The organism is Paenibacillus faecalis, assembly GCF_900289175.1.
Lineage (GTDB): Bacteria > Bacillota > Bacilli > Paenibacillales > Paenibacillaceae > Paenibacillus_AQ > Paenibacillus_AQ faecalis.
The window spans coordinates 4,330,162-4,387,832 of the sequence record NZ_LT985747.1 but is presented as its reverse complement, the minus strand read 5'-3'; the positions used below and the strand labels follow the sequence as shown (position 1 = coordinate 4,387,832).

Here is a 57,671-nt window from a genome sequence, read left to right as displayed (position 1 = left end):
AGAAGCTCTGGATTTCCAGCCAGTGCCAATGCGAAGCTTAGCTTCCGCTTTTGTCCTCCGGACATTTTGGTCGCATGCTTGTTCAGCTCTTCATCGGTCAGACCCGACAACTTCTGCAGTTTGGGTATGTCCATCGGCTCCGGATAGTAGCCCCGAATGAGATTCAGAATCTCCCTTGCTTTGAGTCCGTCCATGACACTGACATCTTGCAGCATTGCGCCAATTTTTTCTTTAACTTTTCGGTCTTTCGGGCTTCTGCCGAACAATGAAACGTTTCCTTCACTCGGTTCAAGCAGCCCCAGCATAATCGAGATAGTTGTCGATTTTCCAGCTCCATTAGGGCCTAAAATCGCTGTAATCGAACCTTTTTCAATCGTAAATGAAATGTTGTTGACCGCTTTCTTGGATTTGAATGATTTGGTGATGTATGCAAGCTCTGCAATAGGCTCGTTCAGCTGTTTAACCATACTTTTAAAGCACCTCCAAAATTTCCTTGAGTTAAGCATATCCGTGAACGTGAAGGTTGGTTAGTAAAGGTTGTCATGATTTTGAGATGACAATTGTCATCTTTAGCATGAAACAGCTTTATGTTGTGCAACATAAGGATGCTAAAACGTGCTAAAACGCCAACAATCAAAGCTTTGACCGTTTATATACTGTCAAATCGTGTAATTATTTCATATACATTTATAAAATGTCCGGTATATATCTCGATATATCACCGGGCATTTTTATAGACATAAGGAAGGAGCAGACAAGTGAAAAAAACATGGTGGAAAGAAAGCGTAGTGTACCAAATCTATCCGATGAGCTTTAAAGATTCGGACGGCGATGGGATCGGAGATCTTCGCGGCATCATTTCCAAGCTGGATTATTTACAGTATCTTGGCGTCAACGTGATATGGATCTGTCCGATTTACAAATCACCGGGTCATGACAACGGTTATGATATTAGCGATTATTGTGCGATCGACAGCCGCTACGGGACGATGGAGGATTTTGATGAGCTTTTGGAGGAAGCACATAAGCACGGGATGAAAATTATGATGGATCTTGTGTTGAATCATACATCTGACGAGCATCCGTGGTTTCTTGAATCGCGTTCTTCCAAACATAATCCGCGGCGGGATTTTTATATATGGCGCAAGGGCAAGAACGGTTCGTATCCAAACAACTGGGAATCGTATTTCAGCGGCTCGGTATGGGAGTACGATGAGAAGACGGATGAGTTTTATTTACACTTGTATGCCAAACAGCAGCCCGATCTGAATTGGGAAAACGATGCGATGATTGAGGAGCTGTACAAAATGATTCGTTGGTGGCTTACCAAAGGTGTTGACGGTTTTCGGTTTGATGCGATTTCACACATCGTCAAGGCAACAGGTTTGCCGGATGCGGATAATCCATATAACCTGCCTGTCGTCCAGGCATATCACCACTTCTCTAACCTAGAGAACGTGCATACACTGCTGAAGAAGCTGAACGAGGAAGTGTTGTTTGAATTCGATATTATGACCGTTGGCGAGACATCAGGGCTTGGACCGGAGCAGGCGCTTGATTATGTTGGCGAGGACCGCAACGAGCTTGATATGGTGTTTCAATTCGAGCATATGTATCTCGATGCTGAATCAGGGGGTACAGGGAAGTGGGACATCCGATCATGGACACTGCTTGAGCTTAAGAAGATCATGAGCAACTGGCAGACCGTTTTGCATGAAAAAGGGTGGAATGCGAATTATTTGAGCAACCATGATCAGCCAAGGCCGGTATCAAGATTCGGAAATGACGGACCTTACCGGGTGCAGTCGGCAAAAATGCTGGCCACGTTCATTCATATGCTGCAAGGAACGCCATATATTTACCAAGGCGAGGAGATCGGGATGACCAACGTGGAGTTTGACTCCATTGAAGATTACCGGGATGTAGAGACGCTGAATTACTACGAACAGGCCAGGCTCCGGGGCCAGCCGGAAGAAACAACGATGAATAGGATTCACAAAAAAAGCCGTGATAACGCTCGTACACCGATGCAGTGGGATGACACTCTTCATGCAGGTTTTACGGAAGGAAAGCCTTGGATGAAGCTTAACAGCAATTACAAGGACATTCATGTGAAGCAGGCTTTGGCGGATCCGGATTCTGTACTTCATTACTATCGCAAGCTGATCGCGATTCGAAAGAAGTGTGAGGCGATTATTTACGGTGATTATAAGCTGCTGCTGCCTCTGGACCCAGAAATTTATGCATTTGTCCGATCAGTCGAGAAGGAGAAGCTGCTGGTGATCCTTAATTTTTTTGATAAGACACCTGTATTTCATTGGCCGGATGAGCTTCAAACAGACGACAAAAAACTGATGATATCCAATTACAAACCACAGTCAGGGGAAGATGTGTACCATTTAACATTACGACCTTACGAGGCGCGTGTGTATTTGCTTGAGAGCAAGACCTGCGGCAAACTCTAGTTTTGTCAGCAGGTGTTTCCTTGAAAGTGCATAAATATAGAAGGTTTTCATGGAATTGCCACATATCGCTGGGTGGTTATTTTTTCCTGACGATATGAGTAAAGATCAACCTGCTTGCTGAAGGCGTAGGCGCTACAAATCAGCAGTATATAAAAGCCTGAGTACACAGTGTTTATATGGGTTTCCAGTCATTCCACACACCTGCCTTATCCCCTTGCTTTCTCTTGACCGAAAGGTTGCCTTCAATTATAGTTGGTACAGTAGGATCATTCTAATTATAGAAGGAAAAAGGTGGCTTGTAACATGTCTGAGAACATCTACGTAGGTGTCGATTTAGGCGGGACCGCAATTAAAGTCGGAATATGCAATGAAGAAGGTCAATTGCTGCAGACTTATGAGGGACCTACGGAAACGTCCAAGGGCGTTGACACGGTGATCGGAAACATCGAGAAATATGTACGTCATATTGTGGAGCAATCCCCATACAGCTGGGAACAGCTTGTAGGCATTGGAGCAGGCGTTGCTGGCTTTACGAACATCCGTGAAGGAATCATTATTTTGGCACCTAACGTAGGATTTAAAGATGTGCCGATTCGTGCGCTGTTAGAAGAGCGCCTTGGCAAGCCAGTTAGAATAGACAATGATGCAAATGTAGCAGCTTTAGGTGAAGCTTGGAGCGGCGCAGGACGCGGGGTTGACAACTGTGTTTGCTATACGCTTGGCACAGGTGTAGGCGGCGGAATTATCATTAATGGAAAAATTTATCAGGGATTCGGCGGTATGGCTGGGGAGCTCGGTCACATTACCGTGGTGCCTGATCTGGAAGCCATCCAATGTGGATGCGGCAAAATGGGCTGCCTGGAGACCGTTTCTTCCGCAACAGGTATTATTCGTATGGCCAAAGATGCAGTAGAGCGCGGAGACCGCACTTCACTGGCGCTTGTTAACAACATTGCGGCTAAGGAAGTGTTCGATGCTGCGAAAGCCGGTGACGAAGTAGCTCTTCGGATCGTAAATCGCGCGGCTTACTACCTTGGAAAGTCGATGGCATCGGTTGCGGCTGTACTTAACCCGGAAGTGTTTATCATTGGCGGAGGAGTCTCCAAAGCCGGCGACATTCTGTTTAATGAAGTTCGTTCTGTATTTAGCAAGCTGACACCGGAGCCGTTGCAGCGTGGAGTACGTATTGTACCCGCAGAGCTGGGTAATGATGCTGGCGTTGTTGGTGCAGCGGGTCTTCATTTGCGCTCTTAACAGTAAGCAACGACATCGTTGTCCTTTTAAAATCAATTTAATGGCGAATTGAAGACATATACTTACATGGGAGGGGAAGCGATGCTGGAAGCAAACGATCGCAGTACGACAACATCAATGGCCACCCTAATCATTATTACTGGTATGTCGGGAGCCGGAAAGACACTCGCGGTACAAAGTCTGGAGGATCTCGGGTTCTTCTGTGTCGATAACCTGCCGCCAGTGCTCATCCCTAAATTTGCAGAGCTTATTGATCAATCGAAAGGTAAGATCGGCAAAATTGCACTTGTCATCGATTTAAGGGGGCGGGAGTTTTTTACCGCCTTGTCAGAATCGCTGAACTTTATTAAGGATCACTTCACGATTAATTGTGAGATTCTGTTTTTGGATGCAACGGATTCCGTACTCGTGCAGCGTTACAAAGAAAGTCGTCGTCGCCATCCGCTAGCTCCAGAAGGTATGCCGCTTGACGGAATTCGTCTGGAACGAAAAATGCTCGAGGAACTGAAAAATTCAGCAACACAGGTTATCGATACAAGCAATATGAAGCCGGCGAAATTGAAGGAAAAAATCATCTCCCGCTATACCCATATGGAAACCAATATTTTGTCAGTGAATATTACATCTTTTGGTTTTAAATATGGAATACCTATTGATGCTGACCTGGTGTTTGACGTTCGTTTTTTGCCGAATCCTCATTATGTGGAAAACCTTCGTCCTCATACAGGTCAAAACAGTGATGTATATGAATATGTGATGAAATGGCCAGAAACACAGGCTTTTCTAACGAAGCTTCTAGATATGCTTCATTTCCTTATTCCGCATTACCGGAAAGAAGGAAAGAGCCAGGTAATTATCGGTATCGGCTGTACAGGCGGCAAGCATCGATCCGTTGCAATTGCAGAGTATCTTGGAAAAATGCTTGGCGTAAGTGAGACAGAAGCGGTATCGGTCAGCCACCGTGATTCTGACAGGGATCGGCATTAGGCTTAATAGAGGGAAGTGATATAACGTGGCTGAACAAGCTAGTAAGCGCCCTCGCATTGTCGTGATGGGTGGAGGAACTGGGCTATCCGTCATGCTGCGCGGCTTGAAGGAAAAACCTCTGGACATTACGGCGATTGTAACTGTCGCGGACGATGGAGGAAGTTCCGGAATTCTACGTAATGAACTGCAAATGCCTCCTCCGGGAGATATCCGAAATGTAGTAACAGCGCTCGCTGACGTAGAACCGCTGTTATCCGATATATTGAAATACCGCTTTAGTACCGGCTCAGGACTGGCGGGGCATAGCCTCGGCAATTTAATCCTGGCTGCCATGACGGATATTCACGGTGATTTTGTCACGGCGGTTAAGGAGATGAGCCGGGTTTTTGTTGTTCGCGGACAGGTTCTGCCTGCATCGGGCGAGGCCGTTATTTTAAATGCAGAAATGGAAGACGGCACGATCGTCTCTGGCGAATCGAAAATTCCGGAATCCGGACGACGTATCAAACGGGTTTTTCTTGAACCCGAAGATGTAGAGGCGCTGCCTGAAGCGCTGGAAGCTATTCAGCAGGCCGATGCAATATTGATCGGGCCAGGCAGCTTGTATACCAGTATTTTGCCTAATCTTCTCGTCCCTAAGCTGGCGGAAGCTATTGTAGCTTCCGATGCGATCAAAATATTTGTATGTAATGTAATGACACAACCGGGGGAGACTGATAACTATAAAGTTAGTGATCATTTGCAAGCCATATATGACCATATTGGACTTCACTTGTTTGATTATGTGATTGTGAATGATGGCGAGATTCCCCCGCAAGTGCAGCAAAAATACGCCGAAAAGGGTGCAAAGCCTGTTCAGCTCGACCGGGATGAAGTGATGAGCCGGGGATACAAGTTGATTGCAGATAAGCTGGTGCTTTTTCGCACATACTTACGGCATGATGCTCACAAGCTGAGTAATCATATTTTCCAATTGGTGCAAGATTGGATGTTACGAAAGAGGTGAGACCCTTGTCATTTGCGGCACAAACGAAGAAAGAGCTAACGATGGTCGAAAGCCAAAACTGTTGTGAAAAAGCCGAATTGTCCGCACTGATCCGGATGAACGGAACGGTTCAGGTTTCGAGCAAAAAAATTGTGCTGGATATTTCGACGGAAAATGCCGCGATCGCAAGGCGCATTTATTCCTTAATTAAAAAGCATTTCCAGGCGCATACGGAACTTTTAGTGCGTAAAAAAATGCGTTTGAAGAAGAATAACGTATATATCGTTCGCATTCCCGCCCGGGTTCAGGAAATACTTAAGGAACTTAGGATTGTATCCGAAGGTTTTCTGTTTTTGCCCCGGATCGATGAGGAAATTGTGCGAAAAAACTGCTGCAAAAGGGCTTATCTACGCGGCTCTTTTATGGCCGGAGGGTCTGTTAACAATCCTGAGGGCTCATCGTATCACTTGGAGATCGCCTCCATGTATGAGGAGCATTGTAAGGCGCTGGTTGACCTTGCGAATGAATTCCATCTGAATGCGCGCTGTATCGAGCGCAAGAAGGGGTTTATCCTTTATATCAAGGAAGGCGAGAAAATTATCGAGTTCCTCAACCTGATCGGTGCACACCAGGCTTTGTTTAAGTTTGAGGATGTCCGCATTATGCGTGACATGCGCAACTCCGTCAACCGGATTGTCAACTGCGAAACCGCTAACCTAAACAAAACGATCGGTGCAGCTGTACGGCAGATTGAGAACATCAAGCTGCTGGAAAAGGAAATCGGTCTTGAGAGCTTGCCGGACAAGCTTCGTGAAGTGGCTGAAGTTCGTCTTGCTCATCCCGATATGAATTTGAAGGAAGTCGGGGAAATGCTTAAAGAAAAGGTTAGTAAATCCGGGGTAAATCACCGTCTTCGTAAAATCGATGAAATGGCTGAAAAGCTCCGAAACAGTTAAGATTTTTTTATTCTAGTGTCCTGTATGGTAAAATGGTATAATATTATAAAATAGTATCGTTTTCCAATGTTATAAGATTTCATAATAGGGGGTAAACTTTCCATGACAAAGCACCCGGTAGTCGTTCGGTTGAAAACGGGTCTTCATGCTAGACCGGCCGCTCTGTTCGTTCAAGAAGCGAATAAATACTCATCAGAAATTTTCGTGGAAAAGGATGACAAAAAAGTAAACGCAAAAAGTATCATGGGAATTATGAGCCTCGCCATAAGCTCAGGTACTGAGGTTTACATTAGCGCTGAAGGCGCAGACGCTGAACAAGCGGTTACCTCTTTAGTGAGTTTGGTTAGCAAAGAAGAATTAGAAAACCAATAAAATTCTATACGTATGTATAGAGGAAGCCTTGGCAACAAGGCTTTTTTAATATGTAAAAATAAAAATGGAATGAGCCTGTACAAACGGGGTAAGGGTCCACCCAACTTTTTTTGTTTTCCCTTCAGATGGTTGCAACATTTTCCAGCTAAAGACCGTTTGAAAATTAAAGGCAAGCTAATTGCACTGTCAAATTTAAGGAGGGCAACAAAAATGAACGTATGGGCTAAGCGTTTGGGAGCGATGATGATTGCGAGTGCGATGCTAACGGGTACTTCATTGTGGACAGGGGGGCTCGGAGCAGGGGAAGTTCACGCTGCGGAATCGGTACAGCAGAACCGAATCGCGGTACTTGGCAAAGGTGAACTTTCAGTGAAGCCGGATATCGTATATCTTTCGATCGGTGTGGAATCATTTGCAGAAACCGCAAAATCTGCTCAGAAAAGCACAGCACAAAAAATAGCCAAGGTTAATCAATTGCTGACAAAGACCTGGAAAATCGATGAGAAAGATATCAAGACGGTCGAGTTTTACGTTCAGCCGAATTATTCTTACAGTGAAAAAGAAGGGCGAAAAGTACAAAATTACAGTGCTAACCACACGCTTGAAGTCACAATGCGTGACTTGAGTAAAGTCGGTGAACTGCTCGATGCTGCAGCAGAAGCCGGGGCCAATAATATCGGCAATGCGCGGTTTTCCGTTGAAAATCGAGATGCTTACGAAGCTCAAGTCATTGAGAAAGCCATGGCAAATGCAGAACTCAAAGCACAGGCCATTGCAAAAGCTTCCAAGCGTCAGCTGGGGGCTGTTGTCAATGTAGCACAGGATCAGGCTCTAAACGTTGATTTGTTCAGTATGGGTAATATGGCAACGGCTGAAGCGAAAATGGATCAGGCTTCAACATCGGTCAAACCAGGAGAAATCAAACTTACTACACAGCTGTATGTTCAGTATGAGATGAAGTAAAATATACCTGTCAATTGATGCTTATCAATTCATACAGAATAACATCCGAAACCGTTCAATCCGCGTGCGATGCGGATAGGAACGGTTTTGTTTTTTCTTACACATTTCGCCCTGTATGGTCGCAATTTACAAAATATAGATTGTGCAAAACCTTCCGCTGTCGAATTACACAGAAAAGTGTTGTGTATAGGGACAAAACAAGGTATAGTGAATATGCAAAAAACTGAAGTTTGTTCTGACGGATAAGCCATACCAATGGATATGGCTTTTTTTTCTTAAATTATAGGAAAGACTAATACCATTAACCGTAAGGGGATGATGATGCATATGATTGAACTTGTCCAGGTGGAAAAACAGTTTCAAGGACAATCGGTCGTGCATCCGCTGTCGCTCTCCATTAAGGAAGGGGAATTCCTGACTTTGCTGGGCCCCAGCGGCTGCGGCAAGACGACAATCCTCCGAATGATTGCAGGATTCGAACAGCCAACGGAAGGGGAAGTGTGGCTCGCTGGAGAGAACGTAACGGATACGCCGGCGAACAAACGGGATTTGAATCTCGTATTTCAACATTACGCCCTGTTTCCGCACATGACCGTAAAAGAAAATATAGCCTTTGGATTGAAAATGAAAAAAATGCCTCGTGCACAAATAAAGGAACGGATAGCGGAAGCGGTAGCGATGACACAGCTTACTCCATTGATTGACCGTTATCCGCATCAGCTCTCCGGTGGCCAGCAACAGCGTGTTGCTATAGCCAGGGCGATCGCAAACAAGCCAAAGGTGCTGCTGCTTGATGAGCCGCTTGGTGCACTGGATTTGCAGCTTCGCAAAAATTTGCAGTCTGAGCTGAAACATCTGCAACGTACACTCGGGATTACATTCGTATATGTAACGCATGATCAGGAAGAAGCCATGATGCTCTCTGACCGGATTGTCATCATGAACAATGGACAGGTTGAGCAGATTGGTACGCCGCGAGAAATTTATGCCAGACCGCAGACTTTGTTCGCTGCAACCTTTGTTGGGGAGAACAACATCTTCTCTTCGACCGAAGGGCTTTTTGCTGTGCGCCCTGAAAAGGTCATTCCCGTCCGCGGGCCGGGTGCCAAGGAAACCGGTGTTATTGAAGATATACAGTATCTAGGTAACGTCCATAAGCTGATCGTACAGCTCGATAACGAACCGATGAAGGTGACCGTTGCGCTGGATTTTACGGATGATGAATTTTGGGAAGTCGGTGAAAAAATTGGACTGACCTGGGACGCAAGGGATGAGGTAGGTATCGGCTTATGAGAAAGTCTAAACTCCTTCTGATTCCCGTTCTGTTCTGGTTATCCTTATTTCTGATCATCCCGATGATTATCGTGATAGGGATCTCGTTTCTACAGCGTGATGTGCAGGGAAACCTCGTCTTTACATTCAGTCTGGAAGCGTATAAGACGTTTTTCGACCCGCTCTATCTCGGGATTTATTGGGAAACGATCGTTCTGTCAGTGCTCACTACACTGATTTGTCTGATTGTCAGTTATCCTCTGGCTTACTATATAGCCAACGCATCCCCGCGTATCCAGGCGTGGGGGTTGATTCTGGTTACTGTACCGTTTTGGATCAATTTTCTGATTCGTACGTATGCCTGGGTGCTGCTGCTGCGGACGCAGGGAGTTGTGAATACTTTTCTGATCAATCTGGGCTGGATTGACCAGCCTTTACAATTGCTGTACACCAAAGGTGCGGTACTTCTGGGGATGGTATATAACTTCATACCATTTATGGTGCTGCCGATTTATGTGGCGTTGGAGCAGATGGACAAGCGTCTCTTGGATGCAGCAAGCGATCTGGGCGCCTCCCGTTGGAAAGCGTTCCGTCATATTACGCTGCCTCAGAGCAAATCCGGCATTATGACCGGATCGGTCCTGGTCTATGTTTCTGTGACAGGGATGTTTGTCGTGACAGATATTTTGGGTGGTGCTAAATCGCCTATCATTAGTAACATTATACAGCAACAGTTTCTGGGAGCGCGGAATTGGCCCTTCGGTGCTGCGTTATCGGTTATTTTCGTCATTACTTCGCTAGTGCTGATTGTTTTGTTTAATCGGGCCATGCAAGCCCGCCATCAACGTGTGAAGGAGGGGAGAGCATGAAAAAACGAAGTCACCCTCTGCTTGGAATTCACTCATTCCTGATGATGGCGTTTATCTATGTGCCGATCATGATCATCATCATTTTTTCCGTTAATGATACAAAGCTTAGCGGTAATTGGGAAGGCTTTACGTTGGACTGGTATGTATCACTGTTCAACAACAGATATGTTATGGAAGCTTTGATGAACAGTTTGACGGTTGCTGTCGTATCGACGTTTTTTTCGACAGTTCTCGGTACAATGGCAGCTTTGTCTCTTCGTAATATAGGCAAAAAGGGCCGCAACAGCATGAACGGTCTTTTGTACCTGCCGGTTATCATACCGGATATAATTATGGGGATATCACTGCTTGTGATGTTCAGTTCTATCGGTATAGAGTCGGGCAAGACGACCATTATTATCGCTCATATCACATTCAGTCTATCCTATGTATATGTCGTCGTGACGGCTCGTTTATCCAATATGGGCAAGCAGCTGGAGGAAGCGGCACATGATCTTGGGGCTACCCGGTGGCAGACGTTTCGTCATGTGACCCTACCGCAGATTTCGCCTGGGATTATCGCCGGGGCTTTAATTGCGTTCACGTTGTCGCTCGATGATTTTATGATCAGCTTTTTTGTAGCCGGTCCGAGCTCTACTACGCTTCCGATTTACATTTATGCCCAGGTGAAGCGAGGGATTTCACCGGAGATCAACGCGCTGTGTACGCTGCTCATTTTTGTAAGTGTGACTCTGATCTTACTCGCTCAATACTTCCTTAACCGAGGCAAGGGTCAGAAGAAGCACAAAACATTGCCGATTTAAGCGGAATTACCGCTTTTCGGATATATATTAATGATTAGAAGAAAGAGAGGAGATAGTGAATTGAAAAGAACGAGATGGACCCGTCTGCTGCTGGCAGGCATGCTTGCTGTGGTGTCGGTAATGGCCTTGACGGCTTGTGGATCTGACAAGGAGACCCTGCATATTTACACTTGGGCTGACAACTTCAACCCAGAGGTAATTCAGGATTTTGAGAAGGAATTCAACGTCAAGGTAACGATTGACAATTACGCGAACAATGAAGACTTGCTGGCGAAGATTAAAGCGGGCGGCAGCGGATATGACTTGATCCAGCCTTCCGATTACATGGTGAAGACCATGATTGATTTGGACTTGCTGGAGCCGCTTGATAAGAATAATATCCCTAACATCGAGAACATAACAGACACATTTATGAACCCGGAGTTTGACCCGGGTAATAAATATTCCATCGTTTATATGACCGGTGTAACGGGAATTGCATATAACAAGAAATACGTCAAAGACGAAATTGACAGCTGGAATGATCTGTGGAACCCGGCTTACAAAGGAAAAGTGCTGCTGCTTGACGACAACCGGGAAATGATTGGCATGGCTCTGAAGAAGCAGGGTAAATCCAATAGCTCTACGGATGAAGCCGAGATTAAAGCAGCGGTGGATGATCTGAAGACATTGCTGCCAAGTGTACTTGCTTTTGATACAGACAATATTAAGCAAAAAATGATTCAGGAGGAAGGCTGGATTGCGACCGTATGGTCTGGTGATGCTTCAATTATCGCAAAAGATAATCCTGATGTAGAATATGTCGTGCCTAAAGAAGGCGGAACGATTTTCTCTGATAATTACGCAATTCCAAAAGGCGCTGAAAATAAGGAACTGGCCGAAAAGTTTATCAACTACACGCTTGATCCGAAAGTGAGCGCTAAAAACTATGAATACATTGGCTACAGCAATCCGAACGCAAAAGCGATGGAGTTTCATAGTGAGGAATACCGCAGTGACAAGATGATCAATTTAACCGAAGAAGAGCTTAGCCGTACGGAATGGCTTAGTGATGTCGGTGCATCCCTGCAATTTTATGACCGCTATTGGACAGAACTTAAGAGCGGGGGATAGGTTTTTATTGCTACGAAAACGGATAGAAGCCTTTCAGTAACTGTATCCATAAACAATTGGAAAAAACGACGCAGCCAGCGCGTGCCGATATGTAATCGGTACGCGCTGTTGGTGTTTTTGGCATTATATTTGGCAGGCGCTTATCCTTATTTTAGTTTCTCAACCTATTGGCTGGCATCAAAATTGTCACCGTAATTGTTACCTCTCTTGCTCTCGTATTTTTTATAATGAAAAAGGAAAATGTAGGGATATCCAGGTCTGGAAGGTGGAGAATAACATGGGCAGCAAACTGAAATGTGGTGCAGCAATTATAGCGGCAGGCGTATTATTGGGCAGCTTTGGCTTCAACGGACAATTGGTAAATGCAGACGCATCGAAAATGAAAGTGAATGAAGTAGCTCAAAAGTCTGCTGTGGCGGAAGTAACTTTGAAGTGGAATGGCAGGGTATTGCCCCACAAGGCAATGCTCGATCATGGCGCTGCCTTTGTACCAGCAACAGCGATTAGGGATGTGATGGGGATTCCCTTAAAATATGATGCGAAAAGCAGAACCTACACTTTTGGCAAAGGCTATAATAAACTTCAGGCAACGGTTTATGCGGATAATGAAGTCGGTTTAACCGTCAACGGATATTATGTGGGGGAGTCGGGAGGTCAGGTTGTAAATGGCCGTTTGTATATCCCTTATCAAATATTGAATGAGTATATGGGAGTTCAGGGTCAGTGGAATCCTTCCCAGAAAACATTGAGCATGACTTCGAAGAAGCAAAATCCGATTACGATCGAATCGGACACGTTAAAAAAACAAGTTCTAAATGTTGAAGCTGTTGTTAACTATCCGGTGATCAGTGGATTTGAGAATAAAGAGGCTCAAACCGCAATCAACAATGTACTGAGGAAGAATGCTGAAGATATGATTGCCGAAGCTCAAGAAATTCTTAGCGAGCAGCCTGCTTTCGGTTATCATTCTCCGTATGTGTATGTAGGTGATTTTGTCATTCATTATAATGCAAAAGATATACTGAGTCTCACGACGTACAGATATACCTATACCGGAGGAGCTCACGGCATGACTTATCGCAAAAGCTTTACATTTTCATTAAAGGATGGAAAGCAGCTTAAGCTTGATGATTTTATTAATACTCAGGGGAAAAGCAAGCAGAAGTTAAATGATTATGTATTGAACCAGCTGCAAAAAAATGAAGGCTATCTCGGTGGATTTGAAAGCGTACCTGCCGATGCAGATTTCTTCCTGAAAGATAATGCAGCCGTTCTTTACTTTCAGTTGTATGAGTATACAGCATATGCCTTTGGTTTTCCTCAAATTGAGTTAAGCTTGAAACAATGGAAATAACAGCTGGATAAAAGCCATTCTGGGCAGCAAATATGGAACTGAACCGCTTCATGTTGATCAGCTTGGTCCATTCAATATTAAAGGGCTACTATCCAAAATTAAAGATAGTAGCCCTTCATTTTTTAAATCATTAAATACCTTGCGGTGGTGTGATTTCCAGTACCTTATCAATGATACCGTACTCTTTAGCTTCGTTGGCTGTCATGAAGTAATCACGATCAGTATCTTTCTCAATACGCTCCAGCGGTTGGCCGGTACGCTCTGCAAGGATATGGTTCAACTTATCGCGCATTTTTAGAATACGACGAGCACGGATTTCAATATCTGTTGCTTGACCTTGTGCTCCGCCCAGCGGCTGATGAATCATAATTTCACTATTCGGCAGCGCGAATCGCTTGCCTTTAGCCCCAGCGTTCAGCAGGAAAGCTCCCATGGATGCAGCCATGCCTACGCAGATCGTAGATACGTCAGGTTTGATAAACTGCATTGTATCAAAAATTGCCATACCAGCAGTGATGGAACCACCAGGGCTGTTAATGTACAGATGGATGTCCTTATCGGGGTCCTCTGCTGTCAAAAACAGCATTTGGGCGATGATGGAATTGGCAATGGTGTCGTTTACGTCGGAGCCGAGGAAGATAATGCGGTCTTTCAGCAGTCTGGAATAAATGTCATATGCGCGCTCCCCGCGATTGCTTTGTTCAACGACCATAGGTATAAAGCTCATTAAATAACCTCCTCTTAAGTGCATTTCCTCATGAATTATAATGTTACCGTATTAACCACATAATAAACAATTTCAAATCAAAAGTCAAAGATAGTCAAACTATTGATGAAAAAAAAGAGCCGTGATAGGCGCTTATGGGTAAAACAGTATATAGAGTTCTGAAAGCAAATGGCGCGCCCGCGAGGAATCGAACCTCGATCTCAGGCTCCGGAGGCCTACGTCATATCCATTGGACCACGGGCGCAAAAATAGCAACGAAGATGATTATACCGCATCTTTTTCTAAAAGACAAGGGAGGCTGTGCAAATTTTCGTATAGATGGGTTCGAAAGTTATAAGCTTTTTTTGTCAAAGATAATAAAAGGGCTCACTTTAAATGAGAAGGTCTTTTCTTTCATCCCGTATATGAAGATGCTCACATTATTCTGATGATGAGAGCCTGATAAATGACAGCTTTTTAACGCCTGAATGAACGGGCAGATATCCATGTATAATAATCCTTTATGCTGAGAAATATACATTCGGAACACTTGCAACCATCATAATTATTGAGTAGAATAATGGTGGGACTCAAAAAGTTTGGATGGGACATTTTGCGACCAAGAAGGAGAGCCAAGACGAAGTTGCAGGAGTGGAAAGCATGCGCAATTTATTAGAATTACAAGAGCTGCTTCTGCCCGATCTCATGGATACTCTCAAACGAAGGTATATGATCCTTCATCAGATCATGCTATCCGGTATTGTAGGGCGCAGGACGCTTGCAGCAGCGATGGACATGACTGAACGTGTGCTTAGGGCCGAAACAGACCTTTTGAAAGCACAGGGGTTGATTGAGATTGAGACAGTTGGGATGAGGGTCAGCAGTGCCGGAAGGCGCCTGCTTGAGCAGCTTGAGCCGGTGATGAAGGACTTGTTCGGACTGGCCGACTTGGAAGAGAAAATCCGTCAGGCTTATGGGCTGCGCAAAGTGGTTATTATCCCGGGGGATAGTGAGTCTTCAACCGATGTGAAACGTGAGCTTGGCAGGGCTGGGGCGAGAACATTACTTAGCTTTGTAAACTGCGGGGATATCATAGCGGTAACGGGTGGGTCGACACTCGCCGAAGTGGCGGAGCAGATGTCACCGCCGCCAACCGGTTTGTTGAAAGGCTCGTGGTTCGTACCTGCAAGGGGCGGTCTGGGTGAGAGCGTGGAAATTCAAGCGAATACGATTGCATCTAAGATGGCCAAGAAGGTAGGAGCGGAATATCGTTTGCTGCATGTGCCTGATTTGCTAAGCGACGATGCCTATCAATCATTAGTTCAGGATCATCATATCCAGGAAATCGTAGATGTCATACGCAGCGCATGTGTGATTGTTCACGGCATCGGAGATGCTATGGAAATGGCTCACCGCCGGAAGCTTGACGAGAAGTCGATTCAAAATCTGAAAGAAGAGGGAGCGATTGCTGAATCGTTCGGCTATTATTTCAGTGAAGAAGGTACAGTCGTTCACAAAATGCTAACCCTTGGGTTAAGGCTTGAGGATATTATGCGGACGGATACGATTATTGGAATTGCAGGTGGACGAAGCAAGGCGAAGGCGATTCACGCCGTATTGAAATTCGGACACGAGGATATTCTTGTTATGGATGAAGCAGCAGCTCTGGAAATTGAGAAAAGGCTTGATCAAACAGCCGATTTGTAAGAACTCTGACATCAAGCATCTGCACTAACTTAGTTGTCTTGACGGGCTTTACGGTCTGTCTTGAATAAATAATAACTTTCACAATATGGAGGGAAATATTCATGGTTAAAGTAGGTATTAACGGTTTTGGACGTATTGGTCGTAACGTGTTCCGCGCAGCGCTGGACAACAAGGATCTTGAAATCGTAGCAATTAACGATTTGACAGACGTACGCACGCTGGCACACCTTTTGAAATATGACACAACTCATGGCAAGCTCGCTGCAACTGTAGAAGCTAAAGAAGGTGCAATTGTAGTTGACGGCCGCGAGATTAAAGTATTTGCAGAGCGCAACCCTGAAGCACTGCCTTGGGGCGATCTTGGCGTGGAAATCGTTGTTGAATCCACTGGTATTTTCACAGCTAAAGAAAAAGCGGAAGCTCACTTGAAAGGCGGCGCGAAGAAAGTTATTATCTCCGCACCTGCTTCTAACGAAGACATCACCATCGTTATGGGTGTTAACGAAGATAAATACGATCCAGCTAACCACAACGTTATTTCTAACGCTTCTTGTACAACAAACTGCTTGGCTCCATTTGCAAAAGTTCTGGACGAGAACTTTGGTATCGTAAAAGGTATGATGACTACTGTTCACTCTTACACGAATGACCAGCAAGTTCTTGACCTGCCGCACAAAGATCTTCGTCGTGCTCGTGCAGCAGCTGAGAACATCATTCCTTCCACAACGGGTGCAGCTAAAGCCGTTAGCTTGGTTCTGCCACAGTTGAAAGGTAAACTGAATGGTATGGCAATGCGTGTACCTACGAAGAACGTTTCTGTAACTGACCTTGTCATTGAAACAGCTAAACCAGTTACCAAAGAAGACGTTAACAATGCACTGAAAGCAGCAGCTAACGGTCCTCTGAAAGGTATTATGAACTACTCCGAAGAGCCGCTCGTATCCAGCGACTACAACACAGATCCGGCTTCTTCCACTATCGATTCTCTGTCCACTATGGTAGTAGGCGACAACATGGTAAAAGTTGTTTCCTGGTATGACAACGAGTGGGGTTACTCCAACCGCGTTGTTGACCTCGTTGTATACATTGCAAACAAAGGTTTGTAATTTCTGATTTACACCATTCATCCGAAGAGGGGTTCCCTGCGGCGCTCCTCTTTGGTTTTGTGAAAATATAAGAAAGTATAGAATTGAATTTTCTACTTGTTATATGTTTTCATGCCAGAGTACTGGGAAGAATAGATAAAAAAACCGGGCTCTAAACATAGAGAGAGCGAGAGCAGCTGTGCTGTCGGCGAGGAGAATAGTTTCTTAGGAGGAACGTGGAGATGAACAAGAAAAGTGTACGTGATGTGGAAGTAAGCGGCAAACGGGTGTTTGTCCGCGTCGATTTCAATGTCCCCCTCGAGGATGGGAAAATTACCGATGATACTCGGATCCGTGAAACCCTGCCGACCATTAAATATTTGGTGGAAAAAGGCGCTAAAGTAATTTTGGCCAGCCATATGGGACGTCCGAAAGGCCAAGTGGTTGAATCCATGCGATTGACGCCTGCAAGCGAACGTTTGTCCGAGCTTCTTGGCAAACCGGTAGCAAAAGCAGACGAAGCTGTAGGGGATGCAGTAAAAGCACAAATTGCCAACATGAAGGACGGAGACGTTCTTGTGCTTGAAAATGTTCGTTTTTATCCTGGTGAAGAGAAAAATGATCCGGAGCTTGCGAAGCAGTTCGCGGAGCTTGCAGATCTGTTTGTGAATGACGCTTTTGGTGCAGCACACCGTGCTCATGCATCAACTGAAGGTATTGCACATTTTCTTCCGGCTGTATCCGGCTTGCTGATGGAGAAAGAACTGTCCGTACTCGGTAAAGCTCTTTCCAATCCGGAGCGTCCGTTTACCGCGATTATTGGCGGTTCGAAGGTAAAAGACAAAATCGATGTGATCAACAATTTGCTTACGCTCGCTGATAACATTCTTATCGGTGGTGGTCTTGCTTACACGTTCTTCAAAGCTCAAGGACATGAAATCGGTCAATCCCTCTGTGATGACTCCAAGCTGGAAGCTTCCCTGGGTTTCATCGAAAAAGCAAAACAATTGGGCAAGAATTTCTATCTTCCGGTAGACGTTGTGGTTTCCGATGATTTCAGTGCTGATGCCAACACGAACATTGTTGATATCGATGCTATTCCTGCTGATTGGGAAGGTGTGGACATCGGTCCGAAAACACGTGAAATCTATGCAGAGGTTATTAAAAACTCGAAGCTTGTCGTATGGAATGGGCCTATGGGCGTATTCGAAATGGATCCGTTCTCTCATGGTACTCGTGAAGTAGCGCAGGCTTGTGCAGACACAGAAGCTTACACGATTATCGGCGGTGGTGATTCCGCAGCAGCTGCAGAGAAATTCAACTTGGCTGACAAGATGAATCACATCTCTACTGGCGGCGGTGCATCTCTTGAGTTTATGGAAGGTAAAGAGCTTCCTGGTGTTGTGGCACTGAACGATAAGTAGTATCTTTATATAGATATAAGAAAGTATAAATTTGAATTTTATACTTGGCTTAAATTGTTCGCAGAAGTAAAGGAGTGAACTTTGTGAGAACACCTATCATAGCTGGTAACTGGAAAATGTTCAAAACTGTTCCGGAAGCTAAAGCATTTTTGGAAGAGGTAAAAGGCAAAGCGGAAATTGAGGGCGTAGAAAGTGTGATTTGTGCACCGTTTACGAACCTCCCAGCGCTTGTTGAAGCTGCTAAAGGCACAAACATCAAGATCGGCGCACAAAACTTGCATTTTGAAGATAATGGCGCGTTTACTGGTGAAATCAGCGGTGTGATGCTTAAAGATCTAGGCGTCGACTATGTCATTATCGGACACTCGGAGCGTCGTCAATATTTTGCTGAAACCGATGAGATTGTGAACAAAAAAGTTCATGCGGCTTTCCGTCATGATCTTACTCCGATTGTATGCGTTGGCGAAAAGCTCGAAGAGCGTGAAGCTGGTCAGACGAAAGACGTTTGCAAAGTGCAGACAGAAGCGGCTTTTGCAGGGATTTCTGCGGATCAGGCTGCTCGCGTTGTTATTGCATACGAACCGATCTGGGCGATTGGAACAGGCAAATCCTCTACAGCACAGGATGCTAACGAAGTTATTTCTTACATCCGTGATCTTGTAAAAGGAATGTACGGTGAAAATGTATCCAATCAAGTACGTATTCAATACGGCGGCAGTGTAAAACCTGAGAATGTAGCTGAGTACATGGGTCAAAGCGACATTGACGGCGCGCTCGTTGGAGGAGCCAGCTTACAGCCGGTCTCTTACATACAGCTCGTTGAGGGGGCGAAGTAAGATGTCAGCTCCAAAACCTGTAGCTTTGATCATCATGGACGGATTCGGGCTTCGCAACACGACTGAAGGCAATGCGGTCTCACAGGCAAACAAGCCGAACTATGACCGTTACTTGAAGCAGTATCCGAATACAACGCTGACCGCTTGCGGTGAAGCGGTGGGCCTTCCGGCTGGACAGATGGGTAACTCTGAAGTGGGCCATTTGAACATTGGAGCCGGTCGTATTGTATATCAAGATTTGACTCGGATTACGAAATCGATTCGCGAAGGTGAATTTTTTGAAAATGAGACCCTCGTTGAAGCTATTCGTTCCGCGAAGAAAAACAACAAGAAATTGCATCTGTACGGACTGGTTTCCGATGGTGGGGTTCATAGCCATATTGAGCATTTGTTCGCTATGCTGGACCTTGCCAAGAAGGAAGATATGCATGAAGTGTACATCCATGGATTTATGGATGGTCGTGATGTGGCGCCGGACAGCGGTAAGCAGTTTATTAAAGACTTGATCGCCAAAATCGAGGAAATCGGTGTTGGTAAAATCGCTACTGTCTCGGGACGCTACTATGCGATGGACCGTGATAAACGCTGGGATCGTGTGGAGAAGGCATACCGTGCGATGGTGTACGGTGAAGGTCCGAAGTATACCGATCCGCTGAAAGCGATCAGTGAGTCTTACGAGAAATCGATCTATGATGAGTTCGTAGAACCAACCGTAATCGTAGATGACGAGGGCAATCCGGTGAGTTTGGTGGAAAGCGGAGATTCTGTAATCTTCCTGAACTTCCGTCCTGACCGTGCAATCCAGTTGTCTCAAGTGTTTACGAACAAGGATTTCCGCGGGTTTGATCGTGGTCCTAAGTTCCCGCAGGCGCTGCATTTTGTCTGCCTGACTTTGTTTAGCGAAACCGTAGAGGGCTTTGTGGCTTACAAGCCGAAGGGCCTTGACAATACGCTGGGCGAGGTACTGGTACAGAACAATAAGAAGCAGCTGCGTATTGCAGAGACGGAAAAATATCCGCATGTCACTTTCTTTTTCAGTGGAGGTCGCGATGTTGAGCTGCCTGGCGAAACGCGTGTGCTTATCAATTCACCAAAGGTTGCCACATACGACCTGAAGCCGGAGATGAGTGCTTATGAAGTGGCTGAAGCGTGTGTGAAAGAGATTGAGTCGGATAAGCATGATACGATTATTCTGAACTTCGCAAACCCGGATATGGTAGGTCATTCCGGCTTGCTGGAACCAACGATTAAAGCTGTTGAAACGACAGATGAATGTGTTGGCAAAGTGGTGGATGCGGTCCTTGCAAAAGGCGGCGTGGCTATCATTACTGCTGACCACGGTAATGCAGATATGGTATTTGATAAGGCAGGAAAGCCATACACGGCTCATACCACAAACCCGGTGCCGTTTATCGTAACTGACGAGAACGTGACTCTGCGTGAAGGCGGTATTCTTGCAGATATTGCACCGACCATTTTGGATCTGATGCAGCTCGATAAGCCGGAAGAAATGACCGGAACATCGATCATAGCAACTCGTAAATAGATTTTTGATCAATTGAACCCAATCATACTAAAAGGAGATACTAACTATGACTATTATTTCTGACGTTTACGCACGCGAAGTCCTTGACTCCCGTGGTAACCCGACTGTTGAAGTTGAAGTATATCTTGAATCCGGTGCAATCGGCCGTGCTATCGTTCCATCCGGTGCTTCCACTGGTGTTCACGAAGCGGTTGAGCTTCGCGACGACGACAAATCCCGTTATTTGGGTAAAGGCGTTCTGAAAGCTGTTGAGAACGTAAATGAAATCATCGCTCCAGAAGTGATCGGCATGGATGCTTTGGATCAACTCGGCATCGACAAGCTGATGATCGCTTTGGACGGAACTCCGAACAAAGGCAAGCTGGGCGCTAACGCAATCTTGGCTGTATCCATGGCTGTTGCTCGTGCAGCGGCTGACGCTTTGGATCTTCCGCTGTATGTTTACCTTGGCGGATTCAATGCGAAACAACTTCCAGTACCAATGATGAACATCGTTAACGGTGGCGCACATGCTGACAACAACGTTGACGTTCAAGAGTTCATGGTATTGCCAGTAGGCGCACCAAACTTTAAAGAAGCGCTTCGTATGGGTGCTGAAATCTTCCACAACCTGAAATCCGTATTGAAAGGCAAAGGCCTGAATACAGCTGTTGGTGACGAAGGCGGTTTTGCTCCGAACTTCACATCCAACGAAGATGCATTGTCTTCCATCATCGAAGCGATCGAAAAAGCTGGTTACAAACCAGGCGAAGATGTTTTCCTTGGTATGGACGTTGCTTCTACTGAGTTCTTCAAAGATGGCAAGTATGTTCTCGAAGGCGAAGGCAAATCCTATACGCCAGCTGAGTTCGTTGACTTGCTCGCTTCTTGGGTTGACAAATACCCAATCATCACCATCGAAGATGGATGCTCCGAGGACGACTGGGAAGGTTGGAAACTGCTCACTGAAAAATTGGGCAACAAAATTCAACTCGTTGGTGACGACCTGTTCGTTACAAACACTGAGCGTCTGGAAAGAGGTATCAATGAAGGTATTGGTAACTCCATCCTGATCAAAGTTAACCAAATCGGTACGCTGACTGAAACATTCGACGCGATCGAAATGGCTAAACGTGCGGGTTATACCGCTGTTATTTCCCACCGTTCCGGTGAGTCCGAAGATAGCACAATCGCTGACATTGCTGTTGCTACCAACGCTGGTCAGATCAAAACAGGTGCTCCTTCCCGTACGGACCGTGTGGCTAAATACAATCAATTGCTTCGCATCGAAGATCAATTGGGTGAATTGGCTCAATACGACGGCTTGAAGTCGTTCTATAACTTGAAGAAGTAAATGATTGGTGGAAAGCCCAGCCCCTGCTTTAGGGGGCTGGGCTTTTTTGCGTTGACATGGAGAGGGCCTCTTTAAGGCTGCACACATTGGGATTGTTACGGTGCGTGTATCGCCTCCGGTCGCTGTTAAAATCGGGAAACTGCGAATGATCCGTAAAAGGAGGTTTCCCGATTTTAAAGGCGAACGCGTTGCTCCTCCGACGATACACGCCCCTGCTTACGAGTCAGAAGTGCAGCTCCTTGGGAGCGTCTCATAGAAGCGCAAGAAAAGCCCAGCTGAATGTGAAAAGCATGAGCTGGGCTTTTGGGTGTGGGCGTAGTGTGGGAGTGGCTGCTTTCCGTACGAAGCAGCGAAAGAGGACGAGGCGATGCCGATGAAGCGGGTAGCTGTCGAGAATTTTTTCGGCAGCCTGACCACCGGACATTTACCGGTGGTTTTGTCGGTCTTATAATGAGCGTGGCGCAGGTGCCGGGCGCTTGCGCCAGAACAGCTGCAGGGCAAGCCTTGCGCACCATAGAGCAAACAGAAGGAACAGTAGTGCCCATAGAGCCGCAGGTACAATTGTAGCATTTGCCAGATTGGCAGCGTCCCCGGCCCGGCTTGGCTGACGGATGGCATATAGGAAAAGCGAGAATGGGCCCATAACAGATTCCTCCAACGTGAGGAAGGCGAGCAGAAGATAGTATGCATTTCGAATACGTCTGCCAAGGAAATAAAATACCAGGGTTATGACGATAAAGATGCTGAGCCACATTACACCGTAGCTGTTACGTACAAATAAAAGGATCATAAGTAAGGCAATTCCCGAAATGATCAGAAGTCCTTCTCCTTGCTTCCGCTTGGCATAGCCATAGAACATCAGCACTGCGAACAAAGAAGCGGAGATGTAGCCGGAAAGCGATACTATAATCGTACTGAAACCTGAAGCAAGAATGGAAAAGGTCGTACCGCTATGATCCGGATTGAGCTCAATACTGAGCACACGTCCCGAAACCAGCAGTGTGGTAACCGCATGTCCTAACTCATGAATCATCGTGTCCATAATGCGAAACCAGGAGGAAAATGGGATAAATCGGGTCAGCACAGCTGCACCGACAAGATACAGAATTGTTTTCAGCCATTTATTCATAGATCAAATTCCTTTCGGGATGTAACATCTGAATACAGAAACCTTAATTTGCATTTTCGAAGAAAAAACGAGTCCAAGTTAAAAAGAACGACAACCCATTTCTTCTTATGATAAAATTGGAACGTATGTTCCTTAAACAGAAACGTACTTTTTCTATTAGTAGTATAATTGTCGAGTAAGGGCTTGTAAAAGAGCGAATTTATGGATGGGCGTAAATGGTAAAATGCTACGGTGATGGAGGCGAAAAATCCATGGAATATTTCAGAAAAAAACATGAAAAGAACATAGATGATAACGTCCGGCATACCATCGTTCGAGATAACGACATCCGTTTTGCTGAATTTGAAATAGGCGGCGAAGAGAAAAACATTGCCGTTCCTGCAAGAATGTTCGATATAACAGAAGAAGACCGGCAGAGCAAAAGTGTCGGTAATGTGCAAAAAAACCATCAAGCAGCCGAGCTTTCGATGGATGACTTGAATTTTCAGGACGGTTCCTCAGAGAACATTCGCTACTATTCAAGCGAACAGCAATTTGTAATAAGAGCCCGTGAACTGGCATGGCATACAGAGCCTGAGCATTCTTTCGTCCCCTTTAAAAACTATTGGCCTACTTACGATCATATGTCAACCGCTCAATTTCAATGGTATTTTTATTGGCGGGACGAAGTGAGGTCAGGCAGATATCCCGAGACCGACTTATCCTACATATTCGTTTACATGTACGAGCTGATCAACGGGGTCGGCTGGACGCATCCGGCTCAGGGCTGGCAGCTGCTTGAGAGCGTATGGCAGGCTTATCGGCAGCGATTTCCGAAGCTGGATGCATATGCGAGGGAATGGCTGTTTGATTTTTCCTTAGTTCACGAGCTGAATACGTCGGTTACGGAAACGTACAACAGCATTCCGCGCAGCTTGTCCAGTGAGCTGAAAGAGCTTGAATGGATGCGGAGATTTACAGCCGAGCCGCTTGAGCTGAACTGGAACATGCTCATTGATATGATGGATTACGAGCCGAAGAAGAGCCGATTTTTCCAAGAAGGCGGACGTAAAGATATGAGAAAGTACGGTCCCAAGGTGGTGGCTCTCGTAGACGCCTATCTTGGGAAAACAACAGGCAAGCGCCTTATCGATATGTTTAAACCGAAAGAACGGAAACAGGAAAGATATATATTTCGCAGTGCCGTTTACGATTATGATATTTATGGCCGAACCGTTACAGTTATGACTTTGCCAATAAGCGAACATGCTCCGCTCAGGCATTATATTACGAATTTGATGCGGATGATGGAGAATAAACTGCGGGAGCTGCGCGGTTTTAAAGGAAGACTACGCGGAATTGAGGCTGACCCAGAAATTGAAAAGCTGGTGGTACGTTTTTTGAAGAAGGAGTTGCAGCTGGCTGAGAGAGAGCAGAAAGGGAAAACAGAGCAGCCAAAGATTAAGATCAACCGGGTCAAATTACGGCGACTTCAGCAAGAGTCGGATGATGTTCGTGAGATGTTGTTGGTCGATGATGCCGAATCGGTGCAAAGTGTGCCCCTGAATGTTAAGGAAACGGAACCCGGATGTAGGAAACAGAATGCGAAGCCAGCTATCCAGTCAAATAAAAATGACGTCCCGATTCAGTTAGACATTTTTGAATTAAATCGGTTCGAAAGTGATGGGGTGATGGAGCGGCTAGCAGGTAAACAAGAAGCGGCGGGAACCGAGTTGTCTATAGAGACAGCAACAGTTCAAGAAACAGATAAGCTTCCTGTAACGGATATCGATCAAGGCTTTCGTAATGAATCTGTAGAAGAAGCAGATCTCTTGCACACCGAAGAAGTTGTAACATGGCATACGGAAAATCTGGATGAAGCGTGGAGCCAGCTAGTGCGGTTGTTAACTCCTGTGCATCTGGAAGCACTATATGCCCTGAAGACAGGACCTGACATGAATATGCTTCAAGCGGCAGCGGAACGGGCTGGTTCCATGCCACAGCTGCTCATTGATGAAATTAACGATGCCGCGATGGAGACGATCGGTGATCTGCTCATTGACGGAGAGACGATCGCAGATGAATATATAACAATGCTTGATCAATTAACGAGGTGATCAAACGATGAATCCACTAAAAATACCGAAACGGCTGACCACCGCACTGGTCAATTCGCTCACGGCAGGGGTTGTCCCCAGAGTTGGACTAGAGCACATTGCGGTCGGCCGCAAACCCGAGGTGGAAGCCATCCTGCGCGATATGGACAACATCGCTGAGGGCGGTGCTGCTTTCAAGCTTATTACCGGACGATATGGAAGCGGTAAAAGCTTTCTTTTGCAAATGATTCGTAATTACGCGATGGATCGAGATTTTGTGGTGGCTGATGCCGACTTGTCGCCAGAGCGGCGTCTTGTCGGAACGAAGGGTCAGGGTTTGGCTACGTATCGCGAGCTGATGACCCATTTATCGACACGTACACGTCCGGACGGCGGGGCATTGGAGATGATTTTGCAGAAATGGATTGCCGCCATCCAGCAGGAGATTATGCAAGAGTCGGGGCTGCGTCCCGGCGATGCTGCGTTGAACGAGCAAGTCGAGCTGCGGATTTACGCCGTGACGAGCAATATGCATAACCTGGTGCACGGGTTCGACTTTGCAAAGGTGCTTGCTGTTTACTGGAACAGCTACAAGCTGGGTGACGATGACCGCAAGCATGCTGCTCTTCGCTGGCTGCGCGGGGAATACCCGACAAAGACCGAAGCGCGTAAAGATCTTGGTGTCGGCGTCATCATTGATGATGACAGCTGGTACGACTATATGAAGCTGTGGTCAGAGTTTACAGCAGCCATAGGCTATAAAGGGCTGCTTCTGTTTATCGACGAGGGTGTGAATTTGTATAAGATCACGCATTCGATTTCCCGCCAAAGCAATTATGAGAAGCTGCTAACGATGTTTAATGATACGATGCAGGGTAAGGCAGAGCATCTGGGGTTTTTTATGGGCGGAACCCCTCAGTTTTTAGAAGATGAGCGGCGTGGGCTGTTCAGCTACGATGCGCTCCGCTCCCGTCTGATCGATGGACGTTATGGGAGCAGTGGTCTGAAGACGTATACCTCGCCGATTTTAAAGCTGGATATGCTGTCGTATGAGGAAATACTTATTCTTTTGCAAAAACTTAGGGACATCCATGCCCTTCATTTCCAATATACTCCCATCCTGACGGACGACCAGCTCATCGCGTTCATGCAAAAGGCCGTAGGCCGGTTAGGGGCAGAAGAACTCCTGACGCCTCGTGAAGTAGTGAGGGACTTTATGGATCTGCTGCATACACTGCATCAGCACCCGGAAGCGTCATTTGAGGATTTGTTGGGTGAGATGATGATGCCGCCTCAGACCAAACTGGAGGATAAAAAGCAAGATGATATGGATGACTTCCTGGCGGAGTTCGAACTATGAGCCGTCATCCGTTCGCAAGGCTAGCACCGTTTATACAGGAATATATATACCGGAAGCAATGGGACACACTGCGCGAAGCGCAGGTTGATGCTTGCCGTGTATTGTTGGATACGCAGAACCATTTGCTTATTGCATCTGGTACGGCGTCAGGCAAGACGGAGGCGGCGTTTTTTCCGGCTCTTACCGAGCTGTATGAGCGGCCTTCCTCATCTGTTGGCATTTTATATATTGGTCCATTAAAAGCGCTGATCAACGACCAGTTTGAGCGAATCCGTGAGCTGCTGCGGGAAGGGGAGGTTCCAGTCTGGCATTGGCATGGGGATGTGTCCCAGGCCGAGAAAACCAAGCTGATGAAGAAGCCTTCAGGCGTCCTTCAGATTACTCCCGAATCGCTCGAAGGGCTGCTGATGAATCGGCCGAATGCCATCCCTGCATTGTTTCAGGATCTGCGGTATGTAATTATTGATGAGGTTCACGCTTTTATGGGAGCAGACCGGGGCATTCAGGTATTGAGCCAGCTGACGCGGATTGAACGGATGGCGTCCTGCTCGCCGCGCCGGATCGGATTGTCAGCTACGCTCAGTGACTACGAGACAGCAGCGAGCTGGTTGGCGGCTGGAACCCGGAATCCGGTTGAGGTTGTGTCACCGCAAGGTGGCCGAAAGCTGCGTCTAAGTGTAGAACACTTCTCTTTCCCGGATGCGCGGGACGAGAAGCAGGCAGAACAGTTGGAACATGCGCGCAAGGCATATTATGATTTTGTTTATGATCATACCCATTTGAAAAAAGCGCTCGTCTTCACCAATTCCCGCTCCGATGCGGAGCTGATCACGCTGGAGCTTCGCCGTATTGCCGCGAAGCGCGAGCAGCCGGACGTGTTTCACGTCCATCATGGCAGCATCTCAGCGATGCTTCGCGAAGAGACGGAAGCCGCGCTGCGCAGCGGTTCCGGCCCAGCAGTTGCCGCGGCCACATTGACGCTGGAGCTCGGTATTGACCTTGGGGAGCTGGAGCGCGTCTTGCAGCTCGGAGCTCCTTATAGCTGCTCCAGCTTTGTACAGCGTCTTGGCCGCTCTGGGAGGCGGGGTCAGGCTTCGGAGATGCTGTTCCTATGCCCGGAAGAAGAGGATGAAGGAGCGCAGCTCCCGGCAAGAATGCCGTGGACTTTGCTGCGGGCGATTGCCGTGATCGAGCTATACGTACGGGACAAATGGGTAGAGCCGCTGACCCTTCGGCAAAAGCCGATCGGTCTCTTATATCACCAGACGATGAGCATTCTGAAAAGCATGGGAGAAGCGGAGCCTGCTGACTTGGCGCGTGCGGTGTTGACGTTGCCGGCTTTTCGCGGGATCGAACCGGATGAATACCGGATTTTCCTGAATTACCTGCTGAAGACGGATCATATCCAGCGTACAGATGAAGGACCGCTTATCATCGGACTTACAGGTGAGCGCATCGTGAATAACTTTCGGTTCTATGCGGTTTTTAAGGATGATGAAGAGCATGTCGTTTACAACGGCTCTGAAGAGATCGGCTCCATCACCACCGTACCTCCGCCGGGCTATTGCTTCTCTCTGGCCGGCAAGCTGTGGAAGGTAGAGGAAGTGGATGCGAAGCATAAAGCTCTTTATGTGAAGGCTGCCAGAGGCAAAGTGGACACCCTGTGGCTTGGCGCTGGCGGCGATATTCACACTCGTGTCGTCCGCAAAATGCGTGAGATACTGGCAGAGAACACGCTTTATCCTTATTTGGCACCGGGAGCTGTGAACCGTCTGGAACGAGCGCGGCGTCTGGCAAGGGAAAGCGGGCTGCTGAAGAGTGCCGTCATTCCGGCCGGGGGAGACTCTATGTTTATTTTGCCGTGGGCGGGCAGCAAGCAGTTTCGTACACTGGAGCGTCTCTTAAAGCATAATCTGTCGGGCCGATTTGCCCTTTCCTCTATTGTACCGATGGAGCCGTATTATATGGTTGTCGCCGGAAAAACAGATGCCAGGCAGCTGATGGATGCAATTTTGTCCGAGCTCGGTGAATGTGAAATGGCAGGTCCCGAGTCATTGCTTGGTCCAGATGAAGCTCCTTATCTTGGCAAATACGATGAGTTTGTAGCTCCTGAACTGGTACGTATGGCATTTGCAGTCGATGGGCTGGATGTGGAGGGTTTAGCAGAAATTTTGAGGGAACAGCCTTTAAGTTCGGATAGTAGAAAATGAACAAGTATTGGGGATGTATGTAATTTTTCGAAAAGCACACAATAACGTTTAATAGCTTATCAGGCCACCCGGACTTACATTTAACAGCGATTAGTTTATTCAATTTAAGGTTAAGAATGTTAAGGATTGATAAATAAATTGTTTGAGGTGGGAGCTTAGTGATTCGAAAAATATCAAAGAATACGGTGTTTACGGTATCAGCAGTGATTATTGCTGTCCTTGTTATTGTGGGGGCTGCTATGCCAAAAGTATTCGGCGCTGCAGCCTCTTATTTGTTTAATTTTACAACTAATAATTTTGGCTGGTTCTATCTGCTTTCCGTATTTGTGATCATTATTTTTCTCATTTGGGTGGCGGCAAGCAAATACGGAAACATTCGCTTGGGGGGAGATAAACAAAAGCCGGATTACCCCTTCTTTACATGGATCGGAATGCTGTTTTCTGCAGGTTTCGGTGTCGGTCTGGTGTTTTGGGGCGTAGCGGAGCCGATGAGCCATTTTTTCACAACACCCTTTTCGGGGGTTGAACCTCTGACAGAAGAGGCGGCGCGCCTTGCTATGGGGTACTCTTTCTTTCACTGGGGAATCAGTCAATGGTCTGTGTTTGCGCTTGTTGGGCTGGTGATCGCGTTTCTTCAGTTTCGAAAGAAGAAAGATGGGCTCGTATCCACGGCTCTGGAACCCGTGATGGGCAGTAAGCCTGCTGTCAAGAATACGATTGATATTTTGGCTGTGATTGCCACTGTGATGGGGATTGCGACCTCGATTGGCCTTGGTGTTCTCCAGATGAACGGCGGTCTGAATACAGTTGCTGGTACCGGGAACAGCCCACTGATACAAATCAGTATATTGCTGGTTGTGTCCATTGCATATATGACTTCATCAGTATCAGGTCTTGACAAGGGAATTAAATATTTAAGCAATTTCAACTTGGCGCTGGCGCTTTGCTTTTTGCTATTTGTATTTGTTTTAGGGCCGACCGTATTTATATTGGAGACCTTTACTTTGGCAATCGGAGATTATATTACGAACTTTATCGAATACAGCCTGCGTCTTCAGCCCTATGCCGGAGGAACATGGGTACGGGACTGGACGATTTTTTACTGGGCATGGGCTATTGCCTGGTCTCCGTATGTAGGTTCATTTGTAGCCAGGGTCTCAAGAGGGAGAACGATCCGGGAATTTATTATAGGTGTCATGGTGGTTCCGCCTTTGATCGCTTGTTTATGGATTGCCGCTTTTGGAGGTACGGCACTTTGGTTTGATCTGAACGAAAACACAGGAATCGCTGCGGCCGTCAATGCAGACGTTACCTCAGCGTTGTTTCAATTGTTTGAACAATTACCAATGTCGATGATCATGTCCGTGCTTTCGATTGTGTTAATACTTACGTTTTTGGTTACATCGGCGGACTCAGCTACGTATATTTTGTCCAGCATGACGACTTATGGAAATCTGAATCCACCCAGAGTTGCCAAGATTGTATGGGGTACACTCATGGCTGCGATTGCTGGCGTATTGCTATACACAGGCGGGCTAGAAGCGCTGCAGACCGCTTCATTAATTGCAGCTTTGCCGTTTACGGTACTGCTGCTGCTCTTGATCGTAGCGCTGGTAAAGCTTTTGATTCGCGAGCCTTTACCGGTTTTGAAAGCTCAACTAAGGCATTTTCGGCGTCTTGAAGAGGCGGCTAACAAGGATAAAAAGTAGGTGCAGATGATTGCCAAAGGGCGGTCCTTAAGGTCTGAAATGATCTCAAGGGACCGCCCTTGGTTTTTGTTGGAGCCTGAAAGGCATCGTTTTCTTTTGGTAAAATAGGGTTAGCATCTGTTTATATCTATTGTTACTTTTGCAGAAATCCGGTGTTAAATGTTCAGAAGTTCTTCATGGTTTAAAGGATAAAATCAATTGAAACGTTTACAAAAACAATGTTACACTGGGTCCCGAAGCGATCATCATAGTACAGGGTGTGATTCACATTTTCAGATTACGCCAGTTTTATTTAAACCATTTAAAGCGAAAAATGTTCAACAAGATCATTGTACTCTATTTAATTGTAATGGTCGTGCTGTTTGCGATTGCAGCCGCATTGGTTTTTCAATACCAGACCCAGCGCATTTTACGTGAGCAGACCGATGCCAATTTGGAGTCTGCCAATGTGCTGCACATTTATTTAAGCCGGCAGTACGAGGGCATTCAAAATGTAGTCCAGCAAATATACGGCGATGCTACATTAAGTGATGAACTGATGTATTTTTTGAATCATGAATATGAGAGTTACCTGAAATATCGTCTGGATTTGTTTACTAAAGCGGGAGAGCAGCGCTTGCGGTCTTTTAATACACTGCTGAAAAATTATATTGAGCAGGAGCCGAGCGTTAAGAGCGTGTCCATTTACAGTTATCCGAATAATTCTTACATGCATATTAGCAAAAATAATCAGCAGCTCAATAATGAGCCTGATTCCAACAATGAATGGGAGTCGTGGTTAGCCCGCAGGGACCAGCACAGCTGGGATATCATGCCCCAGGATCGCTCCCTTGACCAGTCTCCCGGCTCCGGATCATATTCCTATTCTAGAGAGCTGAAGGACCCGTTGACTTTAAACAGGGTAGGGATGCTTAACGTAGAATTTGATGCACAACAACTATCATACTGGCTGGACAGCCGTGCTCCGGTCAAAGGCCGAATTTTGGTGCTGAACGCGCAAGGAAAGGCCATTTATGATTCGGAAGGGACGTATTACGGCAAGGTGTATCCGTATTATGGGAAGCTGGATCAGGATGAGGAATGGATTCAACTGGAGGAGCCCTCTCGGATAAACATGTTGAATATTGGGAATGCTGGCTTGTCCGTTGTTGGCATTGTTTCACAATCCTTAATTCAAGAGAGTACAGAAAGTTTGAGAAATGGGCTGATCATTATAACGCTTCTGTTCATAACGATCAGCTTTGCGATATCGGTCACGATCATAAGGAAGTATTCTAAAAAAATACAACGGATTATCCGTTCGATGAACCGGATCGGTGAAGGGGATCTGTCAACGCGTATCCAGATGCCCGGCGAAGACGAGCTGCAACAAATCTCTCGCCGATTTAACGATATGTGTGATCGTCTGCAGCAATATATCGATAAAGTGTATGCGTCCGAGATCAGGCAGAAAAACGCCGAGCTGGTTGCCTTGCAGTCTCAGATCAATCCCCATTTTTTATACAATACATTGGAATCGATACGCATGAAGGCTCATTTCATGGGGGCGAAGGAAGTGTCCCAGATGATATACAGCCTGTCGGTCATGTTTAAGAACATGGTGAAGAAAAGCACCATTGTTACCGTTGAGGAAGAGCTCGATCTGTGTTCCGTTTATCTGGATTTGTTCCGTATTCGCTATGACGGAAGGCTGCAGGCCGAAATTGAGGTAGACCCTGAAATTAAAAACTGTGCCATCATTAAGCTGCTCGTTCAGCCTGTCGTTGAGAACTGCATCGTACACGGCTTCCGCCCACTCGAAGATAACAATAAAATAACGGTGAAAGCCAAACGGGAAGGGAAGCGGATTATCATTACCGTTTCGGATAATGGAGCAGGGATACCGGAGGAAAAGCTGGAGGAGATTCGCAGAACACAGGACAAGACCTTGCAGCCTCCCGATAAGGACTATCGCTCCATCGGATTGATGAACGTTCATGAGCGAATTGTGATGAATTACGGGGATGATTATGGAATAACAATTAACAGTGCTCCGGGGCAGGGAACCGAGGTCCGGATGGAGATACCGATGCTTCGTAAGGGGGAGACGGCATGAGAACAGTTTTTTTTGTAGATGATGAGCCTCTGATAGCAAAAGGTTTGGAGACGATTGTGGAGTGGCAACGTTACGATTTGCAGGTGGCAGGTTCAGCTAATGACGGTCTTCAGGCATACGAACAATTGAAGGATGAGCCGGTGGATCTGTTGATTACAGATATTATGATGCCACGAATGAACGGACTTGAGCTTATCAAAAAGATGAAAGAAATACATCCCCGGATGAAATTCATCGTGCTTAGCGGGTATGACGAATTTGAATATGTAAAAGCGGGGATTACGCTAGGCATACAAAATTATATTTTGAAGCCGATTAACATCGAGGAGCTGGAGTCCACGATCAAGCATATCCAGGGAGATTGGGAGCGGGAGGAATTGCACCGCTTTCGCTCTGAAGAGGACTGGAAGATTTTGCAGAGCAATATTTTGCAAAGATGGGTTAACGGAGATATCGGAAGTCTAGAGTTAAAAGAACGGGCTGAATTGTTGGGAATTCCGCTGCATTATACGTTATACCAGGTTCATGTATTACGGCTTATATCCGATGATCGGCCGGTATCCCACCTGTATCGTTTGACGAGCCTTGCCGATCAATTGAGCCAGGCCTTTTCGGAAGAACTTGGCGAAGGTTATGAAGTGATCTGCTTCCCGGATTCGGACGATGACCTCGTAATTTTGTCCGCTACGATGAACGAACAGAGGGATGCTGCGCAGCACTGTATGAAAAATGCAATGCAGAAATTACGGAAGTTGACTGGCCTCAGACTGTGGTGCTCGGAAGGGAGTGCCGGAATAAACGACTTTAAAGATATTCAGGAGGGGTATAGGAGGGCCAAAAATGATTTAAACGGCAATCTGATTGCCTCGGACGAATATATTTTTTACAGCTCTTCTTCAGAAATCAGTTTTTCTAAAGCTCCTTCGCCGTCTGTGCGTCCCGATTACTTTGCGAAGTTGCTGATCGAAGGTGATGTTTCATCCTTGAAGGCTTATATCGAGTCTGCTCTTTGTTTGGACAGCGGTGAACAGACCGTCCCGCGTGGCCCATATTTGAATGCGGCAGCCCAATTGATGGTGGCGATTAAGGATATGGAAAAATACCCAGATTACAGTGAGGTTTTTGTCCCAATGCACCGGATCAATACCCTTCAAGGACTTCGTGAACATGTGTGGTTTATCGTAGAACGCGGTTTGAAGCACCAGCGTGAAGCTGAGCAAGGCTACAGCGCGCATGTCTCTTTTCTTGTGGAGCAAATTCACCGCGGCTATCCTGACGAGCTATCCTTGAAGACGTTAAGCCAAAGGCTAAAGCTGCATCCGAATTATCTTGGGCAGCTGTTTCAACAGGAGGTCGGTTTAAGCTTCTCGGATTATTTGAATCGCTACCGCGTGGAGAAAGCAACACAGCTGCTTCTACATACCGACCAGAAGACGGCCGATATTGCCCTGAGTGTAGGATATATGGACAGCTCATATTTTTACAGGCAGTTCAAGAAATATACGGGTGTTTCACCGACCGAAATGAGGTCAATGTACTCAGAAGTACACGTAAAGCAGTAATCCATATGGGACAGGCTTGAGGCTCATCAACCTCTGGCCTGTTTTTTTATTAATTTAAGACAGTGTAAGTTTGAAACAATTTAGATTTAGAATGGAAATTTTTCTTTTTAAATACAGAGGAAATTCGTTAGTCTTTGTCTATTCTTTAATTTATCCATCCCGTTCTAGCATTTTTCAACTTGAGGATGAAGCGCTTACTTGGGACAATAAAAATAGGTTAAGGGCGAGTGATTGAAAGTACGCTTTCGATAAGAGTCGGGTAGAGAAGAGCTTGAGGGGGGATTTTGCAGCAGGGATTCATCACTTGTAACTAACTGGAAAGTGGAGGAGTGCTCATGTCAGCGTTCATTAAAAAGGTTGTTCGCAACCGATTTTTGCTATTTATGGTGTTGCCCGGAACGATCTGGTTTCTTATTTTTGCTTACTTGCCCATGTTCGGTACCGTTCTCGCTTTTAAAGACTTTCGAATAAGCCCGGACGGTTTTTTCGCCAGCGTCTTTAACAGTGAGTGGGTGGGCTTTGAAAACTTCGAATATTTATTCTCAACGAACGATGCTTACATCATCACGCGTAATACGATTTTATACAACTTGGCATTTATTTTTCTAGGACTTATTGTCGCTGTCGGCTTCGCAATCATGCTAAGCGAGCTTGTTAACAAACGGACGGCCAAGGTTTATCAGACCGGTATGTTTTTACCGCATTTTCTGTCCTGGGTTATTATCAGTTATTTTGCATTCACTTTCCTGAGTGTAGATAAAGGGACGTTGAATCAGATAATTGCTTTTTTCGGTGGTGACCCGATCAGCTGGTACTCCGAGCCAAAGTACTGGCCGTACATCATCGTTTTTGTTGGGATTTGGAAAGGTGTCGGCTATAACAGTGTTATTTATTTGGCGGCTATAACAGGGATTGACAAGACTTATTATGAAGCAGCCATCATCGATGGGGCGAGCAAATGGAAGCAGATCCGGTATATTACGATTCCGCTGCTTAAGCCGATTATGATCATACTGACCATATTGGCGATCGGGGGTATTTTCCGTTCCGACTTTGGACTCTTCTATCAGCTTCCGAAAGATGCGGGCGCTTTGTATTCGGTTACGAACGTTATTGACACTTTCGTCTATCGTGGACTGATGAATATGGGTGACATTGGAATGAGTACCGCAGCTGGTCTTTATCAATCGGTGGTCGGACTGATTCTGATTTTGGTCGCTAACTATATCGTTCGAAAAATAGAGAAAGATCATGCGATTTTTTAATCCACGGGGGTGTATTCAATGACACAGCAATCAATGCAAACCGCCGGACGGCCGGTAAAGCGTTCGAAAAAAAGAAACTACAACGATATATCTCCTTTGTGGAATACCATTTTTAATATTATCATAGCTATATTCGCCTTTTCTTGTATATTCCCGTTTCTGTTTGTTATCATCATTTCCTTAACGGATGAACAAACATTGACGATGGAAGGGTTCAGACTGATCCCGAGCAAGTTCAGCACGGCGGCATATGAATATATATTCCAGAACGGAACCGAGCTATTTTACTCATTCGGTCTCACGCTTACCATTACCGTTGTGGGTACACTGCTTACGCTAATTTTAGTTACGACATATGCGTATGCCCTGTCTCGCCGGAACTTTGAATTTAGAGGTTTCTTCAGCTTCCTGGCTTTCTTTACGATGCTGTTCTCAGGCGGTATGGTACCTGGTTATATCGTTATGACCCAGTTTTTACATCTGCAAAATACGATTTGGTCGCTTATTTTTCCTTTATCCTTGAGCGCGTTCTCGATTATCGTCATGAGGACTTTCTTCCAAACGACGATTCCGGATGAAATTATTGAATCCGCCAAAATTGATGGTGCGAGCGAATTTGTCACCTTTATCAGAATCGTGCTTCCGGTTTCGTTGCCGGGAATTGCAACGATCGGTTTGTTCAGTTCCTTGGGATACTGGAATGACTGGTTTAATGCTCTGCTTTACTATACAGATCCGAAATTGACGCCTCCGCTGCAGTTCTTGTTGATGCAGATTGAGAAGAATATGGACTTCCTGACGAAAAATGCACAGAATATAGGTCTAATGGATGCAGCGGCCAGCTTGCCGACGGAGACGGTGAGAATGGCGATGGTTGTCCTGGCTACACTTCCGATTGTTATGGCGTATCCGTTCTTTCAACGATATTTCGTTCAAGGTCTTACAATAGGGTCAGTCAAAGGTTAATGACTATGGTTGAACCCGCAACACACTGCCGGTGAGAGCCGGCTTTGGTGCACCGGGTGTGAAAGCGGTGTCAATATAGAAAATTATAGAGTAGGGGGAAAAACACATGTTTAAGAAGAAAGCTTCTGTCTTGTCGCTTGCCTTGGTATTTCTGTTGACATTTGTTCTGTCAGCTTGCGGCGGCAAAGGAGAAGAAACAACAGCTCAGCAAGAACCGCCGAAGGAAGAGGCGGCCGTTCAAAGTGACGGAACGATCGATCCTTCCAAGCTGGAACCGGTAAAGCTGAAAATGTATACGATTGGGCCTTACCAGGATGATGTTCCTTTGGTGGAGGAGGAAATTAACAAATATTTGACGGAAAAAATCAATGCAACGATTGAAATCAACATGATTGACTGGGGTGATTACAGTCAGCGGATGCAAGTGATCACAAGCTCCGGTGAGGATTATGATATCGCCTTTACCAGCTCATGGGCATTCGATTATCTTCCAAACGCAGCGAAAGGGGCATTCATGCCGCTGAACGATCTGCTGGATCAATACGGTCAAGGCATCAAAGAAGTGCTTGATCCTCGTTTTCTAGAAGGTACTAAAGTCAATGGTGTGAACTATGGTGTTCCGGCTAACAAAGAGTTGGCCCAGCAGCACGTTTGGAGATTCAACAAGAAATACTTGGATAAACATAATCTGGATATTTCCAATGTAACAACGCTTGAGGACCTGGAACCACTTTTAAAAACAATTAAAGAAAATGAACCAGCGGATATTACACCGCTTGCTGTTCCAAAAAGCTTTAAACCGTTCTTGCCGTACGATTTCCTGATCGGTGATGAAATTCCAATCGGTATGCATCTTGACACGGAAGATTTTAAATACGTGAACCTTCTGGAAACGCCTGAAATGAAAGCAGCCTTGGAGACGATGCGTAAATACTACCAAGCAGGCTACTTGCGTGAGGACGTTGCAACATTGGATGGTATCGATAACATGAAGACCGGAAAATGGCTTGTTGACCGCGAAATTACGCAGCCTTACGCTGAACTTGGCTGGTCCAGAAGCGCCGGCTATGACATCGTGACCAGACCGATGCATGAACCTGTAATTTTCACAAGTTCTGCGGCTGGGTCGATGATGGCTATCTCGTCTTACTCCAAAAATCCAGAGCGGGCGATGATGTTCCTGAACCTGCTGAATACGGATGAAAAATTGCGGAACATGATTCAATACGGATTGGAAGGTACGCACTACAAGAAACTTGACGGTCCATACATTGAAGACTTGCCAGCTATGCAGGAGAAATATGCAATGCCTGGATTTGCTCTCGGAAATATGTATTTGACTTATCTCCATGAGGGAGAGCCTGAAGATAAGTGGGAAGCTTTCGAAGAGTTTAACAGCTCCGCTAAGGTTGCGCCTACGTTCGGCTTTAACTTCGATACTTCTCCGGTCAAAACGGAAGTAGCTTCGATTACGAACGTTGCCAAGGAATTTATGCCTGCTCTTTATACCGGTTCCGTTGATCCTGAAGAATATACGCAAAAAGCAATGCAGAAATTTAAAGATGCCGGAATCGACAAAGTCATCGCTGAAGCACAAAAACAGTTTGATGAATGGAAAGCTCAAAACAAGTAATTTGCAAGTGGAATCAAAAGTAGAAACGGCCGATGTTTGCGGCCGTTTCTCTTCTGATATTTTGGATTTTAATCTTTTGGAGCACAGGGGGTATTATGATGAAACGAATGAAATCGAATTATTTTTCAAGATCGACAAGAAAACGTAAAATGATGATGTTGATGAGTACGGCTTTATTAGCGATGTCTCTGACAGCTTTTGGAGGGGAAGCTGAAGCGGCACAGCCATACTCGTCGTATTGGTATCCGGACACACTTCTGAAATGGTCCCCGTCTACGGATAAGGACGCGCCATTTAACCGGGGTACGGTTAAGCTTGAGAAAGAGCGCATCCAGGGAAACAAGGTTAACGACAACGCCAAAGAAGAAGTAAAAGTCATGGCGATTGCCTCCATGTATCCAAGTACGAGCGGCGCCCCTTCTCAAGGATCTGACAAATTCCATACGTATGCATTTAGCTATTGGCAGTATATCGACAAGCTGATTATGTGGGGCGGATCTGCAGGTGAAGGCTTAATTGTTCCGCCGAGCGCGGATGTGATCGATGCGGCTCACAAAAACGGCGTTCCTGTATTTGGAACCGTTTTCTTACCGCAGAAAGAGCATGGCGGGAAAATTGAATGGATGCATGATCTGTTGCAGCAGCGGGAGGACGGATCGTTCCCGGTCGCGGATAAATTGATTGAGGTCGCTACATATTACGGATTTGATGGCTGGTTCATCAATCAGGAAACGCAAGGCGGAACGGCCGAGGATGCCGCGAAGATGGCTGAATTTTTAACTTATTTGCAAAAGAAAAAAGCACCCGGTATGGAAGTCGTTTGGTATGATTCCATGATTGAGAAAGGACCGGTGAGATGGCAGGGTGCTTTGACAGATCAGAATGATACGTTTTTTCAGTCCGGAAATCAGCGCGTCTCCGACAATATGTTTATCGACTTCCGCTGGCAGTTCCAAGATGACAAGAACGGCAGGTACGATTATGTAACTCCGTTTTTGAATTCCCCGGCTAAAGCGGCGGAGCTGGGACGCAGTCCATATGATTTGTATGCTGGCATCGATGTGGAGGCGAACGGATACGAAGGAAAGTTCAATTGGCCGGTTCTGTTTCCTGAAGGGGAGAAAGCAACCACTTCACTTGGAATTTATCGTCCTGACTGGGCGTTCAACAGCTCCGAAACGAATGAGGAGTATATGAAGAAGGAGCAGATATTCTGGGTAGGTCATGATATGGACCCGGCCGTTACTTCGCTTCCGGAAGGGTCTGATCCGTATGCATGGAGAGGGATTGCGAACGATGTCGTTGCGAAGAGCGTATTGACGGGTCCTGAATTTATAACGAATTTCAACACAGGTAACGGACGTATGTTTGCGGTGGACGGAAAGGTGATGCGAAGCAGCGAATGGAGCAACCGTAGCCTGCAGGATATTTTGCCAACATGGCGCTGGATCACGGAAACAAGTGGCAAGGGAGAAGCTCTCAAGCCAAGCTTCGATTTCAGCAAGTCCTATTACGGAGGCAGCTCGCTTCAGGTGGCTGGCCCTGTCAGCAAAGGTTCATCTACTCATGTGAAACTGTACAAAGCGGATATTCCGGTAGAGACAACGACGGAAGTGTCTGTCGTGTATACGGATAATTCGAAAGATGCCAAGGTGAAGATTGGCATTGCTTTCTCAGATGCGCCGGACAAGTACGAGTTTTTTGAGCCGAATAAGTGGACCAAAGCTGGCACAAATGGCGATTGGAAGCAAGGAAGCGTTAAACTGAACAAACATAAAGGCCGGACCATATCCGGAATATCGCTGAAATTTGAATCCGGGGCGGATCTGGCGAATTACCAGGCCAACATTGGCCGATTAGCGGTGACGCAGGTGAATGACAATGCGAAAAAGCCGCATCCTGTAACCGATCTGCAGGTGATTGAGAATGATTTCAGAGAAGGGATATACGGGGATGCGCGCTTGTCATGGGAAGCACCTAAACATGCGGAAGATATTTTGTACTATCAGGTTTACCGTGTGCATCCAGATGGCAAGTATGAGCTGATGGGCATGACCGGGAATACCGTTTATTATGTTCCTGAAATGAAGCGGGAGCTTAAAGAGGACACAACCAAGATGGTTGTTATTCCGGTAAACCGCCATTATGAAAAAGGAAGGGCAGCGGCAGTAACTTTTGATTGGCCGGAATATCCGAAGCCGATCGCTCAGTTCAAGGCAGATAAAACATTGATCGCTCCGGGAGAAACGGTGCAATTTACAGATATGTCTTCCGAAGTAACGGAAGGCTGGAGCTGGAGTTTCCCAGGCGGTGAGCCGTCTTCCAGTACGGAACAGCATCCAAAAGTGAAATATCCGAAGGAAGGAACCTACGAGGTGACGCTTACGGCTAAAAATAGCGTGGGTGAGGATACGATTCAAAAGCAGCTTATCACGGTGACCAAGGAAGCCGAGAGCGGCATCAGCAATCTGGCGCTTGGCAAAGAAGCGACTGCATCAAGCTTTGTGAATGAAAAGGAAGCTCCTAAGTTTGCGGTGGATGGCAATGCCGCATCCAAATGGTGCGCAGTCGGCGATGGACCGCATACGCTGACGGTTGATCTGGGAGCCGAGCATAAAATCAGCGAGTTTGTGGTTAAACACGCAGAAGCCGGAGGAGAGCCGGCAGCGTTCAATACGCGTGCATTCACCATTCAGGTCAGCTCTGACGGCAAGGAGTGGACCGATGCGGTAGCGATGAAGGACAATACAGAGGCCGTCAGCAGCCATGCGATTGAGCTGACCTCTGCACGATATGTTCGTCTTCAGGTGGAAAAAGCGACGCAGGGTGGCGATACCGCAGCGCGCATTTATGATTTTGAAGTGATTGGCCTGAAATAGATAGCGGGTGTGCCTTTGATCTTCATTGTATAAATTTATCGTGAAACAGAGTATCAAACCGACGAAAAAAGAGGCTTGGAAACAAGCCTCTTTTTTAATTAGGAGATTAAGATTTACCGTTATACAAATAATCAATGATTATATTCTGTAATCTATTGCTCTCTGTTAATTCATAATAGAGATGATTCTGACGTTACACATCGCCTGGGTACGATTTTTGGTGCAAGTTGCTTAGAGCAGATATTCTATACCAATACCTTGCGGAACTCCTCTGTCAGCAGCGGTATGATGTCGAACAGATCACCAACGATGCCGTAATCAGCGATCTTGAAGATCGGTGCTTCCGGATCTTTGTTGATCGCGATAATAACCCGCGATTGGCTCATCCCTGCAAGATGCTGGATCGCACCGCTGATGCCGCAGGCGATATAAATCTCAGGCGTTACAACCTTGCCGGTTTGTCCGATCTGCAGTGAGTAATCGCAGTAGCCTGCATCACACGCGCCGCGGGAGGCTCCGACCGCACCGCCGAGCAGATCGGCAAGTTCTTCGAGCGGCTTGAAGCCGTCGGCGCTCTTCACGCCGCGACCGCCTGCGATGACGACCTTGGCTTCGGCAAGATCGATTTTACCTGTCGTTTTGCGAACGACCTCTTTCACAACCGAACGAAGAGAAGGGGCCGGATAGGCGATGTCCTCGATATTCGAGCTTCCACCACCTGAAGGCGGTTCCGCTGCCGGTATATTATTCGGACGGATGGTGACAATCCATGGTCCGGACTCGAATACACGCTTTTCAAACGCCTTCCCGGCGTAGAGAGGACGGATAAAAGATGCTTTCCCGTCTTCGACTTCAATGGCGGTAACATCGGAAATCTGTCCGGCGTTCATCGCGGCTGCAGTTAGCGGGGCGAGATCACGGCCGATGGCGGTGTGACCGAACAGCACGACTTCCGGTTTTGCATCTTGAATAGCTGCCTGAACCGCCGCCATATAAGCATCAGGAGTATAGTTCTCCAAATCATCATGCTCGATCGCATAGATTGTATCTGCACCATAAGGGGTCAAAGCTGTTGTCGCTTCTGTAATATTCGATCCTGCCAACACAATACGGATGCTGTCTCCATCTTCTGCAAGAATACGGGCAGCGCCCAGTGTTTCCAGTGCAACCTGGCGCAGTTTCCCGTCACGGCTTTCAGCGTAAACCAGAATGGTTTTACTCATAAACATTACCTCCTGGATCAATGTAGGAATAAGTTCATTACAATCAAACCGATATGCAAGGTCCGTCTTTCTTATCCATGAAGGATATGGTATGACGGACGGCCCTTAAGCCATACATTCAGAATAAATGGGCCTTTCTTGAAATAAGGATAAAGTTACTAGGGGACATGTAACCGAATACAAAACAAATGTTACCCTTGGCTCTAGATCACCTTAGATTGGGAACGAAGCAGTGTCACTAATTCGTGAGCTACTTCTGCCGGCTCTCCTTTCAGCATACGTCCGGCGCTTCTTTCAGGTGGAAGGCTCAGCTCCGCTTGCTTCGTTGCCGGCTGTACATCGTCTGCTGAAAGACTGAGGTCATCCAGAGTCAATGTTTTAAAAGGCTTCTTCTTCGCCTTCATAATACCTGGAAGCGAAGGATAGCGCGGTTCATTCAAGCCTTGTTGGGCTGTAAAAAGCGCCGGCAGAGGAAGCTCAAGCACTTCAAGATCGCCTTCGGCGTCACGATGTACTTCGGCTTTTCCGCTGCTGATCGTAAGCTTGGTGATCGAGCTGGTATGCGAAATGCCGAGCATTCCAGCCAAGCGAACAGCCACCTGGCTGGAGCCGCGGTCGACTGAGAAGTTGCCGCCGAGAATGATATCGGCGTTTTCATTGGATAAATAGGCGTGCAGTACTTTGGCCACGGCATATTCATCATCAGGTATCCGTTCATCGGAGATAAGCACTGCGTCGTCTGCTCCCATCGCAAGGGCTGTCCGAAGAGCTTCCGCTGTCCGGTCCGGGCCGACCGAGAGGAGGGTGACACTTCCGCCGTGTTCATCACGGAGCTTGACCGCTTCCTCCACGGCATACTCATCGTAAGGATTAATAACAAACTTAGCGCCTTCCTCGGAAATCGCGCCGTTTTCAATCGTAATTTTTTCCTCGGTATCGAACGTCTGCTTTAACAAAACTACAATCTTCATTGATCAGCTCTCCCTTCAATTTATGCAAAATGGTTTCCTCCAGCTATTCTTGACTGGAAATTCCATGGAGAAAAAAGCTCAGCGTATCATCGACCTGATCGACCAGCCGATATCTGTGTCCAGAGATCAGCCAGGAGGTAACAGCCTCATCCATCGATCCAAAGATCAGATTTCGAACCAGTTTGACATTTAGGTCTTGACGGAAACGCTTCTCTTCAATGCCTTGCTTCAAAATATTCTCGATCAGCACAATATATGGCTTCAATGCGCCGCCGATTTCTTTGCGCAGCTCCAGATCGCTTTGCCGCAGCTCAATCTGGGTAACATAGGCCAGCTCCGGGTTGCTCTCCAGCTCGGTATAATGAATGCGGCACACGGTGCGGAGCGCCTCAACCGGATCGGTGATTCCTTCCACGCTGTCATGAAATTTGCCGACAAGTTCGCCGAGCTTTTCCTGGAACAGGCGGATCAGAATATCCTCCTTTCTTTTAAAGTATAAATAGATCGTGCCGTCGGCTACGCCGGCTGCTTTGGCGATCTTTGACACCTGGGAGCGGTGGTAGCCATGTTCGGCAAACACTTTCAGGGCGCCCTGGAGTATTTGTTGGTACTTCTCATTTTTTTTACTTGTCATATGCTCACCCCGATGTTAAAATACAGTTAAAATTTTATGAATGAATACTCATTCAGTTCTTGTTTTCCATCATAAAGTACGTTATAAGCATTGTCAACGCTGTGTTTACAGATTTTTTTTGAAATTATGAATGTCTGTCCACAGCGCTATAAACGAGAGAGAGGAGGGAGATAAATCAGGTCAACGAATGACCTGTAGTGGTATGTAATTCAAGAATAATATACGCGTAACCTCAGTTTTCCTCCAAAGAAAAGCCTTGTCTGTCCTTGACGGTGAAGGCAGGATACACTTGTGCCATCGATGTAAGCGCTTCATATATCGTGCTTGTTTTGTCATGATAAATGTGATTTTTGTAATTGAAAATTTCATTAATGGGGGTGGTGCGAAAAGCGGAGGAATAAACTGAGGATTTCTTACACAAGGGGCTGATGGAAATGATTTGGCAAATCGTCAATGCGCTGCTCTTTGTCGGTATAACAGGCTGGGCGGTCTATATGTTCGCTTCTGTTGTGTATCGCCGGTATTTGTACATCCGACTGGGACAGCCAGCCAATTTAAAGAAAGATTTGAAGGAACGTCTAAACCAATTTTTTATTCAGGTATTTGGTCAGAGCAAGTTGTTTAAAGACCGCAAGAGCGGAATCATGCATTTTATTGTTTTCTACGGGTTTATTATTTTGCAGTTTGGTGCCCTGGATATTATCTGGAAGGGGTTAAGCGGACGCAACTTGCCGATTCCCGGACATGACGCGTTCATTTTGATGCAGGAGATTACGGTAACTCTTGTTCTTCTGGCGATCGGTTATGCCGCCTACCGGAGGTACGGCGAGAAGCTGAAGCGTTTGAAACGGGGTTTTAAGCCGAGTATCGTCGTGTATTTCATCACTTCGCTCCTTGCTTCCGTGCTGCTCACGATGGCGTTTGAAAGAGTGATGGAAGGACTTCCTCCTTCCGGATTTGCACCGATTTCATCGGCAATCGCTTCTCTCTTTACCTGGATGTCGCCTGCTGGAGCTACCGTTTCATATTTTGTGTTCTGGTGGATACATCTCCTTATTTTGCTGGCATTTCTGGTTTACGTACCGCAGTCCAAGCATTTTCATCTGATTACGGCGCCGGTCAACATTTTAGTGCGCAGAACAGAGCCGGTAGGGCGTTTGAGCACATTGGATCTGGAAGATGAAGAAGCTGAGGAATTCGGTGTTGGCAAAATTGAGGATTTCACGCAGAAGCAAATGCTTGACTTTTACGCTTGTGTGGAGTGCGGGCGCTGTACGAATGTATGTCCTGCCTCGAACACCGGCAAGCTGCTATCCCCGATGCATATGATTGTAAAGCTTAGGGACCATCTGACGGAAAAAGGGGCTGCTCTTACTTCCAAGTCACCTTGGATGCCGGCTGCGGTATTCGGATCAGCGGGTGTTCATAGGATGGATACAGATGCAGGATTCCTTGCAGATTGGAAAGGGGATGGAATCACCGATATTAATCCGACGATGGAAGCTCAGATACGGGCATGGCATCAGGTAGAGGGTGTGTCTCCCCAGGATGTAGAGCTGCTGGGCGGAGTGATGACGGAAGAGGAAATCTGGGCTTGCACGACATGCCGCAATTGTGAGGATCAATGTCCTGTAGCGAATGAGCATGTGGACAAAATCATTGATTTGCGCCGTCATCTGGTACTGATGCAGGGCAGTGTCCCACAGGAGGGCCAGAGAGCGATGATGAACATCGAGCGCCAAGGCAATCCATGGGGCATCAGCCGGAGCGACCGCAGCAAGTGGGTGACGGAAGTGGATCCGGACGGCAGTCTCGGTCTGGAAATTCCGACGGTGAAGGAAAACCCAGGATTCGAATATTTGTTCTTTGTAGGCTCCATGGGTTCCTATGACAACCGCAGTCGCAAAATCACCCGTGCCTTCGTGCGCCTTATGAATGAGGCTGGCGTGAACTTTGCCATTCTCGGTAACGAAGAAAAGAATTCGGGAGATACACCAAGACGTATGGGCAATGAATTTCTGTTCCAACAGCTTTGCAATGAGAATATCGAAATCTTCCAGAAGTACAACGTGACCAAAATCGTTACGGCCTGTCCGCATACTTTTAACACATTCAAAAATGAGTATCCGGAATTCGGGCTAGAAGCAGAAGTTCTGCACCATACCGAGCTGCTGGATCTTCTTGTGAAAGAAGGACGACTCAAGCTTACGCATGAAGTGAACGAGACGATTACGTATCATGATTCTTGCTATCTTGGACGTTATAACGATGTTTACGATCAGCCGCGAGATGTTCTTCGGGCCATACCGGGTGTTGAGCTGAAGGAGATGGAGCGCACTCGTGAGAACGGGATGTGCTGCGGTGCCGGAGGCGGCCGGATGTGGATGGAGGAAGATGAAGGCAAGCGGGTCAACCTCGCTCGTACCGAGCAGGCTCTCGCTGTATCACCAACGATGATCAGTTCCGCCTGTCCGTTCTGTCTCACGATGCTGGAAGACGGAACGAAGGAGAAGGAAGTTGAAGAAAGCGTGAAAACACGCGATATCGCTGAAATATTGGAGTTATCCGTATTTGGTCCATCTAAAATCCATGAACGGGAGGTTGTTATGCAATGAGCAATATCGTTACTAAAGAAGTTTCAAGCGGTTCTGGCACGATGAGCAGAACGATAACCAAAGCTGCCGTTATCGGCTCCGGGGTGATGGGGTCGGGCATCGCGGCTCATCTCGCAAACGCAGGGATTCCATGTGTGCTGCTTGATATCGTTCCGAAAACCTTAACCGCCGAAGAGGAAAAAGCCGGGCTGACGCTGGATCATCCTAAAGTTCGAATCCGGCTGGCGGCAAAAGCGCTGGCTGGATTGCCGAAATCAAGTGCCATGCCGCTGTATTCGCCCGATTTTGTCAAGCGAATTACGCCAGGTAATATAGAGGACCACTTGCACCTTCTGCGAGAAGCAGATTGGATCATTGAGGTGGTGACGGAGCGGCTGGAAATCAAAAAGAGCATTTTGTCGCTTATTGAAAGTGTGCGAAAGGAAGGGGCTATCGTCAGCACGAATACCTCCGGCATTTCCGTAAACGAAATGGCTGAGGATTGCAGTGAGGAATTCCGGCGTCATTTTCTGGGCACCCATTTCTTCAACCCGCCTCGTCATATGAAGCTGCTTGAGATTATTCCAGGTTTTGATACAGATCCCGAGATTACGGCGTTTATGGCCGAGTTCTGTGAGAAACGTCTGGGCAAGGGTGTCGTCATTGCGAAAGATACACCAAACTTCATTTCAAACCGGATCGGCACATACGGCCTGCTGGTGACTTTGAAGGAGATGATCGAAAACGGATATACGGTGGAAGAAGTGGATGCCGCGACCGGTCCGGTGCTTGGTCGTCCGAAAAGTGCTACCTTCCGCACGCTGGATCTGGTCGGTATCGATACCTTTGTACATGTTGCGCGGAACGTGTATGACAACGTGCCAGATGGGGCGGAGAAGGATGTATTCACCGTGCCTGACGTTATGAAAGAGCTTGTCACCCGCGGCTGGACAGGAGAGAAGGGCGGTCAGGGCTTTTATAAAAAGGTGAAGGGTGAGCAGGGCAGCAAGATCCTTTCACTGGACCTTTCAACGATGGAATACAATCCGAGCGCAAAGGTCAGCTCTCCATCGCTTGAAGCAGCCAAGGCTGTGAAAGGCTCCAGAAAGAAAATCAAGGAGTTTCTTGGTACGCCGGACCGTTATTCGGAGCTGGCTTGGAATGTTATGAAGCAGGTACTCGTCTATTCGGCTGAAAAGCTGGGCGAGATTGCAGATTCCATTGCAGATATCGACAACGCCATGAAATGGGGCTTCAATTGGGAGCTTGGGCCATTTGAAACCTGGGATTTGATCGGCTTGCCGAAGTCAGTACAGCGCATGGAAGCTGAAGGATTAACGGTGCCTGCTTGGGTTAAGGAATGGATCGCAGCTGGTCATGAAACGTTCTATCAGCAAAAAGATGAGGGCCTCTTCCATTACTTCAAAGGTGAGTACAAGGGAGTGGAGGAGAAGCCTGAAATGATCTCCCTACGGGCTCTAAAATCTCAAAATCGTATTATTCGCTCCAACACCGGTGCTAATCTGATCGATATCGGAGACGGCGTAGCTTGTCTGGAATTTACCTCTCCGAACAATGCGATCGGGGCTGATATTCTCGTCATGATTCAGCAGAGTGTGGAGGAGGTTCGAGCCAATTACCGAGGACTTGTTATCGCTAACGAAGGACGGCATTTCTGCGTTGGTGCGAACCTGATGCTTATGCTGATGGAAGCCCAGAGCGGGGACTGGGATGAGGTGGATGACATCATCCGTCTGTTCCAGGGCAGCATGATGAAACTGAAAAGTCTGGAGAAGCCGGTCGTAGCTGCTCCGCATCAGATGACGTTAGGCGGCGGAGTGGAAGCGTGTCTGCCGGCAGACCAGATCGTGTTCTCATCCGAAACGTATTTTGGATTGGTTGAAACTGGGGTCGGTTTGATTCCTGCCGGCGGCGGATGCAAGGAGGTGGCGCTTCGTATCAGCGATAGTCAGCCTGATCCTGAGTCTGATTTACAGCCAGCGATCAACAAGATGTTCGAGACGATTGCGATGGCGAAGGCATCCAAAAGCGGTCATGATGCGATCCGTATGGGCTATGGACGCCCAATCGATACGGTGGTTATGAATCCGGATTACCGCATTTATGAAGCGAAACAGGCTGTTCTTGCCATGGACCGCGCTGGATATATGCCGCAGCAGCCGGGTCATGCCCGTGTCGTCGGTCGTGAGGGCCGTGCTGTTCTCCAGATGGGGGTTCTTGGTATGAAGCAAAGCGGTTATATCAGCGATCATGATCTGTTGATTGCGAAGAAGCTCGCGCATATTTTGAGCGGCGGCGATGTGCCGGCCGGAACCATAGTCACTGAACAGCATTTGCTTGATCTGGAGCGGGAAGCATTCCTGAGTCTGCTTGGAGAGGCGAAGACCCAGCAGCGCATGCAGCATATGCTTGCGAAAGGCAAGCCGCTTCGCAACTAATAAACCACTATAAGGTGAATGAGGTGAATGGTATGAGAGAAGCAGTCATAGTATCCCTTGCACGTACGGCAGTTGGTAAGTCAAAGAAGGGAAGTCTTGCACAGACACGGGTTGAGGATTTGGGGAAAACGGTATTGGAAGCGGTTATTGAGCGTGCTCCGGGGCTGAAAAAAGAGGACGTTGAGGATGTCATTCTCGGTTGTGCCATGCCGGAGGGAGAACAGGGGCTGAACGTCGCCCGGATTATTTCACTGTATGCGGGTTACCCGGTAACGGTCCCGGCACTGACAGTTAATCGATTCTGTTCTTCCGGGCTACAGGCGATTGCCTTTGCTGCGGAACGGATTATGCTTGGCCATGCGGATGTCATTGTAGCGGGGGGCGTTGAAAGCATGAGCCATGTGCCGATGACTGGCTTTAAGCCGGCCCCGCATCCAGGGCTGGTGGAGGATATGCCTGAGGTTTATATGGGCATGGGCCACACGGCAGAAGAGGTAGCGCGCCGGTTCGGCATCAGCCGGGAGGATCAGGATGCGTTTGCCGTCAGCAGTCATCGCAAGGCGGAAGCGGCTATTCGGGAAGGCAGGTTCCGGGATGAAATCGTACCAGTGAACGTGAAGCTGACGACGGCGGACGAACAGGGGAAAATACGGAACAAGGAGTTCGTATTTGATACGGATGAGGGTGTTCGCCCGGATACGTCGCCGGAAGGTCTGGCCCGTCTGAAGCCAGCCTTCGCGCTTGGCGGAACCGTTACGGCTGGTAACGCGTCACAGACGAGTGACGGAGCTGCGGCGGTAGCGGTCATGAGCCGTGAAAAAGCGGAGGAGCTTGGATTAAAGCCGCTGGCAACGTTCCGTTCCTTTGCCCTGGCTGGCGTAGAGCCGGAAATTATGGGGGTTGGCCCGGTGGAGGCTATTCCGAAGGCCCTTAAAATGGCAGGTATTACGATGGATCAGGTGAATTTGTTTGAAATTAATGAAGCTTTTTCTTCCCAATGCTTGCACATTATTCGTACCCTTGGGATCGATGAGAATAAGGTTAACGTTAACGGCGGCGCCATTGCTCTTGGTCATCCACTTGGCTGCACCGGCGCGAAGCTGACAGCAAGTCTTGTGTCTGAACTGACGAGACGCGGCGGCGGTTACGGAGTTGTAAGTATGTGTATCGGCGGCGGCATGGGAGCAGCAGGTGTGTTTGAGATTCACAGCGCGTAGCGAATGAAATCCTAAATGATGAAAGGGGAAATAATACATGAGCGAGAACCAAACTAAACAAGCAAAAATCGTAGGTGGCGGATTTGTCATAGATAACCCGGAGCTGGACCGGGTTCTTACACCGGAGGATTTCACCGAAGAGCATCGGATGATCGGTGAAACGGTGCTTGACTTTATCGATGGCGAAGTGATGCCGAAAGATGAAGAAATCGAGAAGTTGGATTATGAGCTGACCGTTGATCTTCTCCGCAAAGCCGGAGAGCTTGGCTTGCTTGGTGCAGATGTTCCTGAAGAGTTCGGCGGGGTCGGACTCGACAAGGTAAGCTCCACCATCATTAACGAGTCACTGGCTAAAGGCTCTTCTTTTGCACTGTCCTTTGGAGCCCATGTTGGCATCGGAACGCTGCCGATCGTGCTTTTCGGGACGACAGAGCAGAAAAAGAAGTATCTTCCGGATCTAGCGACGGGTACTAAAATCGCGGCCTACTGCTTGACAGAGCCGACCTCTGGCTCGGATGCGATGAGCGCCAAAACGACAGCCCGCTTGAGCGACGACGGTGAGCATTATATTTTGAATGGATCAAAATTGTATATTACAAACGCCGGATTTGCGGATATATTTATCGTATACGCCAAAATCGATGGTGAACATTTTACAGCATTCATCGTAGAGAAGGAAATGGAGGGCTTTACGCTTGGGCCGGAAGAGAAGAAGATGGGGATCAAGGGCTCGTCGACTCGTCCGCTTTTCTTCGAGGATGTGAAGGTACCGAAGGAGAACGTGCTGGGTGAGATCGGAAAAGGTCATCGGATCGCGTTCAACATTTTGAACCTCGGACGTTACAAGCTGGCGGCTGGAACAGTGGGTGCAGCCAAAGAGTCTATTGAATTGAGTGCAGCATATGCCAATACACGCAAACAGTTTGAGATGCCGATTTCCAATTTCCCGCTTATGCGCAAAAAGCTCGCCGAAATGAACATCACTTCCTTTGTCATGGAAAGTATGGTGTACCGCACGGCAGGGCTTTTGGATGAAGCGATGCAGGACATCGATTACAGCATTAATGATGCAGGAGCTCAGGCGGCAGCGGCCGTATCCGAATATGCCATTGAATGCTCAATCAACAAGGTATATGCCTCGGAAGGACTTGACTTCATCGCTGATGAAGGGGTTCAGATCCACGGTGGATACGGATATATCCAGGAGTACAAAATTGAGCGTATTTACCGCGACTCGCGCATCAACCGCATCTTTGAAGGAACGAATGAAATCAATCGTTTGTTGATTCCAGGCACACTTGTCAAGAAAGCGATGAAGGGGCAAATCGCTCTGCTGCAAAAAGCTCAAAACCTTCAGAATGAGCTGTTGCAGATCGTACCAGGACAGACGTTTGAAGGAACGCTTGAGCAGGAAATGCATTATTTGGATATGAGCAAGAAGATTTTCCTTCTCGTTGGCGGCCTGGCTGTCCAGAAGTTTGGAACGAAGCTGGAAAAGGAACAGGAGGCGCTTGCGAATCTGGCTGACATCATGATCGACATTTATGCACTAGAAAGCGCACTGCTGCGTACGCGCAAACAGATTGCGCGCACATCGGAAGAGAAGGCAGCCAACATGATTGAAATGACTCAGGTATTCGCGTATGAGGCGTTCCAGCGCATTGAAGCGTTGGCGAAGGAGACGCTCGCTTCGATAGAGTCCGGAGATATGCTGCGTATGCAAATGTCTGTACTGAAGAAGCTGACGCGCACCAATCCGGTGGACACAGTGGCTCTTAAGCGGAACATTGCTGCCCGTGTAGTGAAGAACGAGCGATATACGGTGTAGCTGGTTTCAAGACATTCGAAACATTAGGCTTCGAAAACCTCGAAACTAAACAATTAACAGAATCAGTAAATTATACTTGGGACTTGGCATATATTTTTACTATATAAGAATAAGACGATTGTTTAGATAAGGACGGGTGGAGTCGTTTCTATTTGGAGTAGGAGTGAAGGAAGCTTTACAGCATTCCGTAAGGAAAGGGTTGGTTTTTATATGCATGTAAAGCCTTGGCTGCCGTTTTATCCGGCTGAAGTAGCCCCCACTTATGATTATCCGAAACAAAATTTGGCGTTATTTCTTGTAACGTCAGCACAGAAATTTCCGGATCGGCCGGCGCTGTATTTTATGGGGAAAAGTATGAGTTATCAATCACTGCTGAAGTCTGCGTACCGCATGGCGCATGCGCTTCAGAGCAAGGGAGTGTCCAGGGGGGATCGGGTGGCAATTATGCTGCCCAACTGCCCCCAAGTTGTTATTTCTTATTATGGTGTGCTGCTTGCCGGTGGGGTTGCGGTAATGACAAATCCTCTATATATGGAGCGCGAGATTTCACACCAAATGAAGGATTCCGGCGCAAAAGTGATGATAACGATGGATATGTTCGTGTCCAGAGTCCAGAAGGTCATAGCTGATACCGATTTGAAACACCTGATCGTTACTTCTTTACCGGACTATCTCCCTTTTCCAAAGAATATGCTGTACCCGATCGTGGCTAAGAAAGCTGGTCCCCTTCCAGTAGTCACGTACGGCGAAACGGTGCATTCTTTTAAAAAGCTTCTTGCTGGTTCTTCGGACGTTCCGATATGTGAAAAGGTTGACGCTGAGAAAGATCTTGCGATATTGCAGTACACGGGTGGAACAACGGGTGTACCTAAAGGGGTCATGCTCACACATTACAATTTGATTTCCAACACAGTACAAAGTGCTCATTGGTGTTACAAAGTGGAAGAGGGCAAAGAACGCTATTTGGCGGCACTGCCCTGTTTCCATGTATTCGGGCTGACCGTGCTGCTTCATCAGGCGATCTATCGGGGAAGCGAGCTAATATTGGTTCCGAAGTTTGAGTTGAAGATGATTTTGGAATTGATTCGAAAAAAGAGACCGACGCTTTTCCCAGGTGCACCAACCATGTATATTGCACTTATTAATCATCCGAGGATCAGAGAATATGATCTTTCTTCCATCAATGCTTGTATCAGCGGCTCAGCTGCTTTGCCTGTTGAGGTCCAGGATACTTTCGAGGAGTTAACCAAGGGAAGGCTGATTGAGGGTTACGGTTTGACAGAGGCTTCCCCGATCACTCATGCGAATCCGATATGGGGCAGGCGGAAAATCGGCACGATCGGTGTGCCTTTACCAGATACGTATGCCAAGGTTGTGAACCCGGAGACGGGTGAGGAGGTTCCTATCGGAGAAGCGGGCGAATTGATCGTAAAAGGCCCTCAGGTTATGATCGGGTACTGGAACCGTCCGGATGAGACATTTGATACGCTCAGAAACGGCTGGCTGTTTACAGGGGACATGGCCACGATGGATGAGGAAGGATATTTTACGATCATCGATCGAAAGAAGGATATGATCATTGCCAGTGGGTACAATATTTACCCGCGGGAAATTGAAGAGGTTTTGTATGAGCATCCATCGGTGAAAGAAGCTGTTGTGGTTGGTGTCCGAGACGATTATCGGGGCGAGACCGTCAAGGCATTTATTGTACTGAAAGATGGGGCAAAGCCGGACCCTGCGGATTTGGAGAAATATTGCCGTAGTCAGCTTGCTGCCTATAAGGTTCCTAGGCAGTATGTGTTCCGTGATTCGCTGCCCAAGACCATGATCGGTAAGGTGCTGCGCCGGAAGCTGATGGAGGAGGAAGAGGAAGGCAGACCGACAGGCTAACATTTGAATGATATTCTCTTTTGATTGAGCTCTTCTGCAGTAGCGGCCATGTATATGCTTTTCCCGTGCGTTACTTTCGACATGTGGCATTCCTGAAGTGCATCGTTCGATAGTGGGCTGTTTCAGCAGTTGAGAAGTGCGGAAAATGACAGCGTTTTCCCCGGCTAGCATAGGAGATTGCTAAATATTCAATCCTGGGCCATACTTGATTAAAAAGGGCATATCTAACGAATGCTGTGATTGATATCTGGCAGTGGTTGACCGCCGCCTGACGTCACATCCAGCGCTGGGATGGGAACTACGCGGTGTGAAAACGTCGCTTAAGGTTTAAATCAGTCACGCAATTGATTTGCTTTGCCAGTGATTTTGTTGTCATGACCGTAAAAGGTTGGCTGCCGGGCATAAGACAGCAGCTGCTATCTGACGCAATGAGCGCGGATGGTGAAGAAAGGAGGTGCGTTCTTTATGCAACATGTGAATGCTGAATCGAACCTCAAACCTCGACTGAACGCAGAGGAACTCGAGGCATATATTCAGGCGATGACCAAGGCTGCAGAAGAGACTTTTTGGGGATATCTAGGTTGTAAGATGGAATCTGTCACGGAGGAAGAAGTTATTGTTACATTGGATGCTCAATCGCATCATTTGAATCCAATGAAGATTGTGCATGGCGGTGTACTTTCCTCATTAATGGATAATGCAATGGGCATTGCGGTTTTGCTGAGTCGTCCAGGTGAATCCACGGTAACTAGCAATTTGAATGTTCATTTTTTGACACCGGCGAAGGAAGGACGCCTGACTGTGAAGGCAAACGTCGTTCACAGTACGAAGCGGTCTGTAACGACGGAGTCCCAGATTACAGATGAGAACGGGGAACTGATCGCTATTAGCACAGGATCGTTTCGCGTAAAGTGATAAGAAGCATGGTTAAGAAAGTGTTATAGAAATAGAAGATTTATACGATACACATTGGCGATTTGGGCGGTTTCGCCAGATCAAAGAGGTCTGCCATCTTTATAATGAAGAGAGGCAGGCCTTTACTTCTTTAAAATCTAAGAAAGTATAGGTTTCACACGATCCAATCACCATAGATTTATACGCGAAACGTAAGCTGTGTCCCGTCAAAGACAGCAAGGCCGTTTACGTTTGATTGAAACGTTATCTTTTCCTAAAGAGATGTTCCATAAACTTCCTGTATGTTACCATGTCTATCTTGTCAATCGCATACAGCTGTGCTACAATAATAATGCTGTTTTTCTATTTGAAATCTTTTATATGTCATATTTATTGTCATAAATTTCGGGTGTTTACACGTCTAGGAGGTGGAAGTTTTGGTAGTGTTTTTTGAAGTACTGCTTGTTATTGCCTCGATTGCGATGATTACAATTGTTCTTCTGCAGAAAGGGAAAAGTGCAGGTCTTTCCGGTGCCATCTCCGGCGGTGCTGAACATCTTTTCGGTAAAAGTAAAGCCCGCGGTATGGACCTTGTACTGCAGCGCATCACTGTAGGTGTAGCGATCGCATTTATGGTTCTGGCAATCGTTGTGGCCGTCTTGAAATAGTACACGAACATAACCTTCGCTTATTCAGTATAGAAAAGCGGAGGTTTTTTTGTTGTTTGGGAACATTTTGGGCCATCGGGGGCGGTAGCGAAAAGACTCTGAGGAGACCAAAGTTTTATGAATAAACGCAGGCTATATTGCTGGTGTCAAGGATACCGGGGATTAAATTCGTGTATACTAGGGTATGAGTATTATGACGGTAAACTATGGATGAAATTTGCATAAAAAGACGAACAGGAGCGGGACGTTCCCTCGAGGTGATGAAATGATAACAGAAGAAATCATATTGGATTTTATGCGGAAAACGGACTATAAACCGATGACGTATCGGGAATTGGAAACGCATTTTGGAATAAGTAACGCCCAAGATTTTCGGGAGTTTCTAAAGCTGTTGAACGAATTGGAGCAGTCCGGAAAAATAATACTGACCAACCATCAGCGATACGGTGTACCTGAACGGATGGATCTGGTGCGCGGACGGGTTCAGGCTCATTCGAAAGGCTTTGCCTTTTTGATTCCAGATGATCGTGATCAGCCTGATGTCTATATTCATGCCAATGATCTGAAAAGCGCAATGAATGGCGACATCGTACTTGTACGTATTCATACCAAGGGCCCTGCCGGCGGTAAGCTGGAGGGGGAAGTTGTGCGTATTGTGAACCGCGCGATAACCCAGGTGGTTGGCGTGTTCCAAAACCATGAGGTATATGGCTTTGTGCTGCCGGATGATAAACGGATTAATCGGGATATTTTTATACCTAAACATGCGATGAACGGGGCAGTGGATGGCGAGAAGGTAGTTGTCAAGCTTGTCAGCTATCCGGAAGGGCAAGCTGCTGCCGAGGGGGAAGTCGTAGAGATTTTAGGCCACAAAGATGATCCGGGTGTAGATATTCTTTCGATTATTCGAAAACACCAGCTGCCGGAAGCCTTTCCGGATGAAGTGCTGGCTGAGGCTGATCAGGTGCCTGATGCGATTACAGAGGAAGAAATTGCTCAGCAGGGGCGCCGGGATTTGCGCGGGCTTAATATCGTAACGATCGATGGCGAAGATGCCAAGGATCTTGATGATGCGGTCAATGTGCAGCGATTGCCTAACGGAAACTATAAGCTCGGGGTACATATCGCGGATGTCGGTTATTACGTTCGTGAGGGCTCTGCGCTGGATCGGGAAGCTTATAGCCGGGGCTGTAGTGTCTATCTTGTAGACCGGGTTATCCCAATGCTTCCGCACCGTCTTTCTAACGGGATTTGCAGTTTGAATCCACAGGTGGATCGTTTGACGCTGTCGTGTGAAATGGAATTCAACGAACAGATGAAAGTTGTAAAGCACCACATTTTCAAGAGTGTAATTAAGACAAAAGAACGGATGACGTACAATAATGTGCGTAAAATTTTGATCGATGAGGACCCGGAGTTAATTGAGCGTTATAGTGACCTGGTGGAGGACTTTCGCCTGATGCGTGAGCTGGCGCTCAAGCTGCGGAAGCGGCGAATCCAGCGTGGGGCGGTTGATTTCGACTTTGTGGAATCCAAAGTTATTGTAGATGAGAATGGAAAAGCGATCGATATTGTCAAAAGAGAGCGTTCCATCGCTGAGCAGATCATTGAGGAGTTTATGTTGGCAGCCAATGAAACGGTGGCGGAGCACTTTCACTGGTTGAAGGTTCCGTTTATTTTTCGGATTCACGAGGACCCAGATCCGGAAAAACTGCAAAACTTTATGGCGTTTGCTGCGAATTTTGGCCATCATATCAAGGGTCGGGGGAATTCGATTCATCCTCGCGCCCTGCAAAATCTGCTGGAAGAGATTCAGGGGTCGAAAGAGCAAACTGTACTTAGCACAATGCTGCTTCGTTCGATGAAACAGGCGAAGTATGATGCGGAAAGCACAGGGCATTTTGGACTCGCGGCTGAATTTTATTCCCACTTCACGTCACCGATTCGCCGTTATCCCGACCTTGTCATTCACCGGGTGATTCGGGAGGTTATCGAGCATGGCAATATTCTGCCTGAGGCGCGTCAGGAATATTTGGCCGAAAAAATGCCTGACATTGCACAGCAATCGTCTGAACGAGAGCGCGTGGCGGTGGATGCGGAGCGTGACACGGATGCGCTGAAGAAAGCTGAGTATATGCTGGATAAGGTCGGCGAGGAATTCGAAGGCATCATCAGCAGTATCACCAGCTTCGGTATGTTTATTGAGCTGGAGAATACGGTGGAAGGCTTGATCCGTCTCGGTGGGTTAACAGACGATTACTACCATTTCGATGAACAGCATATGGTGCTGATCGGTGAGCGGACCTCGAAAGTATTCCGCATTGGCGATGAGGTGAAGGTTCGCGTGGCGAACGTGAACATGGATGAATACACTATCGAT

Annotated in this window: 42 protein-coding genes and 1 tRNA gene (1 of these 43 running past the window's edge); 36 read left to right on the top strand and 7 right to left on the bottom strand. The window is 47.0% G+C overall.

Annotation, left to right across the window (positions count from 1 at the left end; all coding sequences use genetic code 11):
* Positions 1 to 467 carry the 5' portion of an ABC transporter ATP-binding protein gene (locus C8268_RS20420; RefSeq protein ID WP_106769369.1) on the bottom strand. 457 nt of this gene lie to the left of the window's left edge, so the window shows 467 of its 924 coding nt (coding positions 1-467); it begins with the start codon at positions 465 to 467; the stop codon falls past the left edge of the window.
* A 291-nt stretch (positions 468 to 758) separates the two neighbouring features.
* Here C8268_RS20420 and C8268_RS20415 point away from each other — a divergent pair, with 291 nt between their 5' ends.
* The 12 genes from C8268_RS20415 (at position 759) to C8268_RS20360 (ending at position 13,393) form a co-directional block, all read left to right on the top strand.
* Positions 759 to 2,465 carry a glycoside hydrolase family 13 protein gene (locus C8268_RS20415; RefSeq protein ID WP_106769368.1) on the top strand — a complete coding sequence of 569 codons (1,707 nt, stop codon included), beginning with the start codon at positions 759 to 761 and terminating at the stop codon, positions 2,463 to 2,465.
* Between the two features lie 303 nt (positions 2,466 to 2,768).
* Positions 2,769 to 3,719 carry an ROK family glucokinase gene (locus tag C8268_RS20410; protein WP_106769367.1) on the top strand — a complete coding sequence of 317 codons (951 nt, stop codon included), beginning with the start codon at positions 2,769 to 2,771 and terminating at the stop codon, positions 3,717 to 3,719.
* Positions 3,720 to 3,800: 81 nt separating this feature from the next.
* Positions 3,801 to 4,706: an RNase adapter RapZ gene (gene rapZ, locus C8268_RS20405; protein WP_106769366.1), complete on the top strand. Its 906-nt coding sequence runs from the start codon at positions 3,801 to 3,803 to the stop codon at positions 4,704 to 4,706.
* A gap of 64 nt (positions 4,707 to 4,770) precedes the next feature.
* Complete coding sequence (locus C8268_RS20400; RefSeq protein WP_199794996.1) at positions 4,771 to 5,712, top strand: gluconeogenesis factor YvcK family protein; 942 nt, start codon at positions 4,771 to 4,773, stop codon at positions 5,710 to 5,712.
* A 5-nt stretch (positions 5,713 to 5,717) separates the two neighbouring features.
* Positions 5,718 to 6,647 carry a DNA-binding protein WhiA gene (gene whiA / locus C8268_RS20395; RefSeq protein ID WP_106769364.1) on the top strand — a complete coding sequence of 310 codons (930 nt, stop codon included), beginning with the start codon at positions 5,718 to 5,720 and terminating at the stop codon, positions 6,645 to 6,647.
* Positions 6,648 to 6,749: 102 nt separating this feature from the next.
* Positions 6,750 to 7,019, top strand: a complete 270-nt coding sequence (locus tag C8268_RS20390; protein ID WP_106769363.1) for an HPr family phosphocarrier protein — start codon at positions 6,750 to 6,752, stop codon at positions 7,017 to 7,019.
* Positions 7,020 to 7,229: 210 nt separating this feature from the next.
* Positions 7,230 to 7,982, top strand: coding sequence for an SIMPL domain-containing protein (locus C8268_RS20385; RefSeq protein ID WP_106769362.1), 753 nt, complete (start codon positions 7,230 to 7,232; stop codon positions 7,980 to 7,982).
* A gap of 321 nt (positions 7,983 to 8,303) precedes the next feature.
* Positions 8,304 to 9,275, top strand: a complete 972-nt coding sequence (locus C8268_RS20380; protein ID WP_106769361.1) for an ABC transporter ATP-binding protein — start codon at positions 8,304 to 8,306, stop codon at positions 9,273 to 9,275.
* Positions 9,272 to 10,123, top strand: coding sequence for an ABC transporter permease (locus C8268_RS20375; protein ID WP_106769360.1), 852 nt, complete (start codon positions 9,272 to 9,274; stop codon positions 10,121 to 10,123). Before C8268_RS20380 ends, C8268_RS20375 begins: the two co-directional genes overlap by 4 nt.
* Complete coding sequence (locus tag C8268_RS20370) at positions 10,120 to 10,926, top strand: ABC transporter permease (RefSeq protein WP_106769359.1); 807 nt, start codon at positions 10,120 to 10,122, stop codon at positions 10,924 to 10,926. Before C8268_RS20375 ends, C8268_RS20370 begins: the two co-directional genes overlap by 4 nt.
* Positions 10,927 to 10,986: 60 nt before the next feature.
* Positions 10,987 to 12,039 (top strand): ABC transporter substrate-binding protein, encoded by a 1,053-nt coding sequence (locus C8268_RS20365; RefSeq protein ID WP_106769358.1) that lies wholly within the window; start codon positions 10,987 to 10,989, stop codon positions 12,037 to 12,039.
* A 277-nt stretch (positions 12,040 to 12,316) separates the two neighbouring features.
* Positions 12,317 to 13,393, top strand: coding sequence for a PdaC/SigV domain-containing protein (locus tag C8268_RS20360; protein ID WP_106769357.1), 1,077 nt, complete (start codon positions 12,317 to 12,319; stop codon positions 13,391 to 13,393).
* Positions 13,394 to 13,523: 130 nt separating this feature from the next.
* Here C8268_RS20360 and clpP read toward each other — a convergent pair whose 3' ends face one another.
* Both clpP and C8268_RS20350 read right to left on the bottom strand, forming a co-directional pair.
* Complete coding sequence (clpP, locus tag C8268_RS20355; RefSeq protein ID WP_106769356.1) at positions 13,524 to 14,120, bottom strand: ATP-dependent Clp endopeptidase proteolytic subunit ClpP; 597 nt, start codon at positions 14,118 to 14,120, stop codon at positions 13,524 to 13,526.
* Positions 14,121 to 14,289: 169 nt separating this feature from the next.
* Positions 14,290 to 14,364 (bottom strand) — tRNA-Arg (locus C8268_RS20350).
* A gap of 395 nt (positions 14,365 to 14,759) precedes the next feature.
* Here C8268_RS20350 and C8268_RS20345 point away from each other — a divergent pair.
* The 6 genes from C8268_RS20345 (at position 14,760) to eno (ending at position 22,030) form a co-directional block, all read left to right on the top strand.
* Positions 14,760 to 15,806 carry a sugar-binding transcriptional regulator gene (locus C8268_RS20345; RefSeq protein ID WP_106770045.1) on the top strand — a complete coding sequence of 349 codons (1,047 nt, stop codon included), beginning with the start codon at positions 14,760 to 14,762 and terminating at the stop codon, positions 15,804 to 15,806.
* A gap of 101 nt (positions 15,807 to 15,907) precedes the next feature.
* Positions 15,908 to 16,912, top strand: a complete 1,005-nt coding sequence (gene gap / locus C8268_RS20340) for a type I glyceraldehyde-3-phosphate dehydrogenase (RefSeq protein WP_106769355.1) — start codon at positions 15,908 to 15,910, stop codon at positions 16,910 to 16,912.
* A 221-nt stretch (positions 16,913 to 17,133) separates the two neighbouring features.
* Entirely contained in the window at positions 17,134 to 18,315 is a 1,182-nt protein-coding gene (locus C8268_RS20335; protein ID WP_106769354.1) for a phosphoglycerate kinase, read from the top strand.
* An 83-nt stretch (positions 18,316 to 18,398) separates the two neighbouring features.
* Positions 18,399 to 19,151 carry a triose-phosphate isomerase gene (gene tpiA / locus C8268_RS20330; RefSeq protein WP_106769353.1) on the top strand — a complete coding sequence of 251 codons (753 nt, stop codon included), beginning with the start codon at positions 18,399 to 18,401 and terminating at the stop codon, positions 19,149 to 19,151.
* Between the two features lies 1 nt (position 19,152).
* Entirely contained in the window at positions 19,153 to 20,697 is a 1,545-nt protein-coding gene (gene gpmI, locus C8268_RS20325) for a 2,3-bisphosphoglycerate-independent phosphoglycerate mutase (protein ID WP_106769352.1), read from the top strand.
* Between the two features lie 46 nt (positions 20,698 to 20,743).
* Positions 20,744 to 22,030, top strand: a complete 1,287-nt coding sequence (gene eno, locus C8268_RS20320) for a phosphopyruvate hydratase (protein ID WP_106769351.1) — start codon at positions 20,744 to 20,746, stop codon at positions 22,028 to 22,030.
* Between the two features lie 445 nt (positions 22,031 to 22,475).
* Here the strand turns inward: eno and C8268_RS20315 are convergent, their stop codons facing one another.
* Complete coding sequence (locus C8268_RS20315; RefSeq protein WP_106769350.1) at positions 22,476 to 23,159, bottom strand: M50 family metallopeptidase; 684 nt, start codon at positions 23,157 to 23,159, stop codon at positions 22,476 to 22,478.
* A gap of 251 nt (positions 23,160 to 23,410) precedes the next feature.
* Here C8268_RS20315 and C8268_RS20310 point away from each other — a divergent pair, with 251 nt between their 5' ends.
* The 10 genes from C8268_RS20310 to C8268_RS20265 all read left to right on the top strand — a co-directional run bounded on the left by C8268_RS20310 (position 23,411) and on the right by C8268_RS20265 (position 40,913).
* Positions 23,411 to 25,255: a TerB N-terminal domain-containing protein gene (locus C8268_RS20310; RefSeq protein ID WP_106769349.1), complete on the top strand. Its 1,845-nt coding sequence runs from the start codon at positions 23,411 to 23,413 to the stop codon at positions 25,253 to 25,255.
* A 7-nt stretch (positions 25,256 to 25,262) separates the two neighbouring features.
* A complete protein-coding gene (locus tag C8268_RS20305) occupies positions 25,263 to 26,594 on the top strand; it encodes an ATP-binding protein (RefSeq protein ID WP_106769348.1) in 1,332 nt (443 codons plus the stop codon).
* Entirely contained in the window at positions 26,591 to 28,804 is a 2,214-nt protein-coding gene (locus C8268_RS20300) for a DEAD/DEAH box helicase (protein ID WP_106769347.1), read from the top strand. Before C8268_RS20305 ends, C8268_RS20300 begins: the two co-directional genes overlap by 4 nt.
* Before the next feature lie 239 nt (positions 28,805 to 29,043).
* Positions 29,044 to 30,513, top strand: coding sequence for a BCCT family transporter (locus C8268_RS20295; protein WP_420094291.1), 1,470 nt, complete (start codon positions 29,044 to 29,046; stop codon positions 30,511 to 30,513).
* 313 nt (positions 30,514 to 30,826) lie between these two features.
* Positions 30,827 to 32,608, top strand: a complete 1,782-nt coding sequence (locus C8268_RS20290) for a sensor histidine kinase (RefSeq protein WP_106769345.1) — start codon at positions 30,827 to 30,829, stop codon at positions 32,606 to 32,608.
* A complete protein-coding gene (locus C8268_RS20285) occupies positions 32,605 to 34,170 on the top strand; it encodes a response regulator transcription factor (protein WP_106769344.1) in 1,566 nt (521 codons plus the stop codon). Before C8268_RS20290 ends, C8268_RS20285 begins: the two co-directional genes overlap by 4 nt.
* 335 nt (positions 34,171 to 34,505) lie before the next feature.
* Positions 34,506 to 35,435: an ABC transporter permease gene (locus tag C8268_RS20280; protein WP_106769343.1), complete on the top strand. Its 930-nt coding sequence runs from the start codon at positions 34,506 to 34,508 to the stop codon at positions 35,433 to 35,435.
* Between the two features lie 18 nt (positions 35,436 to 35,453).
* Complete coding sequence (locus C8268_RS20275; RefSeq protein ID WP_106769342.1) at positions 35,454 to 36,401, top strand: carbohydrate ABC transporter permease; 948 nt, start codon at positions 35,454 to 35,456, stop codon at positions 36,399 to 36,401.
* Positions 36,402 to 36,507: 106 nt separating this feature from the next.
* Positions 36,508 to 38,034: an ABC transporter substrate-binding protein gene (locus tag C8268_RS20270; RefSeq protein WP_106769341.1), complete on the top strand. Its 1,527-nt coding sequence runs from the start codon at positions 36,508 to 36,510 to the stop codon at positions 38,032 to 38,034.
* A 98-nt stretch (positions 38,035 to 38,132) separates the two neighbouring features.
* A complete protein-coding gene (locus tag C8268_RS20265; protein ID WP_106769340.1) occupies positions 38,133 to 40,913 on the top strand; it encodes an endo-beta-N-acetylglucosaminidase in 2,781 nt (926 codons plus the stop codon).
* Between the two features lie 245 nt (positions 40,914 to 41,158).
* Here the strand turns inward: C8268_RS20265 and C8268_RS20260 are convergent, their stop codons facing one another.
* The 3 genes from C8268_RS20260 to C8268_RS20250 form a co-directional block, all read right to left on the bottom strand.
* Positions 41,159 to 42,136 carry an electron transfer flavoprotein subunit alpha/FixB family protein gene (locus tag C8268_RS20260; RefSeq protein ID WP_106769339.1) on the bottom strand — a complete coding sequence of 326 codons (978 nt, stop codon included), beginning with the start codon at positions 42,134 to 42,136 and terminating at the stop codon, positions 41,159 to 41,161.
* A gap of 203 nt (positions 42,137 to 42,339) precedes the next feature.
* Complete coding sequence (locus C8268_RS20255; RefSeq protein ID WP_106769338.1) at positions 42,340 to 43,107, bottom strand: electron transfer flavoprotein subunit beta/FixA family protein; 768 nt, start codon at positions 43,105 to 43,107, stop codon at positions 42,340 to 42,342.
* 43 nt (positions 43,108 to 43,150) lie between these two features.
* Positions 43,151 to 43,741 carry a TetR/AcrR family transcriptional regulator gene (locus C8268_RS20250; protein ID WP_106769337.1) on the bottom strand — a complete coding sequence of 197 codons (591 nt, stop codon included), beginning with the start codon at positions 43,739 to 43,741 and terminating at the stop codon, positions 43,151 to 43,153.
* Between the two features lie 434 nt (positions 43,742 to 44,175).
* On the opposite strand from C8268_RS20250, the gene C8268_RS20245 reads away from it, so the two are divergent.
* The 8 genes from C8268_RS20245 to rnr all read left to right on the top strand — a co-directional run.
* Positions 44,176 to 46,356 (top strand): heterodisulfide reductase-related iron-sulfur binding cluster, encoded by a 2,181-nt coding sequence (locus C8268_RS20245; protein ID WP_106769336.1) that lies wholly within the window; start codon positions 44,176 to 44,178, stop codon positions 46,354 to 46,356.
* A gap of 41 nt (positions 46,357 to 46,397) precedes the next feature.
* Positions 46,398 to 48,794 carry a 3-hydroxyacyl-CoA dehydrogenase/enoyl-CoA hydratase family protein gene (locus tag C8268_RS20240; protein ID WP_199794990.1) on the top strand — a complete coding sequence of 799 codons (2,397 nt, stop codon included), beginning with the start codon at positions 46,398 to 46,400 and terminating at the stop codon, positions 48,792 to 48,794.
* 32 nt (positions 48,795 to 48,826) lie between these two features.
* Entirely contained in the window at positions 48,827 to 50,011 is a 1,185-nt protein-coding gene (locus C8268_RS20235) for an acetyl-CoA C-acyltransferase (RefSeq protein ID WP_106769334.1), read from the top strand.
* 37 nt (positions 50,012 to 50,048) lie between these two features.
* Positions 50,049 to 51,839: an acyl-CoA dehydrogenase family protein gene (locus tag C8268_RS20230; RefSeq protein WP_106769333.1), complete on the top strand. Its 1,791-nt coding sequence runs from the start codon at positions 50,049 to 50,051 to the stop codon at positions 51,837 to 51,839.
* Between the two features lie 210 nt (positions 51,840 to 52,049).
* The gene (locus C8268_RS20225) at positions 52,050 to 53,729 is read left to right on the top strand and encodes a long-chain-fatty-acid--CoA ligase (protein ID WP_106769332.1); all 1,680 of its coding nucleotides are present in this window, start codon (positions 52,050 to 52,052) and stop codon (positions 53,727 to 53,729) included.
* Positions 53,730 to 54,194: 465 nt separating this feature from the next.
* Positions 54,195 to 54,644 carry a PaaI family thioesterase gene (locus tag C8268_RS20220; protein WP_106769331.1) on the top strand — a complete coding sequence of 150 codons (450 nt, stop codon included), beginning with the start codon at positions 54,195 to 54,197 and terminating at the stop codon, positions 54,642 to 54,644.
* Positions 54,645 to 55,060: 416 nt separating this feature from the next.
* Positions 55,061 to 55,291, top strand: coding sequence for a preprotein translocase subunit SecG (secG, locus tag C8268_RS20215; RefSeq protein ID WP_106769330.1), 231 nt, complete (start codon positions 55,061 to 55,063; stop codon positions 55,289 to 55,291).
* Between the two features lie 265 nt (positions 55,292 to 55,556).
* A partial coding sequence (rnr, locus tag C8268_RS20210) for a ribonuclease R (RefSeq protein ID WP_106769329.1) occupies positions 55,557 to 57,671 on the top strand: 2,115 nt, incomplete at its 3' end.

What these genes read in the sequence shown, in the direction of transcription:
- rapZ (WP_106769366.1), top strand. Translation starts at nt 3,801, where the DNA reads ATGCTGGAAGCAAACGATCGCAGTACGACAACATCAATGGCCACCCTA.
- C8268_RS20410 (WP_106769367.1), top strand. Translation starts at nt 2,769, where the DNA reads ATGTCTGAGAACATCTACGTAGGTGTCGATTTAGGCGGGACCGCAATT.
- eno (WP_106769351.1), top strand. Translation starts at nt 20,744, where the DNA reads ATGACTATTATTTCTGACGTTTACGCACGCGAAGTCCTTGACTCCCGT.
- C8268_RS20335 (WP_106769354.1), top strand. Translation starts at nt 17,134, where the DNA reads ATGAACAAGAAAAGTGTACGTGATGTGGAAGTAAGCGGCAAACGGGTG.
- C8268_RS20310 (WP_106769349.1), top strand. Translation starts at nt 23,411, where the DNA reads ATGGAATATTTCAGAAAAAAACATGAAAAGAACATAGATGATAACGTC.
- C8268_RS20285 (WP_106769344.1), top strand. Translation starts at nt 32,605, where the DNA reads ATGAGAACAGTTTTTTTTGTAGATGATGAGCCTCTGATAGCAAAAGGT.
- clpP (WP_106769356.1), bottom strand. Translation starts at nt 14,120, where the DNA reads ATGAGCTTTATACCTATGGTCGTTGAACAAAGCAATCGCGGGGAGCGC.
- C8268_RS20375 (WP_106769360.1), top strand. Translation starts at nt 9,272, where the DNA reads ATGAGAAAGTCTAAACTCCTTCTGATTCCCGTTCTGTTCTGGTTATCC.
- C8268_RS20345 (WP_106770045.1), top strand. Translation starts at nt 14,760, where the DNA reads ATGCGCAATTTATTAGAATTACAAGAGCTGCTTCTGCCCGATCTCATG.
- C8268_RS20255 (WP_106769338.1), bottom strand. Translation starts at nt 43,107, where the DNA reads ATGAAGATTGTAGTTTTGTTAAAGCAGACGTTCGATACCGAGGAAAAA.
- C8268_RS20250 (WP_106769337.1), bottom strand. Translation starts at nt 43,741, where the DNA reads ATGACAAGTAAAAAAAATGAGAAGTACCAACAAATACTCCAGGGCGCC.
- C8268_RS20390 (WP_106769363.1), top strand. Translation starts at nt 6,750, where the DNA reads ATGACAAAGCACCCGGTAGTCGTTCGGTTGAAAACGGGTCTTCATGCT.
- C8268_RS20235 (WP_106769334.1), top strand. Translation starts at nt 48,827, where the DNA reads ATGAGAGAAGCAGTCATAGTATCCCTTGCACGTACGGCAGTTGGTAAG.
- C8268_RS20290 (WP_106769345.1), top strand. Translation starts at nt 30,827, where the DNA reads ATGTTCAACAAGATCATTGTACTCTATTTAATTGTAATGGTCGTGCTG.
- C8268_RS20270 (WP_106769341.1), top strand. Translation starts at nt 36,508, where the DNA reads ATGTTTAAGAAGAAAGCTTCTGTCTTGTCGCTTGCCTTGGTATTTCTG.
- C8268_RS20260 (WP_106769339.1), bottom strand. Translation starts at nt 42,136, where the DNA reads ATGAGTAAAACCATTCTGGTTTACGCTGAAAGCCGTGACGGGAAACTG.
- gpmI (WP_106769352.1), top strand. Translation starts at nt 19,153, where the DNA reads ATGTCAGCTCCAAAACCTGTAGCTTTGATCATCATGGACGGATTCGGG.
- C8268_RS20360 (WP_106769357.1), top strand. Translation starts at nt 12,317, where the DNA reads ATGGGCAGCAAACTGAAATGTGGTGCAGCAATTATAGCGGCAGGCGTA.
- C8268_RS20295 (WP_420094291.1), top strand. Translation starts at nt 29,044, where the DNA reads ATGCCAAAAGTATTCGGCGCTGCAGCCTCTTATTTGTTTAATTTTACA.
- C8268_RS20230 (WP_106769333.1), top strand. Translation starts at nt 50,049, where the DNA reads ATGAGCGAGAACCAAACTAAACAAGCAAAAATCGTAGGTGGCGGATTT.
- C8268_RS20245 (WP_106769336.1), top strand. Translation starts at nt 44,176, where the DNA reads ATGATTTGGCAAATCGTCAATGCGCTGCTCTTTGTCGGTATAACAGGC.
- C8268_RS20400 (WP_199794996.1), top strand. Translation starts at nt 4,771, where the DNA reads ATGGGTGGAGGAACTGGGCTATCCGTCATGCTGCGCGGCTTGAAGGAA.
- C8268_RS20240 (WP_199794990.1), top strand. Translation starts at nt 46,398, where the DNA reads ATGAGCAGAACGATAACCAAAGCTGCCGTTATCGGCTCCGGGGTGATG.
- C8268_RS20220 (WP_106769331.1), top strand. Translation starts at nt 54,195, where the DNA reads ATGCAACATGTGAATGCTGAATCGAACCTCAAACCTCGACTGAACGCA.
- C8268_RS20225 (WP_106769332.1), top strand. Translation starts at nt 52,050, where the DNA reads ATGCATGTAAAGCCTTGGCTGCCGTTTTATCCGGCTGAAGTAGCCCCC.
- C8268_RS20370 (WP_106769359.1), top strand. Translation starts at nt 10,120, where the DNA reads ATGAAAAAACGAAGTCACCCTCTGCTTGGAATTCACTCATTCCTGATG.
- C8268_RS20385 (WP_106769362.1), top strand. Translation starts at nt 7,230, where the DNA reads ATGAACGTATGGGCTAAGCGTTTGGGAGCGATGATGATTGCGAGTGCG.
- C8268_RS20380 (WP_106769361.1), top strand. Translation starts at nt 8,304, where the DNA reads ATGCATATGATTGAACTTGTCCAGGTGGAAAAACAGTTTCAAGGACAA.
- C8268_RS20265 (WP_106769340.1), top strand. Translation starts at nt 38,133, where the DNA reads ATGAAACGAATGAAATCGAATTATTTTTCAAGATCGACAAGAAAACGT.
- gap (WP_106769355.1), top strand. Translation starts at nt 15,908, where the DNA reads ATGGTTAAAGTAGGTATTAACGGTTTTGGACGTATTGGTCGTAACGTG.
- C8268_RS20315 (WP_106769350.1), bottom strand. Translation starts at nt 23,159, where the DNA reads ATGAATAAATGGCTGAAAACAATTCTGTATCTTGTCGGTGCAGCTGTG.
- C8268_RS20305 (WP_106769348.1), top strand. Translation starts at nt 25,263, where the DNA reads ATGAATCCACTAAAAATACCGAAACGGCTGACCACCGCACTGGTCAAT.
- C8268_RS20275 (WP_106769342.1), top strand. Translation starts at nt 35,454, where the DNA reads ATGACACAGCAATCAATGCAAACCGCCGGACGGCCGGTAAAGCGTTCG.
- C8268_RS20300 (WP_106769347.1), top strand. Translation starts at nt 26,591, where the DNA reads ATGAGCCGTCATCCGTTCGCAAGGCTAGCACCGTTTATACAGGAATAT.
- C8268_RS20280 (WP_106769343.1), top strand. Translation starts at nt 34,506, where the DNA reads ATGTCAGCGTTCATTAAAAAGGTTGTTCGCAACCGATTTTTGCTATTT.